We start from the raw sequence: 57,671 nt of genomic DNA on the forward strand, positions 1-57,671 counted from the left end.
TCGGCCCTCACCTGACGGTCACGCAACGTATAGGCGGCCATCTGGAGATTTTCGTCCACGGTCATCACGGGAAAGTTGCAGCGCCCCTGCGGCACCCACGAAATGCCCTCCGCCAGGATCGCGCGCGACTTGTAGGATGTGATCTCCTTGCCACGCCAGTTGATGCTGCCGCCCTTGATGGTCGTCATGCCGTAGAGCGTCTTCAAGAGCGTCGACTTGCCGGCGCCGTTCGGGCCCATTAGCGCCACGAACTGCCCCTGGGGAACGTCGAGATCGACGCCGTTGAGGATGTCGAGCAAGCCGTAGCCGGCGCGCAATCCCTTGATCGAGAGTGAGGGTTCAGCCACCGAGATAGGCCTCCCGGACCGCCTGGTTCTGGACGATGTCGTCCGGCGTGCCTTCCGCAAGTTTGCGCCCCTGGTCGAGCACGACGACGCGCTTGCAGAGGCTCGTCACCACGTCGATATTGTGCTCGATGATGAGAAAACTGACGCCGAAGGAGGTGTTGGCGAGACGGATGCTCTCGACCACGCGCTCGATTAGCTTCGGATTGATACCGGCCATCGGCTCATCGAGCAGAATGAGTTTCGGCTCCGGCATTAGCATGGAAGCGAACTGGATCAGCTTCTGCTGACCGCCCGACAGCTTACCCGCCGGCTGGAATCGCACGTCCCAGAGGCCGGCGATCTTGATCAGCTCGCGCGCGCGCTCCCGCAGCGCCGCGACTCGATTGCGGGCCGCGGATCCGACGCCGAAGGTCGACCAGATGCCGGGGAAGGTGAACATCTGGCCGGCGATGACGAGATTCTCCTCGACGTCCAGCGCGCCGAATACCACCGTCTTCTGGAACGATCGCAGCATGCGACCTTCGCGGGCGATGTCGTTCAGCGACCAGCCCGTGATGTCCTGACCATCGAGCTTCACCGCCCCCGCGTTGGGCTTGGCGAGCCCCGTCACGCAATCGAAGAAGGTGGACTTGCCGGAGCCGTTTGGGCCGATGAGTCCGCAAATCTCTCCGCGGTCCACGTGAAGGTCGACCCCGTCGACCGCACGAATGGCGCCATAAGACTTGCAGAGGCCGGAGATGTCGAGGATCGGGAGCCCGGTCATTTGCGCCTCTCGAGGAAGGACCAGAAACGGCCGATGAGCGGCGCGAACCCGCTCGGAAACCAGAAGACGAGCCCGAGCAGGAAGAAGCCATAGGCGATCATGCGCAGCTCCGGCGTCACGCGAAGCGCTTCCGTGAGCCCGACGAACAGCAGGCTGCCGAAGATGACGCCCGAAATGGTCCCCGCCCCGCCGCCGAGCACGATGATCAGCATCGTCGTCGAATAGTACATCTGGAAGGTGAGCGGGCTGACGACGGTGAGGTAGTGCGCATAGAGACTGCCGCCGAGGCCGGCGAAGGCGGCGCTGATCATGAAGACCACCAGTTTGTAGTGCCAGGTGGGGATACCGACGGATTCGGCCAGCGTTTCGTTCTCGCGGATCGCGATCATGTTCCGCCCCGCCGGCGAGCGAACGATGAGGTAGGCGAGCAGCGTGGCAATCGCGGCGATGGCCAGGACCAGATAATAGAAGCCGACCGTGCCGGAGACGGTGAACGAAGCCGACCCCAGCGCAAAGTAGGGCTTGGGAATGGCCGCCAACCCCATGTCGCCGCGCGTCAGGCTGATCCAGTTCTTGGCGATGGCCTGGCCGATGATGACGAAACCCAGCGTGCACATCACGAACGACGTCGCGCGCAGCCGTAGCGCCGGAATGCCGAGCGGCAGCGCAATGGCACCGGCCGCAAGTCCCGCGGCCAGGAAATTCACATAGAAAGGTGTGCCGAAATGCACCGCGAACAGCGCGGATGTGTAGGCGCCGATGCCGAAGAAGGCTGCTTGCGCCAGCGACAGCAGCCCGGTATAGCCGAGCAGCAGGTTGAGCCCGTGCGCCGGCAACAGGAAGATCAGCGCGATGATCATCGCGTGCAACGGATAGTTGCCGAGAAATAGCGGCGCGACACAGGCCAGTGCCGCGAGCGCGAGACCGACGGGAAGGCGGAGATCCCGTCCCGTCGTCGCGGCTGAGAGTTCAGCGGGCGTCATGTTCGGCTCTCGGGCGATCTCGCTCACCTGTCATCACCCCCGATCTAGAAGCGCGCCTGCGCGGAAAAGAGCCCGTGGGGACGCCACATCAAGATCAGCATCAGGGTCGCAAAGCCGACCGTGTCGCGGAATTGCAGGCCGACATAGGTGGCGACCAGGCTCTCGGCGATACCAAGGATCATGGCGGCGACGAACGTGCCGCGCACGTTGCCGAGCCCACCCATGATGATGATCGGCAGCGTCTTGAAGGTGATCAGCTCGCCCATGCCGCCGTAGACGCTCACGTTCACCGGCGCCGTCAGCACGCCCGAAAGCGCGGCAAGACAAGCTCCGAGGATGAACGTCCACAGCGCGATATGGCGAACATCGATACCCACCACCGCGCAGCACTCGATGTTCTGGGAGACCGCGCGCATGGCCTTGCCCATCCGGCTGTAGGTGACCATCAACTCGAGCCCGACGAACACGATCAGACCGACGATGATGATCAGAATACGCTGTTCGGCCAGGGTGAAGCCAAGAACGCTCACCGGCTCGATGTAACCGCCGGAGAAGAACTTGTAGCTGCCGCCGAACAGCAGGATGACCGTGTTCTGCAGGATCAGCGCGACGCCGAGCGTGGCGAGAACGCCGGCTTCGGCCGGCGCGCCTACTATCCGCTGCATCACGAAGTTGCCGACCACGACGGCGATGACCGCCGTCGCAACCACGCCGATCACGACCGCGACCGGATAGGGCAGATCGAAATAGTCTATCGCGAACCAGGCCCCGAAGGTCCCGAGCATGTAGTATTCGCCGTGGGCGAAATTGATGGCTCGCAGGACGCCGAAGATCATCGTCATGCCGACGGCAACGATCGCGTAGACCGATCCGGAAACGATGCCGTTAACGACCTGTTCGATGATCGTGTAGAACATGGGGCCACCGTTTCGCGGGCTTACTTGGGATAGTCAATCTCGGCCTTGTAGGCGCCCTTGATCACGGGCTTGCCGCCCTCGATCTCGACTAGGATCATCGGCAGGCGCGCCTGGTTGTGATCGTCGAAGGAGACCTCGCCGACCGCGCTATCATAGTGGATGCCGGAGAGTGCGGCCCGGACTTTCTCGCGATCGATGCTCTTGGCCTGCTCGATCGCCTTGGCGAGCAGGTGCACCGTCTCCCAATGCACGTAAGCGTGATTGTTGGGAGCCTCGCGGTATTCGGCCGTGAACTTCTCGACGAAGGCCTTGCTCTTCGGAGAGTCGTACCCCGGAAGCCAGGCTGCGGCCTCGATCGCCCCCTCCATCGCCTTCGGCGCGGCCTTGATGGTGCTCGCGGTATTGAACTCGGCATTGCCGATCAACGGGATCTTGCCTGCGATCCCGACTTCAATCATCTGGCGCCCGACGATGGGCGCGGAATCGGCATTGCCGTACATGATGATGGCCTGAGCGCCGGAATCGCGGATCTTGGAGAGCACGCTGCGGAAATCCACCTCGCCCTCCTTGTAATAGTCTTCCGTCAGGATCTCGCTCTTGAAGCGCGGCAGGTATTTCTTGGTGAACTGAATGGCGGCGCGGCCGTAGTCGCTGTCGACCGAGAGCACGGCGTATTTGGTGTATCCCTTCTTCTCGGCCGCGTATTGCAGCACGAGCAGTGAGCGGTTCTCGTCGGTCGGATAGTTACGGAAGGTCCATTTGAAGCCACCGACGCCCGCCTTGTAGGTGATCATCGGGTTGGACGAGGCCGCGTTGAGAAGCAGGACGCCGGCGTCCTCGACGACCGGCTGCATGGCCAGCGTCACGGAACTCGAGACGTCGCCAATAATGAAGTCGACCTGATCCTGATCGATCAGACGGCGGGTCGCCGAGACACCCTCGACCGGCGTGCCCTGGCTGTCCCCCGGCATGACATTGATCTTGCGTCCGCCCACGCCGCCCGCATCGTTGATTTCCTTTGCGGCCATCTGGGCGCCGCGCAGCGAAAAGGCCCCGTACCGGGCGTTCGGGCCGCTCATCGGCGCGACGAGACCCAGCCTGACCGCGCCATCTTCGCTTCGCGCTGCAAAGGCGCCGGAGGAAGCGGTCTGGAGTCCAATCAGCGCGGCTCCGATGCAAAACCCACGTCGGCTCAACTCGATCGTCATTTCCCCGCTCCGCTGCTGCTACCAAATGATGCGACCGCGAACCCCGCCACTTCAGTGGTCTTGCCCTTGGAATTTTTTGTTGCGGCCGACGGCAAAAAATAGATTTACGTTTGATGACAGGGGAAGCACGACTGTAGTCTGCCGCCATAGCGAATTCTTATGGCCGTCCGGGGCCTCGGGACGGGCGTTGGTCCCGGCTGCGGTCTAAACTCTGCTCCCGCGCGTTGATCTTCACAATGCTTTCGGATTGGCTGAGGCGACCGGCCGAAATTGGCAACGGCGGAGTCAAAACCTGCTTGATTTTCAACGAAAAAGCTCACGTTTCGAAAACGGACAAAATGCTTTGCAGCAAATTCGATAGCTTGGTAGCCGTTTCGAAATGAAGAAGCCGCCTTTGCGGAGCGGATCAACTGCCAAAGGTTGGCGAGCCCGCGCGCCCGCCGACCCGGAAGAAGAACGCGTCAGCACGTGACCTTCCCACCTTCCCAAGCGCCGTTGCTGGCCGTGACCATGGCCTGAGATAGTCCCGCCCCACTCCCAGAGTTGCGATGGGCGCGTGTGAGCGCCCATCAGCCAAGTATGAGGATCCCGCGCGCCGCTTTTCAGCGCAGGATTTCCTGCAGCACCTCGCCGTCGACCTGGCGGGGCTTGACATCGAGGAGCCGCATGATCGTCGGCGCCACGTCGACGTTGCGCATGCGCGAGATCGTGGTCCTCGGGCGGATCTGCGGGCCGACGGCGATGAAGGTCGCGCTCATCTCCGTCAGCTCGGGATCGTGGCCATGGGCACCGTAGAAGTTCGGCATCGACAGCGTGGTCGTCGCCGCATTGAATGGCGCATCACCGAGGCGGGCGACGCCGGGGTTCTGGATGCCGTCGAAGTTGTAGCCCGGAGCCATCAGCGCGAACACATCGCCAAAATCCTGGCCGATGGTCTTGCTAGTGCACAGCCCGGTACCGTCTTCGCAGTGCAGCGGCCGGGTTTCGACCACCGTGAATATCCGCCCGTTCCTAAGCGAAAAGTTGAACCGCGAGTTGGGATCGACCGCGTTCTTCACCGCGTCGGCGATCTGCGTCACCAGCGCGTTGTAGGTCGCCGGATCGACGGTGCCGCCCTGCTCGCGGTTCTGCAGATTGACGTAGATATTGACCGCCGGCCCCGAGGTGCGGATCGCCACCTTGCTGGTGTCGATGCCGGCATTGTGCAGGATGTTGGTCATGCTCACCGAGGTGTGGAACGGTGCGAAGCCGTGATCCGACACCACGAAGATGTTGCTGTCACGGCCCGCCGCATCGATGATCTGCTTCACCGCCGCGTCGGCGGTCTGATAGGCGAAGCGGATGTAGGAGGCGTACCGCGCGACCTTGGCGGGATCCTGGTTGTCGCCGATCGAGTTCGGGTCGGTCGAGCTGGTGCCCTGGCGGCTGTCGGTGAGCAGGAACTGGTGCTCGGAGCCGTCGGGCTGTTCGATGTAGACCATCACCAGGTCGGCGTCGGGATGCTTGCGGATCGCGTGCTCGGCGATGTTCGCCTGGTAGCGCACGAAGGTCTTCACCATGTCCTCATACATCGCCTCGATCTCGGTATCGGGGAAGTTGGTGAAGCCCGGACTCAGCCGCTCCGGAATGCGGAAGTCGGCCTGCGGACGCCAGAACCCGATATTGTTGTTAATGTCGTCAACATCGGCCAGCACCGCCGCGTTGCGCGGGATGAAGTTGGCGCCGTAGCGGGCAAAGCGCGCGACCGACAGATCGGGCGCAAGCGCCGAGACGAAGTACGCGGCACCGACCTTGGCCCCGCTGCCCTCGAAGAAGAACGGCGCATTCGCGCTGCCGACCTTGGCGTAGGCCGGTCCGGTCGACGGCGCGTGGAAAGGTCCTGCCGTGATGCCGCCAGTCGTGTCGAAGAACACTAGGGTATCGTAGTTCACCGTGTTGTCATTGGTGGTATCGAGCGCCGCCACCCGGATCGCATACTTGACGTCGAACGTGGCCGCATTGCTGCAGGTCGCTGTCGGTGCCGACGCGCAAGAGAGCGTCTCGATCGCCGTCGGCGTCGCCAGCACCGGGCTGAACGAGAAGTGGCCGGCCACCTGGAGCGCCGCGGCGATCGCAGGATCGGGCGCGAAGTCGGCCTGGGACAGCGAAAAGCCCCGCGCCCCGATGCCGCCAAACGCCCCGAATGGCACGGTATAGTCGGTGACGCGGGTCGGCTGGGCTGACTGCACGACCGTGTTGTTGATGGAGATGTCGGCGCCGTCGCTGCCCGGCCACGTCGCGGTGATCACCTTCTTGCCCTGCTGACGCAGCTGTACCCACAGCGGCACGGCTGTCGGCTGCGACGTAGGCCCGAGCGGGCTCAGGCGATAGCCGCCGATCGGCGCCCCGAAGCCGCTGATGCTTGATGAGATCGGCGCGGCGATCGGCTGGAAGGTGTTTGAGGGAATGTCGTTGTGAACCGCCGTCGAGCCGGTGGCGATCTCGATGTGCGACACCGCGGTGAGCGACGGCGAGGCAGTCACGTTCTGCTCCGCAATCGCGCCATGATGGCTCAGCCACGCCAGGCCGCCGTCACGCGGCAGCACGCCCTCTTTGATAAATTTCTGAATGAAGTCGGGCTTGGCACCGTCGAGCGAGATCAGCACCACCCGCCGCGGCTTGCGGCCATGGCCATGCTGGTCGTTGCCATCATCGGCGCGGGCCGGTGCCGCAACGCCGTTCAGTGATAGAGCAAGCGACATCACCGTTATCGAGACAAAGGTCTTTAAATTCATAACAACGCCCCATGTTCGCTGCGCGACTACGTGGATTTGTCGGGAACGAGAGGCAATGATTAACGGGCTCGCCTAACGCGCATGTGACGTTCAGGCGATGTGCGTAAGTGGCGGCGACGCCGCCGCGAGCTGGCAAGGTGCGCAACAAATTCGGCTGTTCGAAGATAATTGCGGCCGGATGGAAAAACGCATTGACGACCAAGTCAAATCCTGCGTGAAGTCTCATGCCCCGCACCCGGTCGGGGAAGGCCTCTCGCACCTCTTTGCAATCTTTTTCCCATGATCACAGCCGTCAGCTTCGCCTTCCTTGGCATCGCAGGCGCTGGGCTTGCATGGATCGACCTGCGGCGCGGCATTATTCCCAACTGGCTAAATCTTGCGCTTGCGGTAGCCGGACTTGTCAGGAGCGCGATCCTCAATGGCGGGACCGCTGCATTCAGCGCCGCCGCGCAAGCTGTCATCGTTGGCGCGGTCATATGGCTGCTGCGTCGACTTTATTTCATACTTCGGCAAGTCCAAGGGCTTGGTCTTGGCGACGTCAAGCTGCTTGCTGCGTCCACCATCTGGATCGGCATTGTGGGCGTTCCGACGCAGCTCCTTATTGCGTCGTTGTCCGCACTCGCGGCGGCTGGTGCGATGCAGTTCGCGGGCAAAACCATGACACGGCAGACGTCGCTTCCATTCGGTCCTTTTCTTGTTCTTGGCCTGGTGTTCACGCTCGCGCTTCAGCAGGCCGACTGGATTGATTAGTCCTGTTCGGCTCGGACCGGCGGCTTTTGGCTTCCCTGCGCAATCGTGCTCTCAGCTTGGACACGGGCAGGTGCAGCCGGTCCGGCCCCGGGCTGCGGCAGGTTCAGCGTTGCGCTCTGCTCGTCGCGCACGAGTGTGACCTCGCGGCCGTGCACTGAGCGCAGCTTCCAGCCCTGATATTCCTCGCCTAGCCTGAGGCGCATAGCCGCCCTGGTGGTATGATCGACAAAAATCGCAAAACTCTGATCATCACCGGCGATCGTGCCCACCAACGATAGTGACGGACGCTCCATCCGAGGCGGCTTGGGCGGCGGCGGTGGCGGTCTTGTCGCCGGCACCGCGGCGACCGCCGGGGGCGGTGGTCGCCGCGACGGCGAAAAAATCGGCCGCTCGCGCGTGTTCGACAAGGAGGTGAGCGGGATCGCCCACAGCGGATTAGCGCTCACCGCACGTTCTGGTGCTGAGGGGGCCTGGGTGGGCACCATGGGCTTGACCACAGCTCCGGGATTGGCGTGATTATCCCAGGGTGACGGATCGGAGACCATTCCCGTGCGGCCCGTCCCGGGCGCATCAGTGTCGGAAAACTCCGTCGGCAACGCCAAAGCCAAGCCTGGGACGGCGAGCGCAGACGCCAGCAACAAGGTGGCGCAAAGCGAATGTGGTCCTGTCGCGGCGTGCTTTTTCATTTACTACCTCGCCACTGGCCAGAGACAGCGAGCAACACCCGCAACTTTCCTTCGCCGGAACCAGAGAAACTGGACGGCGATTGCACGACCAGCTGATCGACAAACAGGAACGGCATGCCGGCCTCCAGATCGTACAGCAATTGCTGCAGGCCAGGCTGATCAATCTCGCAGCTTGCGATCATGGATAAGAAATCGGCCTTCGTGCCCTTCAGGTCGACCTGGGAAGATAACACGTTACCGCCGAGCCTGGTCACCGCAGCAGTGACGCGCTGCAAGAGCGCGGCGCCTGCAATCGTCACGGTCGTACCTTCAAGGAATGGCGAGCCGGATCGCGCCGCAGCGGCGGCATCCAGGGCGCGCGCGGACATAGGCCGTCGTCCTTCGAGTTGTTCGAGCATCGCTGCCGATGCCGCGACTTCGGCGCGCTGACCAAGCACATCGGCCATCGAGCTTGCAATCACGAACACCAACAGAGCTGCGATCGTGAAGTAGAGTGCTGCTGCGGGAAACGGTCTGGACAACAATTTCCGCAAGGTTGCGGTCTGCTTCATGAGCCGCCCCCGAAATAAGGCGTCATGCGAGCCTCGATGTGGAAGCGTTCACCCGGCTCGCTTTGGCCTCGCGTGGTCGGCGCAAAGAAAGTGGCGCGGGTGAAGTGCGGCGACTGCTCGATCAACCGGATCAATGACGGTGCATCCTGCGTCAATCCGACCACCTGCATCTTGTCGCCTTCGACCCGCAGCTCGGTCACATAGGTGGTATCCGGCAACACACGCGATACCGCATCGAGCACCACCACGCTCGACGGAGTCGTCTGCTTGAGCTTGGCAAGCAATGTCTCCGCCGATCCGCCCGTTTGGTTGATCCGCAAGGCGGCGCGACGTTGCGCGATGTGTTGCTGCAGCTCGTGCTGCTCCGCGTCGAGCATGCCACCGACATAGGTGGACACAATAAGCGAGGCCGCCGCCCCTACTGCCGCGAGGCCCAACCCGAGCCGCAATATCCTGGGCACATCGACCGTGCGGCCGGCGCCGCTCGGCTGAGCCTCGAACAGCCTGATGCGCGTCCCCTCGCTTTCCGCCTCGTGGAGGTCGACCAGACCAGCCACGGATGAAACGCGGAGATCGCCGGCCAGTCTAACCAGCGGCTCGATCTTTTGTCTTGACGTTGCCGCCAACATCAGTCCGATCCGTTCATTCGCGAGCGGTGCCGGCGGACTGGTGCCGAACACGGCGTCGCTCGCGGTCCATGGCGTCAGACGATCGATCTGCGTCCGGATCATACCGTCAAGAAAATCCGCCGCCTGTTTTGGGAAATCGAGCGGACGGACCAGCACGTGATCCGGCCTCATCACGATATCGAGTTGGCTGCCACGTAGCGCAGCTGCCCACTCAGGCGGCACAGCAGGTTCGGGGCGGTTCTGCACCAGCCGGAACGATAGCTCAGGCAGGCTCGCGCCCGTTCCCGTCGAAGTGACCCGCGCGGTGAAGCCGTTCCCCTGCCCCTCGATCAAGACGATCTGCCGCCGTCGCACAAGCTTCGCACCGACCGCATCGATTGCGGCCGCCACAGCTGCCATCCACGTCGCAAACAACTCCTTGAGTTCCGAAATCATCGGTCACAGCTTTCTGTAGGCTTGCGAGCTCACATCGCCTTGCCACGACAGCACTCGATAGAGCTCCGTGTCGCCACCCAACCTGATCACCATCTCGGTGGCCGTGTGGCGGCCGTTGGGAAAGCGGATTCGGGTCAGGATGCGATAGGCCCTGCTCTTTTCTGCGGTAGCGCTCGCCCTGGCCGGGCCAAGCGCCGCCGCGATAGCGCTGCGGTCACTTCCGATTTGCAGACGCTCATTGAGAAATTGTTTGAGGATCAGCGGCGTCATGCCGGGCAAGGCCGCTATCACTTCCGGCGCCGCAATGATTGCGTCGATGCCCTCCGCGCCGCTAAACACGGTGACAAAGGGCAGCGCACGCTGCACGAGTTCCGGGGCAAGACCGAGCACCAGGCCGAGCTCATTGACATGCGCGAAGGGCGCCTGGCGCGGCGAGTAGGCGCGGCCGGCGGCACGGTAGAGCGCTTCTTCGTTTGCGGCGGTCTGCGCCGTGGCACGGCTCCGCCACGCGACGATGCGCTCAGCGCCCTCGCGGGCATCCTCGCCCGCCGCACCAAGCGCGGAGAGAAGCCCCTCGAGCAGTTCCTTGGGCGCTCTGTTGAGATCGACGCGGGAGGTCTCCGCAATAAAAGATACAGCGAGATCGGCGCCATTCAGCCGCATGCGAAAGGCGCCTTGCATCGGACGCGCCTCTTCGGCGCCGAGCTGCAATCGATAGGCGGTCAGTTCAGCGCTTGCAGATACCAGCGCCTCCGTCTGCAAGGCAACGTCGTTGAGGGAAAGCGCGCGCGCCGAGCTTGACAGGTAGGCCGAGAAGATCATCGCAAGCGCGGCAAGTGCTGCCACCAGCCATAGCACGGCCACCAGCACGAACCCTTGCTGGGAGGACAGCCCAGCGCTGCGCCCGGCCAATCCCATCACGATCCGTCCTGCTTTCTTCCGGCGCTACTGGCGCCGCCATTGTTCTTCGCACCGTCCGCGCTTTCCTTGACCGCATCGTCTGCATCGCCTGCCGCTGCATCGATGTGGACCGGCACCACCGAGGAAGCTGACAACACTCGCCCGGTCGCGCCATCGCGTATCGTCAGCATGATCGTGACTGGCAACTTTTCCTGCCCCTTCCAGCTGTCCCGGAAAACGCGATCCGGACCGGCGTAAGAGAAAGACAGGCGCAACGGAGAGCGCAGCAGCACCACCGGATCGGACAGATGTATCTGCTCAGACGGCGACGCGCCGGCCGGCAATGGCCCGAAGGGCGCGCGGGAGCGCACGGTCACCATCCGGCCCCGATCGTCGGCTTCCCCGATCCGCACGACATCGAGCCCGATGCCGCTGTTGGGACCGAGTGCCGTGCGCACAAAGGTCAGCGCGAACGCCGAGCCGTCGAACAGCGGCCGCGGCAGCTCGCGGCTGGCCGGCACGAATTCGGCGACAGCAAGATCGCCAGCGATCCGCTGAATGGCGATGCCGACCTGCTCGGTCTCTTGAACGCGGTCGATGCCGCGATTCCAGTTCGGCAGCCACTGTGCCGTGATGTTCGCAAGCGCCGAGAGTATGAGCCCGGTCAGCGCAAGCGCCACCAGCGCCTCGATCAGCGAAAATCCCGATTGGCCGCTCTCCGTATTCCTGCTCATGTTCGATGCTGCGGCCTCGGTATCAAGCGCACGGTTTCGATGTCGACCGTCGCCCCGCTGGCTGCGCGGACGCGAATCCTGACCAGTTCAGGTATCCAGGCCACCCGCTCGTCGTTGGCCTCCCAGCCGCCGCCAAGCGGGCTGACATCGACCTGCCAACGGTAGTTGCGGAGCTGGCCGGACAAGCTGCCGGGACTGATGTCCTTGCGCGGCGGAATGGCCGTCGCCAATACGCTCTGCGCGGTTTGCATCAACGCCAAGTGATCCTCCAGCGCCCGCACGCTCCGGGCGTTGGTCGACATGACCGATCCGATCGCCATGATGCTGCCAGCAACGACCGCAAGCGCGATCAGCACCTCGATGATGGTGAAGCCGGCCTCATTCCGGTCAATTGGCAATTTTGGAGCGGGAGACAATTTCGATCCTTCCGGTCAGCCAGTTGACGCGAATTTCATAAGCCGTATCGAGCCGCGCGAGCGCGATCGTGCCACCACAGGACATGCCGTCGGCAAAGAAGCTGATGGTCGAAAGCGCCGGCCGCTGGCGACAGGTCTGCGGCAGCAGCGCATCGAGGCGAACGTCATCGGGAACCCGGATGATCCTGCCGGATGCGCCGGAGCGGATCGCGCGGGAGGGCGCGTCGACCGTCGTCGCAACATTGGCGCCACGTGCCACTGCGGCATATCGATCGCCCTTGAGCAAGGTTGCCGTTTCCAGCGCGTAGGCCTGCAGGCGAGAACGCGAGGTGTGACGGGGCACAAACGGCAGCAGCACGGAAGCGAGCATCGCGATCAGTGCAATGACACACACCATTTCGAGCAGCGTAAAGCCACGTTGCGGCGCATCATTCATTGCTCGCGCTCGTCATGTTGTTCAGTGAGATATCCGCGGCGGCAGCGCTGCCTCCTTCCTGGCCGTCGGAGCCGTAGGAGATGATGTCGTAGGCGCTGTGCTCAGCCGGCGCGCGGTAGACGTAGGGGTGATTCCACGGATCATTCGGAACTACGCTGCCCTTCAGGTACGGACCGTTCCAGGCGGCAACACCGGGCGTCCGGCGCACCAGGGCGGTCAGCCCTTCCGCGGTTGACGGGTAGCGGCCGGTGTCGAGATTGAACAGGTCGAGCGCGCTGGCAAAGCTCTGCATCTGGATCTTCGCCGCCTTGACCTTGGACTCGCTCAGATAATTCAGCACCCGTGGGCCGATCAGGCCCATGATCAGGCCGATGATGGTGATGACGACAAGCATCTCGACCAGCGTGAAGCCCTGCTCGCCGTGCCTGCGCGCATCCCCAATGGCACACTGCGCAATTTTGACCGAAGGCTGCTTCGACATGGCGACTAGTCCTCACGTTCATCCGACGAGTTGCGTGACCGACAGAAGGGCAGTCATCACGGAGACAATCAGTCCGCCGACAACGGCGCTGATTGTCACGATTGCCAGCGGCCCGATGATGCCGACGATGCGGTCGAGACTGCGCTGCAGTTTGGCTTCGTAAAATTCCGCCACGCGACCGGCGAGCGTCGGCAACTGGCCGGTTTCCTCGCCGAGCCGCAGCATGCGAAGTGCCATCGGCGGCAGGCTCATCGAAGCCGAAAGCGCTTCGGACAGTTTGCCGCCGTGCCGCACGCGGTCGGCGGCCTCGCTCCACGCGTCGACCTCTCCGGTCATCGCCATGATGTCGACCAGGATGCGCAGGCTCGCGGTCAGGCTGACGCCGCTGCCGAGCAGGACGCCGAGATTGCGACAGAAGAGGCTCGTCCGGTAATAGCCGAAGATGCCGGCGATGCCCGGCATCCGCGCCAGGCCGCCGATGATCCCGGTTCTCGTCCCTGGTCGACGCAGCAGAGTCCACACCGCGGCAACCAGGGCTGCGCTCGCCAGCATTAGCGCCGTGCCGTTCGCGCGCATGAACTCCGAAATCGAGATAAACATGCCGAGCGCAGAGTCCGACCTGCTGCCGAAGTCCTGCAGCACGCTGGAAAATTGCGGCAGCACGAACAACATGAAGAACAGCATGACGCCGATGGCTGCAATCAGCACGAAGAGCGGATATTGCATGGCATCGGCAAGCCTGCGGCGCATCTGTTCGGCGCGCGCGCGCTCGGTACCGAGCATCTCCAGGACCTGATCCAACGTACCCGACAGTTCACCCACTCGCACCAGCGCGACATACATCCGCGGAAACAGCGCGGGGTGCGTCGCCACCGCATCAGCCAGGCTCTCCCCGCTCAGCAGCGCACCCCGCAGCTTGCCCACCACCGGCCGGAGGCGGCCGACATCGGCGTCGCTCGCGAGCAGTTCAAGCGCATCGTCGAGGCGCGCGCCCGCTTTCAGCAACAGCGCAAGATCGCGGGTGAAGGTCGTCACTTCCGCCGCGCTCGGCTTGTTGAACCGACCCCAGCCTCCGGACGAGGCGATGCGCTTCTCCTCGACGGTTTCGATCGGCAGCAAGCGAAGATACTCGATCCGGGCCGCGACCTCAGCGGCGGTCGGCGCCGAGATCGTGCCGTTTACCAATTCGCCGGTTTGCGTCAGTGCTCGGTAGCGAAAATTTGGCACGAGCTATCTCACGGTCGTAACGCGCAGGATTTCCGCAGGCGAGGTCACTCCAGCGCGGCACTTGGCGATACCGTCGTCGAGCATCGTAGTCATACCGGCGCGAATGGCAGCCTGGTCAATCTTGAGTCCGTCGGCGTTGTCTCCGATCAGTTCGCGCAGCTCGTTGTCGAGCTCGAGGACCTCGAACACGCCGAGCCGACCACGATAGCCGAGGCCGGCGCAGCGTTCGCACCCGCACGGTTGATGAATCGTCTCGCCTGCCTTGAAGCCAAGCGAGGCAAGCCGTGGATCTTCGGCGAGGTCATCCCCGCTCAAGACGATCGGCGATTTGCAGCGATCGCAGAGCTGGCGAACAAGACGTTGCGCGATGACCGCCCGCAAGGTCGAGCGCAACAAATACCCTTCGACGCCGAGGTCGAGCAGGCGTGGTACCGCCGCAGCTGCCGTTTCGGTGTGCAGGGTCGTGAGAACGAGGTGCCCCGTCAGCGCCGCATGGACAGCGACATGTGCAGTTTCGGAGTCGCGCACCTCACCGACCATGATGACGTCGGGGTCCTGGCGCACGAAAGAGCGCAGTGCGTTCGCAAAGGTCAACCCGATCACAGGCTTTACCTGCGACTGATTGACTCCCGGGATTTCATATTCGACCGGATCCTCGATCGTCAGAATTTTGCGGATCGGCTCATTCAGTACCGACAAGATAGTGGCGAGCGTTGTGGTCTTGCCGCTGCCGGTCGGTCCGGTGATAACGACCATGCCATGGGGCAGCTTCAAAAGTCGCCTCAGCTTGGCTTCGTCGGTCGGCGCGAAACCGAGCTTATCGATCACCAGCAGCCCGCGATCTTTCGGCAGGATGCGGATCACGGCGGACTCGCCGTGCTGGGTAGGCATGATCGCCACACGGATATCGATGTCACCGCGGCTGACGCGCAGGCGCGCGGCGCCGTCCTGCGGCAGGCGGCGTTCGGCAATATTGAGGCTAGCGATTATCTTGATACGCGAGATCACAGCTTGCGGCAGCACGCCAGTGGGAGCCGCAATGGGCCGCAGCATGCCGTCGATCCTCAGCCGGACCACAAGACCAGCCAGAAACGGCTCGATGTGGATATCGCTCGCCCTGAGCTCGATGGCCTTTTCGAGCAGGTCATTGACCGCGCGCACGACGGGGGCGCCGCTTGCGAGATCGCGCAGGCTCTCGATGTCATCCTCGCGCAGCTGGCGAAGACTGCCCGCCTCATCCCGGCCGCTCAGAACCTCGTCCGAAAGCTGTCGGTCCAGGACAATACCGAGATCTTCGAATGAGGCTGCGGTAATCTGAAGGTCGGGACCCAGCACGATTTCGGCTGCCCGCCTTGCCGCCTGATCGCCCGGATCGGCCATGGCGAGCTCAACGCTGTCTTCCGTCGTCCGATAGGGATAGACCAGCGTTTCCCGAAGAAACCGCTGCGAGAACGCGGCGGTCAGTGGCGTGGATGCCAGCAAGTCCTGCAGCGTCACGCGTTTGAGGCCAAAAAAACGAGCCGCCTCGTCGGCGAATTCGCCGGCCGACAGATCGGTAGCCTCCCAAAGCTTGACCTGTGCGCCGGAGGGCAAGCCGGCTTGCTGACCGTCGCCCGGGTGGCGGCCCCCGCTCTCCTGCTCAGCCTCTTGCGCCTGAGGCATTTTCAGGTGCCGAGCCCGGCGAAGATGCTCGACGAAATGCGATGAGTAATGACCGGTCATGCCTATTTCCAGTCAGACTCCTGGCGTGAGCGAATAAGAATAAAGAGGCGCCAGCGCTGCCAATGATCGCCGGAGATAGAGTTATTGACCCCCAATGTGACACCTGTACGAAGCCGCGGACATCGTGGACAACTCATACCAAGCGTGGTCGCATCAGCCTGCTAAACATTACTGTCATATTTCCCGCTTAAGGGATGCGTACTGGTCCGGATCGGCGATGGCACGGTCCGAGACCCGCATGTTCAAGAGTGGGATCGGCGAAGGTATGGTGCGTATCGGCAATCAGGGCCGATCCCGGATGATTGCGCGCAGCAGCTGCGTGGCGGCATTGATACTTTGCGCCGCAGCTGTACTGTCATCGTGCAATTTCGTGAGCGTCGGAGCTCCGCCGCCGGCGGAAGTCGACGTGCTCGACAAGGTGCGCTCGCTGGACATTCTGCCCCGGCAGACCCAGAACGTGAACGCCGTGCAGACCAATGCCGGCGAACGCAGCCGCGCCGCCGTCTATGAGGGGACGATCATCTCCGATGTCGCGGAAGTACGCGCGCAACGGCCGGCGACCGGCAACGGCTACGACCTCAATTTCGAGACGACACCGATTGCGACCGTTGCAAAAGTTGTCCTGGGCGACATCCTCAATACCGGCTACACGATCGACCCACGCGTGCAGGGCACGGTGACACTGGTTTCTGTTCGCCCCGTCGCAAAGTCAGACATCGTCTTTGTACTCGAAAATGCGTTGCGGCTCTCGGGCGTCGTGCTGGTCCGCGACACGGCCGGATATCGGCTGACGCCACTTGGCGATGCCGTCGGGTCCGGACAGATGGACGCGCAGGTCGCCAGTGCCGAGCCGGGCTATGGCGTCTCGATCGTGCCTCTACAATACGTGTCGGCACCGACCATACTGAAGCTGATGGACAGCTTTGCCACCAAGCCTGGCATGGTCCGCGCAGATGCAACGCGAAATCTCCTTCTGATTCAGGGCACTGGCGGCGAGCGCCGCACCGCTGTCGAAACGGCCATGAGCTTCGACGTCGACTGGATGCGCGGCCAATCCGTCGGCATCTTCCCGGTCAGCAACAGTGCGCCGGAACCGATCATCTCCGAACTGGAAAAGATCATGGATTCCGGCGAAGCCGGGCTCAGCCAAAGCCTCGTCAAGCTGCAACCGATCAGCCGGCTCAATGCCATCATGGTCGTCAGCCGGAAGCCCGCGCTTCTGCGCACGGCTGCGACCTGGATCAAACGGCTCGACCAAGCGGATACCGCGCGCACCAGCGTGCACGTTTACCGCGTCAAATATGGCGAGGCCCGCCAGATTGCGCAGGTGCTGACGGAGATGTTTGTCGGCGGGTCATCGGCCTCGCTCGAAAGCGCCGACAATCAGCTCGCGCCGGGATCGGGGTCAACGACGACGTCCAGCCCGGCCGACCGCCTGTCGCTGAACGCGAACTCCCCCACTTCAACCGGCGGCTTCGCCTCGCGCCCGTCCACCGGCATGAGCGGGGCCACACCGCAAGGGTTCGGCCAACCGCAGCAGGCGAACGGGAATTCACTCAATGGCAGCGCGCTCGATTCCCGAAGCACCGGCAGCACAGGACAACCGCTGATGCCGGGCGTACGCATCACGCCTGACACCGTCAACAACACCCTTCTGATCTATGCCGATCAGGGCAACTACAAGATCATCGAAGCCACCCTGCAGCAGATCGATCGTCCCGCTCTGCAGGTCGCAATCGACGCTACGATCGCGGAAGTCACGCTCAACAACGAGTTGAACTATGGGGTGCAGTTGTACCTGACCAGCCGTGATTTCGGCTTGCGGCCGGACAACGGCTCCGTTCTGAACACCCAATCCACCCAGGCGCCCGGCACGACGACGAGCTCGGTCGCGGGCGCCGTCACCAACGCTTTTATCAACCGCGCCTTTCCCGGGTTCAACTTCCTGGTCGGTTCAGAGGCGCAGCCGAGCGCTATTCTCGACGCGCTGCATTCCGTTACTAGCGTGAAAGTACTATCCAATCCGTCGCTGGTCGTTATCAACAACCAGGCCGCAACGCTTCAGGTCGGCGATGTCGTGCCGATCTCGACCGGCAGCGCCACGGTGCTGACCACGAACAATACAGTCGTCAATACGATCGACTATCGAAACACCGGCATCATTCTCCGCGTATCCCCGCGCATCAACGTCAACGGCAACGTCAGGCTCGACGTCGAGCAGGAGATCAGCAACGTCTCGCCTGCGACCGCTGCGAGTCTGACGCCGACCGTATCCCAACGCCGGGTCAAGAGCTCGATCTCGGTGGCCACGGGACAGACGGTTTTGCTCGCAGGGCTGATCAGCGAGCAGCAAAACGGCGACCGCAACGGCATTCCGCTGCTGGATCAGATTCCGGGGATCGGCGACGCCTTCTCGCATCAGGGCAAAAAGGGAACGCGCACCGAATTGATCATCTTCATCCGCCCCCAGATCATCCGCGACAGCCTCGACGCTCACCAGGTAGCGGAGGAATTGCGGTCGAAATTGCGGGGCAGCGTGGGAGCGAGCACCGATGATCTGCGGGTCCCGACGGTACGCTAGGGCATTCGGGCTCGCGCGCCCGCGCCGCTTCGCGGCGAGCCTCATCGTTATCGCCTGTTGCTCGGCAGGGACGGCTCCGGCGCGCGCCGACGCGCTTGCCCGCGCCAACACAGCTTACGCGCGGGGAGATCATGTCCGTGCGGTCAATCTGTTGATGCCGCTTGCGCTGAATGGCAACTCGAGGGCGCAAGCCTTCCTGGGCTTCATGTCGGAGAACGGCTTTGGCGTGCCGCAGGCCTATGATGCCGCTGCTGATATGTATTGTCAGGCCGCGCTCCGCGGAAATCCGTTCGCGCAGGCCATGCTCGGCCTGCTCTATGACAAGGGCCACGGCGTGCCACAGGATTTCGTACTGGCGTATAAATGGCTGAACCTTGCCGCCGCGCGGGCGCCGAAACGCGATCGCGACTATTACCTGCGGCTGCGCAACGCGGTCGCCTCGAAAATGTCGCAGGATCAGATCGCGGAGGGACAGCATCTGGCGCTCCGTTTCGCAGCTGGTCGCCCCTGACCTTGCCGTCACATTGCAAAAACGTGACAAGCTTCGATAGATGCCGGTGAGCGCGAAAAGCTCGAACCGCGAGCAGTCTCGGTTGAGCCATCATGGTCCCTACCCGTCCGACAGGTGATGAATGGACAACAACGCGGTCGCAGATATCTCCTCGCCTGGAATGACGATGCAATCCAATCCCGACAACGGCGCGACACTTTCCTCGGCCGACTTCGCGCCGCCCTCGGCTGACGCCCGGGATCATTCATCGATCAGTTCAGGCTGGGTTCTGATATCGATCGTCGCCGCCTCCGGCTTCGCGGGCCTTGGCTATGAGATTGTGTGGACGCGCCAGCTGAGCCTTGCGCTCGGCACCGAGATGATGGCGGTGTTGGGCGCGATCGCCGGCTTCTTCGGCGGGCTTGCGCTTGGCGCCTTCGTGCTGGACCGGCCGATCCGCCGCACCAGGTCGCCGCGAACGGCCTATGCGGTGTTGGAAGCTATCATCGGAATATGGGGATTGCTCTGCATATGGCTGTTACCTGCGGCTGGCCGCTCCTTGGCGCCGCTTCTCGGCCCAGAGCCGGCGCCAGCGCTGCTGTGGGCGGCTAGCTTTGGACTGCCGACTCTGATTCTGCTCCCAGCAACCGCAGCCATGGGCGGGACATTGACCGCGCTCGAGCGCATGGTGAGGGAGGCCCGCCACGGCTCCCGGGTAACCGCCGCCGTCTATGGAGCAAACACCGCCGGTGCCGTGGCCGGAACGTTGGTTTCCACGTTCGCCCTGCTGCCGGCTTTGGGCTTTTCCGTGACGCTCGCCTGTCTCGCCGGCATGAATGCGCTGTGTGCCCTGGGTGCGCTCATGCTCGGCGTGCGGAATACTGAAATGCCCTTGCAAGCCGTGCAACGATCCGAACGGATGGCATTGGAGTCGCGCCTAACACTCACCCTGCTTGCAACCGGTGTGCTCGGAATTGGCTTCGAAGTACTTGTCGTCAGGCTCGCGGCGCAGGTACTGCAGGATACGATCTATACTTTTGCGGGGTTGCTCGCGGCTTATCTGCTCGGCACCGCGGCTGGCAGCTTGGCCTGGCAACGCGCGGGCAACCGTGTCGATGACGCAAGCCTCGGGTTGCTCCTTGCAGGCGCCGCGCTCACCTGCCTGCTGACCGCCTTGTTCATGCCGTCGATCGCCCGCGTCACGGACAGCCTGCTCGCGTGGGGTGTCGTCGGAGAACTCGCGGTTGCGGCCGCGCTGTTCCTGGCGCCATCGGCCGCAATGGGCGCGTTGTTCGGTCTGTTGGCAGAGCGGGTGCGCGAACAACGCGGGTCGCTGGGATGGGCAGTTGGCGTCAACAGCATTGGCGCGGCAATGGCGCCTATGCTGGCGGCAATCTTGATCATTCCTGCCCTTGGCGCATGGACGGCGCTGATTGCGGTCGCGCTCGGCTATTTGTTGCTGATCCCACTGCGCCGCGCAGCACTGATGTGGTCGGCGCTACCGGCGACGTTCGCGGTGATCCTGCTGCTGCTCCCTCACCCGTCCCTCACACGGGTGCCGGCGGGTGGCACTCTGTTGGCTTTCAAGGAAGGTCCGATGGTCACGGCGAGTGTTGTCGATGATGCTTCCGGCGCCCGATATCTGGAAGTGAACGGCCGTTTCCGCATGGGTGGTACCAGTTCAGCACGGTCGGACTATCGGCAGGCGGTGTTACCGCTGCTCCTACATCCGGCCCCGCATCACGCCTTGTTCCTTGGCATCGGCACGGGCGCCACCCTGGCCGGCGGAGCGCAGGTGCAGGGACTTTCGGTGCACGGCGTCGAACTGTCGAAGGAGGTCGTCGAGCTGCTTCCCTGGTTCGCCGATCCGACCCTCAAAGGTCCGGCGCCTCGCATCACGGTTGCCGACGCGCGCCGCCATGTCGCGGCGGACAGCCGTCACTACGACGTCATCGTGGCGGATCTGTTTCATCCAGCGCTGGACGGGAGCGGCGCGCTCTACACGACTGAACATTTCGCCGCGATACGAAACAGATTGGCCCCCGAGGGCGTATTCTGCCAATGGCTTCCGCTCTATCAGCTCGATTTGCCATCCTTGCGCGCCATCGTGCGCTCGTTCCTGGAGGTCTATCCGGCTGGATCGGCATGGCTCAACCACTACAGCGTGCGCACGCCGATGCTCGCCCTGATTGGCCCTCGCGGCGGCGGCGGCCCCGACCTGGATACGCTTGATCAGAGGCTCGCCGAATCGTCCATCGCATCCATGGCGCGACAAATCGGATTTGAGACCGACATGGATTTGCTTGGCCAATATCTCGGAGGACCACGCGCGCTGTCTGCCTTCGCCGGCTCGGGACCTCGGAACACCGACGATCGTCCCTTCGTCACATTCGACGCAAACCGCAACGTAAAAGCCTTGAGCGAGCCACCGTGGAAATTGCTGCTTGCAGTGATCCAGGTGATGCAACCCGATCCGGCCGAGCTCTTGCCTTTGTCAATACGTGACGCGCTAGGCCCGCGCCTGCTCGCGTATTGGCGCGCGCGCGATCGCTTCCTCGAGGCCGGCGCAACGCTGCCGGGAGATCCTCGCGGCGCGGCGCTGATCACGGCAGCAGCTCCGGGCCTGCTGAACGCGGTGCGTCTTAGCCCAGAGTTCGAGCCCGCCTACCGCCCGCTGATCGCGATGGCGCGATCGCTGATGGCCTCCGATCCGGCGGCGGCGACGCACCTGCTCCATGAAATCGAGAAGGCGGCGCCCTCACGCATCGAGGCGCGGGAGCTGCTGGCGCATCAGGGCCGGCGGTGACCATGCCGTCCCGCTGGAGCGAACTCCGGCTCAAGGTGCAAAGTTGATGCGATAGCCCCAGCAATCCAGACTGTCGGGAATAGCGTTGAACGCGATGGTGATGCGCTGTTCGCCCTGGTTTCTTGGCACCTCGTGATACAGATAGCTGGGGAATAGGACGAGATCGCCCGGCTCGGCTTCCGGCAATACGTATTTGCCGGCATTGAATGGTCCAATGGCAGCGGTTCGCGTGTGGTGGCGAAAGGAGAAATCAAATCCACCGGGTGGCCGCACGAAAACCGTCTTGCAGGCCGGATGCGACGGCGTAAGGTACAATATGCCGGAAACAAAACTGTTGGCATGCGAATGCAGTGCCTGACTGCCGCCGTTTTCCAGCATGTTCGTCCACATCTCCTTGACCGTCCAGCGCAGCTTCTCGCCGAACAGGAGGTAGCCGAACTCCACCAGCTTCGGGATGGTCAGCTCAGCGATCTCGCGGAACAGACTGTTGTCGCGCGGATCGGCCACCTGCGTATGGAATAGCTGGTCAGAGCGCAGATTATTCTCAATGCGCGCGTTGCGGATTGCTGCGACAGCGGCTTCGTTCAGCACCTGCGGCAGCAGCCGCGGCGAACGCAACAAGGGGATCGGGAAAAGCGGCTCGATCTGATCCATTTCGCAAATCTACCTGTTCTTGGGACGGACCCGACAATGCGCGATCAAAGATGACACTGCGATGACGGCAAGGATGATTTGCGAAGCCCTCCCCTATTCGTCGGGCTTGAGCACTTTCAGCTTTTCGCCGCGCGGGACGTCATGGCGTCGTTCGCGGACCTGTTCAGCAGCGCGCGCGGCCATCTCCAGGCACTCGTCGAATTCACCATTGCCGGCTTCAACCAGGGCTTGCTGCAAGTGACGCTCGGCAAAGTAGCGGGAGAGATTGTCCGGGGGCAAGTCTGCGGCCAAGGTGCGCGCCTCGCCGACCGCAGCCTTGCAATCTTCCAGCGTGGGTTCGTCCGAGGCGGGCGCAACGTCGGCCGCAGCGGCCGTGCCGCAGCTGGCGCCAATGACAAGGCACAGCGCGCAGACACTAATTCGCAAGCAAGAGTGGCACATTTCGCAATCAAAGGTTCCGGCGGGAAAGCTGTAGCTTCCCGCCGGACGACCTCGTTGTACCGTTACTGATGGCCGTCGTGGTGTCCCTCGTCGTGGCCGTTATCGGCCCGACGCGACAGCCTGCGCGCCAAATCAGCGTTCGTTTCGACCAGCAGCTTGGGCGAGCCCTCCGGACGGACGAAGATGGGATTGGCGTAGAACCATACGTTCGAGTAGGCCTGAACGTCGTGGGTCACTTTCTTGACGCCATTCACCGCTTCCAAATGTGCCGGGCAGGCCGGGTCGGTGCAGCTCACCTGCGCATTGTTGGCGTCGAGCAGCGGATTGCCTGCCGAGTCCGAGACATTCGGGGTGCCAACCGGAATATTGGTTCCGCGTGCGCGGATATAGAAGGGAGTCTGGCCAGCGGTGAACGTCGTCGTGAACCGCAGCCGGACCGAACCATCCCGACCGTGTTCGCGATGCATCTGCGTCGCATTGATCTGCTGCGCGATCTTCGCCGACGGATTGTACACAATCGACGCACCAGCCGTGCCCGCCGCATTCGGAACCGCATACCCCGGAGCATCCGGTGCAATCACGCCGGTGATGTCCCCCGTGATCAGATCGACATGGTCGACCGCCGGCTTGTCGAGCGGCTGCTTGATCCCCACCGGCACCAGCAGAGGATTGTTGAAGCTGTAGGGGCTGTTGTTCTTGGGGGGGATGGTCATCGCCATCTCGAGCGTCACTCGATCGCCCGGCCTCACGACCAGCGTTTCGCCCATGCCCTTCCATTCCTCGCCACGTGCTCGGGCACGGAACACCAGATCGGGACCGATAAGCTCGGCGTTAACCGAGTAAGAGTTGCCCGAACGCATGCCGTCGATGACCGATTGCGCCGAGTGATGTCCGGCATTCGGAACGTACAGTTTGGTGTACTCGCCGGGAATAAAATCGGCTGTCGTGAACGAATCGCGCGCGCCGCCCGCGCCGCGGTTATGCCAGTCGGAGCTTACATAGACGAAGAAGTTGCGACCTTCCCCCAGCAGACCATCCCAGAGTCCGCCTACCTTCGCGGTGTAAATGCCCGCCATGCCGTATGTGCCGCCGCCAACCGCACCGCTCCCGTAAGATCCGGATCCGCCGCTGAGTCCGCCCTCGGCAAAGTGACCGGGCGACTCGATGCCGAACGCGACGGTCGGTCCGGCATTGTTGAAACTGCGGAAGTGCTCGATGTTGTAGCCTTTGGTGCCCGTCGGACTGAACGGTCCCTGGCGCTCGGTGTGGGTGGGAATGACATAGGATTGCAGCGGATAATTCGCCTGCAACCACTTGATGCCTTCCAGCGCCTTCTGGTGGCCGGCCGTGCCCGTATTGTTGACGTTGTCCTTACCCGGCCAGAGCTGGTTTTCGCCGTCCACGAGACCGATCGCGTCGGTATCGGCGCGGTCGAAGCGATATTCGAATTCCGCCATCTTGTCGGCACTGCCGTGGCCCCTCGGGTGCTGGCCGGCAATGACCGCCACGTCGACGTGCTCGTGGCCGGGCGCGATCCACTCGAGACCCTCGATCAGCACCTTGTTGTACATCGGCCTACGATTGACGATGATCGGGTATTCGACCTCCCGGATCGACTGCCAGCGCCACATCTTCGCATCGCTGCCGGTGCCGTTTGGCGTGCCCTTCAGGCTGGTAATCGTGATGCCATCGATGGTTTGGCCGAGCGTCTGATTCCACGTCCTCGTGGTGTCGCCCGGAAGGTTGGCGCTCGTGTCGCTGAAGCGGCAGTCGCGGTTACCCGAACCGCCGTGATTGCCGAGAGTGAACCAGTCGAGATCGAAGTTGTTGCCACCGCCGGCCGCGACGCCCCTTCCGACCGCGCGGTCGATCGCATAGCCCGCGGACACCGAACCATCCGTGCAGGTGTTGTGATTGTGCATGTCGCCGGCAACGTAAGGATTGCCCCTGTGCCCATCGCTGCCCCACTGCTGGGCTTCAGCGCTCTGGGTTAGCGCCAATGACGCCGATGCTGCGGTCAACAGAATCGCTTTGGTAGATGGAAACATCTATCGCCCCTCTTCGGATTTAATTTCGTCGGTACGGCAGGAAGGAAAGGAATCTCAAGCGGCCGTAGCGAGCCGCGTTTGATTGCACTCTCTGCAGTCCGGACAACAGCAGACTTCAGAGACAATTGCGTGAAGCTTTTGTGTTGGCGCGCAGAGCGCCCACGGAAGCCCAGACACTTCCACCTGCGAACACTTCCGTCTGCAAATTTTCTCTTGCACGAGACACACGATTGTGGATGACAGATGGAGAGCTCTGTCGGCTGTCAGCGGCCGCCAGTTACCCTCTGAGAATTGTAAAGCTTTTATGTCAATGTCAGCGACACAGATTGAAGTGCAGTCCTCTCAGATGTCGCACGCCGGACGCTCCGACCATGAGAGCGCGGAAGCTGCGCAGGGCGTGACGCGTCATTCGCGCTCTATCATCTCAACGCTCATGCGCTTATCGCGCGAACCGCTACTGCATTTCGCTCTGCTTGGAGGGATGATCTTCGCAGCCGACGCGGCTTTGCATCCGGCCGCCAAGGACGAAAAGGTGATCACCGTTACCAAGGCGTTGCGCCAATCCTTCGTCGAGAACTTCGACGAGGATAAAGAACGCACGCCTTCCGACGACCAGCTTCAGAAACGGATTGACGCCTGGATCGCGAGCGAAATCCTTTACCGCGAGGGCAAGGCGCTTGCCGTGGACCGCGGCGACGAGATGATCCGCGACCGAATTGCGTTCAAGATGCAGTTGCTGATTTTCGATCAGCTTCGGATCGCGAAACCGACCGAAGAGCAACTGCAGGCTTGGTTTGCCGAAAATCACGCCCGCTTCGACGAGCCGGAACGCGTTTCGTTTTACATTACCCCGCCGACGGATCAGACCACGGCGCAACGTCAGCTCGAGGACATTGTCCAACAACACGAATCAGCGGAGTTGCAGCAGCAAACTCGCGCAATTCTCGCCCGGCCCGTCGGAAGCCTGGCCGCATCTTTCGGCGAGGATTTCCGCGATGCGCTGCTGAGCATGCCGCAGGAGCAGTGGAAGGTGTTGCGGTCCAAGGAGGGTTGGCACGTTGTTCGCCTCGACTCGCGGCGTGAAGGAGCGCTTGCTAGTCTCGAGAAGGTGCGGGATGAGGCCGCCAGGACTTGGCAGACGGAAGAAACGCGCAAGCTCGCCTGGGATGCGATCAAGCGGCTCAAGGCTTCCTATCAGGTGCGGTACGAGCAGTGATGGCGCCCCTGTATTTGCGATTGGCGCTGCTCATCCTCGCCGTGCTCGTGCAACCCTGCGCGCTCCGCGCGCATGAGGCAACGCTCGGCGTGCTCGAATTCCGCGAGGTTCGATCGGGTGCGTTCGTCGGCCGCTGGACCATGCAGCCGTCGATCGGCGCTGCGCGGGTCGATCTGCGGGTGCCGCCCCATTGCTTCCTCCGGCTGCCCGAAATGAACTGCGGCCAAAAAGGGTTGGTCGGCCCGATCACCATTACCAACCTCGGCGCCAACATGTCGGCTGTGCTGATCAAGATCATTCCGATCGAAGGTGAGCCGCGCAGCTACACGATTTCGACTGCGAATCCAGTGGTGTCCGTACTCGGCACTGGCGCACCGACGCTTCAGACCTGGATCGAGCTCGCCAAGAGCTATGTAAACTACGGAATCGATCACATCCTTTTGGGCGCCGATCATCTGTTGTTCGTGTTGGGCCTGATCTGGATCGTCGGCGGCGGGTGGCGGCTGGTGAAAACGATCACCGCCTTCACAATCGGACACAGCGCTTCGCTTGCTGCGGCGGCTTTCGGCCTGATCGGTGTGCCGGAACGCCCACTCAACGCCTGCATCGCATTGAGCATCGCGTTCCTCGCAGTCGAAATCGTTAAGCAACAGCGTGGAGAGATGGGCCTTACCGCTCGCCATCCGTGGGCTGTCGCATTTACGTTCGGGCTCGTTCACGGCATCGGGTTCGCTGGCGCTCTGGCAGGACTTGGGCTCGAAAGCCGTCTCCTGCCGGCGGCGCTGCTCTTTTTCAATGTCGGCGTGGAGATCGGCCAGCTTGCCTTTGTGCTGCTTGTGCTCGCGTTGATCTGGGCGCATCGCCGGCTCGGCGCCGTCTTGCCACGCTGGGGAGACGCTCTCCCGGCCTACGCCATCGGTACCGTTTCGATGTTCTGGTTCTTCGGCCGTCTTGCGCGCGTGCTCGCGACCATGTGAGAGCAAGGAGTAAGCTCATGTCACCGCGCATCATAACGTGCCTGGCTGCGCTTGCCGCGCTCTGCCTCGCACACCCCGCACTCGCGCACGAGCAAACCGGCGTGCAGGGCGGCTTGGTCAGTGGGCTGCTGCATCCATTGACGGGGATGGACCATCTGGTTGCGATGGTCGCAGTCGGAATCTGGGGGGCGCAACTCGGCGCGCCGGCGATCTGGGTACTGCCTATCACCTTTCCGCTCGTGATGGCACTGGGCGGCGTCGTGGGTGTGCTGAAAATTCCGCTGCCGGTGCCCGAGATCGTGATCGCGCTGTCGGCGCTCGCGCTGGGTGCCGCGGTCGCGATGCGTCTGAAGCTGCCGTTTTCCGTCGCGGCTGCGGTGGTTGCCGTGTTCGCGATCTTTCACGGACACGCGCACGGGGTCGAGCTTCCGGGTTCGGCCAATCCGCTGGCCTACGGCATCGGCTTTGTCGTTGCCACGGGCATGCTCCACCTCTGCGGAATTGTCATTGGAATCCTGACGCGGTGGCCTGCCGGAGCGCGCGTCGTTCAGGCTCTCGGCGCGGTCATTGCGGCGCTCGGATGCTACTTCCTCGTGCACAGTCTGGGAGCCACCGCATGAAGATTCGGCTCGGCGGTGTTTGGATCGCGGCTGCCACCCTGCTTGCCTCCACAACCGCATCAGAAGCGCACGTCATTGCTGCGCGACTTGGCGATTTCTACGTCGGTGCCGTGCATCCTTTCACCGACCTCCATGATATCATCCTTTGGCTGGCGATCGGGATTCTCGGAGGCTCGCTCGGAGCTTCAAAAGGACGGTGGCTTGTCCTGGCGTTTCCTCTGGGGCTGCTCGCCGGACTTTCCCTTGTTGCGGGCCTCGGATTCGTGCCGTCCGAGTCGTCGGCCTTGCCTGCAGCAATGATTCTGCTCGTCGGACTGCTGCTGGCGGCGGCAATGCCAGTTCCAGCAACGCTCTTGTGCGTCATCGTTTTCGCCTTGGCAGCGGCGCGTGGCGCGGCGAATGCAAGCAATCTCGAGCCGGAAACCAATCGGCTGCTGTTCGCAGCAGGATTGGCCAGTGCGGGTTACGCAGTCACCACATTGATCATGGCCCTCACGCTCACGTTCCAGCGACCGGTTAGCGCCGGCCCAACTGCATGGCGCACGATCGCAATTCGCGCGTTCGGCGGCTGGGTCGCCGCAATCGGGTTGATGATGACCGGACTCGCGTTCGCTTCCTGAGTCGGTCGTTGGTGCGGACACCTTAGCCTGAAGCGAGAGAGTGCTCCGAGCCACCGGGCAACGAGTTAACCGGTAAGCGCAGCCATCGCCAGCCGCCCGCTTTTGCTGGCGCATCGATTCCCGCGAGCGGGGCGTATTGGCTGGTGTGGTGCCCGCTCGATCTTGGTCATTAGGTATGACATTGTTGTTCAATCGTCATACCGGCTTGCTACGTGAGTGGGCTGGCTTGGGTGCGTGCAGTGGTCATCGACTGTACCAGGTATTGTGCGGGGGCGTGTCAGTGCGTGGGGCCTTGTTGTTGCGGATATTTGCCGCCACCACTTCGTCCGTCGTGTGCGCGTTCCCGGCAGTGGCGCACGAAGTAGCCACAACAGCTAACTCCAATCAGCTTCCGCCCGTCACCGTCACTGCAGCCGGTGTGCAGCCCAATCGGGTCGCCCGGCCCAAACGGGTCCAAAATCGCGTGACGCAGCGCGGGGCCGTAGCCCGGTCCGAGCTGCCAGTCGCAGTCGGCGCCAACGACGTCACTACCGGCGATTCGTCCGACAAGACCGCTGCCCTGCAGCCCACGGCCGCCAGCGCTATGAAGATCAGCGGCGCCGAAGTGAACGCGGTGCCGTTCGCGCGGGTCGGCGAGGCCTTGGAAGTCGTGCCCGGCCTGATCGTCACCCAGCATTCCGGGGAGGGTAAAGCCAATCAATATTTCCTGCGCGGCTTCAATCTCGACCACGGCACCGATCTCGCCATCAGCGTCGATGGTATGCCGGTCAACATGCCGACGCACGGTCATGGGCAGGGCTATGCCGACATCAATTTCCTCATTCCCGAGCTGATCCAGTCGGTCAATGTCCGCAAGGGTCCGTACTTCGCCGATGTGGGCGATTTCGGCACCGCCGGTGCGGTGGCGATCGACTACCTCAACAAGCTGCCGAAGAATATCGCGGAGATGACATTTGGCAGTTTTGGCTATCGTCGTGGATTGGCGGCAGGCTCGACCGCCATCGGCGACGGCACGCTGCTCACGGCGATCGAGGCTACCAAATACAATGGCCCTTGGGAATTGCCGGACGACGTACGCAAGATCAACGGCGTGCTGCGCTATAGCCAGGGCACCGCCACCGACGGATTTACGCTCACCGGAATGGCCTATTCCAACGGCTGGAATTCGACCGACCAGGTCGCGCAGCGCGCCATCGACAAGGGCATCATCAGCCGTTTCGGCACACTCGATCCGACCGACGGCGGCACCTCCAGCCGCTTCAGCCTATCCGGCAATTGGGCACAGTCGAGCGCTTATGGCCAGAGCAGGATCAGCGCTTATGTCGTGCGCTCGGATCTACAGCTTTTCAACAATTTCACTTACTTCCTCGACAATCCCGTCAACGGCGACCAGTTCAACCAGCTCGATCGCCGCACCTTCGGAGGTTTCGATGCGCGGCACGCCTTCGACTGGCGGTTTGGTGGCTTGGTGACGCAAACCCGGGTTGGCGTGCAGAGCCGCTACGACGACATCCATGTCGGCCTGTTCAAGATCGAACAGCGCAATGTGCTCTCGACCGTTCGTGACGATCGCGTGCAGGAAGGCAACGTCGGCATCTGGACGGACAGCACCACGCACTGGAACGACTGGCTGCACACGACCGTCGGCGTCCGCGAGGACATCTTTGCCGGACACGTGCTGAGCGACACGCCACAAAATTCCGGCAATGCGCAGGCGACGATGGCAAGCCCGAAGGCCGGCATCGTGCTCGGTCCCTGGTTCAAGACCGAATTCTTTGGCAATGCCGGCTATGGCTTGCACAGCAACGATATTAGAGGCGCGACGATCACGGTCGATCCAAACGACAAGGTGACGCCGCTCGAGCGCGTTCCGCTCCTGGTGCGCTCGCGCGGCGCCGAACTCGGCATCCGCACCAGGGCGATCGAAGGCCTCACCAGCTCGGTCGCGGTGTTCGTGCTCGATTTCGACTCGGAACTGCTATTCGTCGGCGATGCCGGTACCACCGAGCCGAGCCGGCCGAGCCGTCGCATCGGCGTGGAATGGACGAACAAATACAAGCCGGTGCCGTGGCTGTCGTTCGATCTCGACATTGCCTATACCCGCGCGCGCTTCACCGATTTCGATCCCGCAGGCGATCGCATTCCCGGTGCGCCGGCGTGGGTGGCGAGTGGCGCAGTTACCTTTGGCAGCGAGACCGGCTGGTTCGGGGCACTCAAGGCGCGCTATTTCGGCCCGCGTCCGCTGATCGAGGATGACAGCGTGCGGTCGCTGTCCTCGCTGATTTTCAATGCCCGGGCGGGGTATCAATTTGAAAACGGCGTGAGGCTGCAGCTCGACGTGCTCAATCTCTTCAACACGCAGACCAATCAAATCGAATACTATTACCTGTCGCGCCTACCGGGCGAGCCGATCGGCGGTTTCGCCGATCGCCATATTCATCCCGCCGAGCCGCGCGCCGTGCGGTTGACAATAGCAGCTCGGTTCTGACGGTCCGCTTCGGTCAATTGCGCCTTTTCGCTGATCGAATTGGCCCTAAGTACGGGCCGATCGTCCGAAGGTCGACGTGGGTTCTGAAGGCGCGAGAGAATGTCGTTTGCGAGCCGCAGCGGCTTCTGGGGGCACACCAAAAGCGAGAGCATCGTCCGGAACATCGGAATTGAATTTGACAACGCGCCCGCAATAGCAGAGCAGGTCGACCTCTGGACCGACTGGGCAGAGCAAACTCTGTCCCTCCATTGCAGCCTGCTTCAGGTCAGAAGCTGAATTATCAGGCTGAAGAACGGGCGGCCTTCGGCTAACTGCCCAGAAACTTATCGAACCCAACCAAGGCACCAAAAACCGCCGCAGTGACGGTAAGGAAGGCGACGAAATACCAAAGGCGATACATGCCGGGATAACCGGCTGATCGATGATTGGTTCATACCCGGCAAGCTCCTCGCCCGTCTGGTGATCTAGGCCGAGGATGGACGAGGAGCTGCCGCGTCGGTCCTTGGTCGCGCAACTAAGCTAAAAACGTGCCATGACAGTCCTGTCAAACTATCGGCCTCGCAATCAATGAATATTGAGTTTATCCAGCGGCAGTTGAAGTTCGGCCGCTCTCTCCGCGCGATCCTTCTTGCGGAACTCGTTTTCTTTGCGTTCGAACTTGATCATCTCCTGTTGGGCTGCTTCGAGCAGGCGATTGCGTCTAGCCGCGTCGTGCTGGGTACTGTCGGTCATGACCAGGTCCTTTTGCGGTCCCACTCCCAGACAAATCGGGAGACGGCGCCAAGCTTCGGTGCCTGAAAATTACGGATTTATGACGGCGGGAGATCAGCATGGCTGTTAGAAGAAGCGCGGCCGGGCTCGAAATAAGCGTCCCAGCGGCGCCATATTCTCTAACTGAGTACTGAAATCTCAGTTGATTCCCAGTGTGCAATGGACATGCCACAGGTTCGTGACGCCAAGCAGCAAGCTAAGTCTCGCATCACACTCATCACTGGTCAGTTACCGCCGCCGCCCAGATCCGTCCGGTTTGGATCATAAAGTCAGGTTCGGAACTGATCGGCGCGATGATCCGAAACGCGCCTAGTCCGGACTCATGCGGCTCGCCGGAACCGGTGCACACGTCGTGCGCACGCCACCCTTCAACCGATTGAAACGCTTGAGCTCTCGCTCCAATCCATCATGGGCTAACTCGGGCTAAGCTGAGCAAAACAGAGGCAACATGAGCAACCTTCAAGAAGCGAGCGATATCGCCATAGGTTCAAGTCGAGAGTGCGTTGCCTCATTTCGTCATACATGTCGGAGCTGCGATACGCTCTTCAACGTTCCAGCTCGGCGAGAACTGTCAGCATGGGGCAAGAATTCTCGCGGAGATTGCGCGATCGCCCTTGTCAGGTGACGTGACAGGCAACCAGATGCTCGCCCCCTCCGCCGCCTCTTCGAGCGATGGCTCACTTTCGCCAGGCGCGTCCTGATCGGCAACTTGACAACGGATTAAGAACGACATCGACTGCATCACAGTTGGCGACCTGCCGGCATGTTGCGCGACGCGCGCTTGGCGCTCTTGGTCCGCCACTCAGAAACCGGACGCGCTGGCCAGAATACGCGCGGTGATGACGCGGCCTTTCCCCTCAGATCTATAAGGCGGCGCATTCGGGGCACGCAGACCTGCTCCGCGTCGTAATTATCGACAACATAGCGGCGGGCGCTTTCGCGGAGCACGGAAAATTTCGCCGGCTGCTCGAGCACTTCGACGACCCGCCCGGCAAGCTCGTCAACTGCGAAGAATGGGACCAGCAGGCCATTTTCGCCCGAATTGATGACTTCGCGCACCGGCGACGTGTCAGAACCGATGACGAGGCAGCCAGTGCTCATCGCCTCCAGCATCGACCAAGACAGCACGAAGGGGTATGTAAAATAGACGTGCGCCGATGATACCTGAAGGGCTGCAATGAAGGTCTGGTACGAGACTCCTCCCATGAAATGAACACGCGACAGGTCCAGGCGATCGCGCATCTCGTCAAGGAAGATCGACTTCCAGTTTGTGCCCGCCGGGGGCGGAAGTCCGTAGGATACGCCATCCCTGCCGATGATGACGATCTGTGCGTTCGGCCGCCGTCTCAAGATCTCAGGCAGCGCGCGCATGAAGATATGGTAGCCCCTAAGCGGCTCGAGATTGCGCGCGACAAACGTCACGACCTCGTCGGACGGTCGGACGTGCTGTCCATTCGGCAGCAGCAGGCGCGCCTGCGGATTCGGCCGCACGCGCGCCGTGTCGACGCCCTCGTGAATTACGTCGATCTTGCCCTGGTAATGTGCGGGAAACGTCGATTGCTGCCACTTCGTTGGCGAGATGCCCATTTCGCAATCCTCAAGCGCGAGCAGGGTCGTCGCATTCTTCAACTGGAGCCCGATGTGACCATCGAGGCCAGGCATTGGAAATTCCGGATCAAATCCGATGTCACGCCCCTCGGCCCCGTAAAAAAATTCGCAATAGATGAGCAAACGTGCCTCGGGAAACATCGTACGCAACGGCAGCGTCTCGCCCCACCCGGGATGGGCGAGAATCAGATCCGGCTTGAACCCAGACGTCGCTAGACTCGAAAGACTGTACAGCACCTGTTCGGCACGCCGGCACTCGATATCGAAGCGTCGTGCAAACGGATGCGTTCCCGAAACGTCAGCGTCAGGAAGCGCGTATTTGATCAATCGTACGGACGGCATCGATCTTGCAGTCGATGCACCGACGGCTACGACCTCGAAGCCAGGCTCCTTGGCCAAAGCAGCCGCAATGTTGCGATACTGTGCCGGGAAATTGTTGTGAACGATTAGGATCTTCATCGACGCCGCTCTCGGCCCAGCCCCTCGTGGCATGCAATCAATCGGGAATGAATGCAAGCATGGGAGATATCTATAGCAAGAGTTGGCGACAGCGAAGCACGCAGATTCCAACAGGCAATTGAGTTCAAGATTTATCTGTTCTCGTCTTGCTCGCTTCGTGAGCAAAGGCGCCATCTGATTGAACAGACTCAAACCAATCCGTCATGACACGACTGTGTCACTCGTCCACAAGTTCCCGATGATTAAACTGCTGAAGTATCTCTTCGCCTCGAAGCTTTCGATATGCCTGACATTTTCCTGCCCCAAATTAGAGCGATTAAGTCCAAACGTATGCCACTTTGGGTTTTGTTCTCGCCACGCGAGTTTTTGATGATTGCTTTAGTCTTAGAGGCCCAAGTCCAAGCGCGCGGTGAGCCATCCGATGACGATTAAACACCCCCCTTTCGACCGTGAGTTGTGCAGCTGGCATCCTGACTTGATCGGGGTCGATGATATCGCGAATACCATCGCGCTGCTGAGAGATGAGAATGAAAGGCTCCGTCAAATCGCGGAGCTGCTCAGCGCAGAAACCGAATACATACGCCGATCTCTATTGCCGCCGGATTGGCGTCCTGCCGTTCGCTTGAGAAGCGTTCCTTAAGCCATCTTGTTCGCGGACCGGTTCGTCAGAGCGACGCTCACGCAAGATCGTCAAGCGAGAAGAAACAATCTTTGGTTCATCGAATCTGATTGGGGGCAATGATGGATGATGTTGAGCAGCAGAAGGTCGTAAGTCTAGATCGGGGACTCTTCTTCGTGAGCTACAAGAGTGCGGACGATCTCGCTTCGCCGCCGCACGTGACGGTTGTACCGACGCAGGGACATGAAGGGCGCATGGAGCTCATCATGCATCCCGACGCAACGGAGCCGACGCTTTGGGAGCCGAATTCGGGCCTGATGGTCCGGGTCAACACACCCGGCACGTTGCAGATTCAGGTTCAGCCGATGCGACCCGGGGGATCGCGCGCGGCCATGGTTCGTATCGAACCGATTCAGTCCGGCCGAGCGCCGCTCGGCGCGCAAAATGAGAGCGTGGCCATGCACGCAAATGTTGCAATGGACGGTCTCAAGATCCTCGGCCACGTCGCAGGTCGCGGCGATGTTGTCGTCGCGTCTAATGCTTGGATTGCAGGTCCAACGGCCCCATCGCGCATCGAAGGAATTGCCCTTGAATGGCCGGAGAAGCCGGCGGGTCTCGATATTCGCTATGCGGTCCAATTCCCCATTAGCCAGGCGGGGAGCGGCAAAATGGTGTCGCTCGGGACCTATGCCGGCACGCGTGGACGAGCCTTGCCGATTACAGGCGTCGTGCTGGAAATCAGTGGCGCCGGGGGATTCGAGTTCGTGGCGGAAGCGACGTTCTTGAACGCGCCGACCTTGCGCGCCATCGGAAAACGCGTCGTTCTGTCGGGGCCGACTAGCCGCGAGCCTCTGGTTGGCATTCGCATCGGCGTCAACCGGTTAGCAGCCCCAGACAATGTCGTCGTTCCCGCAAAACCGTCACGAAAACCGGTCGGCTCCAGCCGGGTCCGCGTCTTCCGCAGCCGGGCGCGCCAAGAGAGCTCCATCGGCTAGGGGCAATCCGAAAATGGAGCCGCGTAGCGTGGGTGAGCGATCGGCTGGGTCGGACCACCATCGCAAGATTCCCGATGTTTCCTTCCTTGTCGGGCCTCACGCGCATATCGCGCTCGAACGCCTCGCAGCCGAGGCGTTGACCACGCAGGAGTTCGCGACGGCGCTCAAATACGCCGATCGACGCATTCGAGTTTCGCCTCCACCAGCAGCTCACTGCTTCGTTCTCCGCGCCGAAGCCGCTTGGAGGCTTGGACTTAACGAAGCTGCGCTGTCCGATCTTGCGCGGGCGCTTCTTGTCGATCCTTACGATGTCGGCGCCAACCGCCGGATGCTGGCGTGGGCTGTCGACGAACGACGACTGGCCGCAGCCGCTCAACTAATACGCCGCGAAGGCAATCCGGCCATCCTTCGAGCTGCCATCGCGGAGCTGCGGCGTGCCGGGGGCCGCCACTGGGCGGCCTGCTCTGTGTTCGACAATCACGTGACGGGCTGGGTCGCCTGGACCAACGCCCTTTCCGTCGAAGTTAGCCTTGCAACCGAAGACGGCACGCTGACGAGCATTCTCGAACCCAATCCGTTTCACCCCCTGGCGAGCGCAGATGTGCAGGCAACAACCTTCTTGGTTCGGCGGCCACCGTCCACTACAGCTCAAATCGTGACGCTGAGATGCGGCGAAGACGTCGTCCAGGTTCGACGCGTGGCGCCCAACCTCACCTCGACGATGAACCTCCGAGCCGCTCGCGATTCTTCCATCAGAATCGGACCGAACGTCGACCTGCCGACCGTTATTGTCCCCGTCTATGGGGATGCGCAGGCAACGATCGAATGCTTCGAGAGCCTCGACAAGGCAAGGCGTCCACGAGGGACTGGTAAGGACGCCTTTCAGGTTCTCGCCATCGACGATGCCAGTCCGGAAGTGGAGCTGCGGCCCCATCTGAGCGAGCTTGCGGCGGCAGGCAAGATTCGTCTCCTCGTAAACCCGGTCAATCTCGGCTTTGTCGGCGCGATCAATCGGGCGCTGAACGAGATCCAGAGGGGTGACGTAGTACTGCTCAACTCCGACACGCTCGTTCCGCCCGGCTTCGTCGATCGGTTGGCCAACGTGGCATATTCGGCGCCAAACATCGGAACCGTCACACCACTTTCCAACAACGGCGACATCTTTTCCTTTCCAACGCCGAACGAAGTTAATCCGATGCCGCGCTATGACGAGATTGTCGCAATCGATCGCGTCGCCAGCGCAGCTAATGCGGGGAAAGCGATCGATGTCGCAAGCGGCATCGGATTCTGCCTCTATGTTACACGCGCCTGCCTCGACAGTGTGGGCGAGCTCTCGGACAATTTCGATCGCGGTTATCTCGAAGACATCGATCTCTGCCTCCGCGCGCGGACCAACGGCTTCCGGAATGTTTGCGCGCCGTCGGTCTATGTCGGACATCACGGCTCGAAATCTTTTCGAGAGGAGAAGCGCGGTCTCGTACTTCGCAATCTTAACTTTTTGGACCAGCGATTCCCGGACTACCGGGAGGAATGCCGCGCCTTTGAAATCGCTGATCCTTTACGGCCGGTGCGCGCTGCGCTCGAGCGTGCGCTGCCATGGCCCGCTGAGCCATCGGTACTAGTTCTCGCGGGAGAGCGGACCTGCCCTGCCGTGACCGACGCGCGGATACGCCATCTGCGCCTGCATGGCGAGCGCACGGTCCTGCTCTCGCGGGACGACAACGTGCTTCACCTCCGAGCTGCCGACGGAGGTTTGCCGCAGACCTCGCGTTTGAGGCTCGACACAGAGGCAAATCTCGCCAGCGCTGGCGACATCCTGAGGCGGCTATCCCCAACGCGTGTCGAGATCCTTGAGCCAAACCCGCCGCCGCGGCTCATCGAGCTGATCCGGTGCCTCGATGTTCCGATCGATCGCTGGCTGATATCGGAGAGCATTGGCGAGATTGCTTCCCTGCCCTCCGGCACAACTCCACTTTTCGTTCCCAGCAAAATGGCAAAGGCCTATGCACAAAGCAGGTGGCCCGATCGCAAGATCCTGCTGCATGACTGGCCCACATGTTTCATGACACTGCCGCCCATCTCCGCCAATGACAAGTCCCTTGTAATCGTTCCCTCGACGCCAACGCTCGCATCCCTGCGCATGATAAACACATTGGCCGATCGTCTGTGGCGGCGCGAACCATCGCTACCGATCGTCGTTGCCGGGGCGACCTGCGGCGATGATCGCCTGATGTCGCGGCCCAATATCTTCGTCACGGGCGCGATTGCCGCGGACGAACTTGGCGATGTCCTGAGACCGCATAATCCGGGCTGGATCCTCACCGATTTTGAGCAGCCCGTCTTCGGCCATCCTCTCGTCGAGACCGCCAGACAGGCGACAAGGCCAGTCGCCTACCGCGACTGGTCCGGCAGCGCGCTGAAGCCCCGCAAAGGCGACCTTGCCATTTCTGCCATTGTGAACGCGGCAGCGCTTGCCGATCTTGTGGTCGACTGGGTCACGCGGTGCTGAGTATGTCGCGTCTCTCTCGCCACCCATCCGAATTGTCGATCAGACCAAAGCTCGTCAGCCGGCTTGAGCTCGCGCGCGATGGCACGTTGTCCGGCTTCGTCTACGACGCGCAGGCGCCGGAGCGCCGCTATAGCGTCGAGATTTTGCTCGACGGCCTGGTGTTCAGCACAACCTATGCCGACGCCTTCGTTCCCGAGCTTGCTGAACAAGCGCATCAGGCGAGTTGCGGATTCGCGATCACGATTGAGCCCGATCTGCTGCGCGCCGCACGCACCCTCGAGGCCCGCCTCGCCAATCTCGGCACGCCTGTCGGCCAACCGGTCGATTTGGAGAGCGAGTACGCAAATCGCGCCGATCTGCGCGAGACGTGCCAGTTGCGCTGGCTCGGCGGGCTGCATTTCCAGGGCTGGATCGATAGCGACTCCGCGCTCTTTCTGGAGGCAATCGTCGACGGAGAGGCTGTCGCCCAGGTTAATGCAACCACCTGGACGCATGTTGGCGAAGCTGCGGCACACCGGAATGCGCGCGCTTTTGATTTCCACGTCCCGCAACGCTTTGCCGACGGGCGCGTTCACCGCGTTTCGTTGCGCAGGGAGGACGGCGAGCCAATTCCAGCGACGGCCGTCTTTGTCGCCTTTCCCGACGGCCTTGCCGGAATGATCGACGCGCTCGGCGGCTACGGTGCCGAGCGCCTGCGCGGCCAGCTGTATGATCAACTGATTCCCGCCTCGCTTCCGTTCTCCGACTACGTGAATTGGCGCGATCGCTTCCCTCTGCCGATGCCGCGAGCAAGTGGCCTTTCACTCGCGATCGTCGTCGCCGGCGCCCCCGGCGCAGAGCAAACGCTTGCCGCGCTGGAGACCCAGACCCACGAAAGCTGGACGGCAGGCGTGATTGACGGGGAGCTACTCTCCGTCGACAGCGACGCTCTGTTGGAGTTTCTGGACGGCGCCGCATCCGATTCACATCACGTCGTCATCGCGATGGCGGGTGTGGTGCTCGAGCCGAATGCCCTGGCCCGCATTGCCGCAGCATTCGACGCCTATCCGGATGCGATCGCCCTGTACGGCGACCTCGATTTTCTCGCCGAGGATGGCCGGCTCTGGCCGCTGGCCTTTCCTGCATTCGACTACGAAAGGATGCTGGAGCAAGGCTATTGTGCGCATTTGTTTGCTGTTCGACGAGACGCCCTGCTCGCCGGCCTTGACGCCCGTCCCGACAATCTTTACCGCCTCTTCAACTGCCTGCTCGATCGCGCTGGTCCACGTGAGGACAACATCCTTCATCTGCCGGGAGCACTGGCGACGCTTCCTAAACTCGATCGAACGTATGCCAGCCATCAGCTTGCCGCGGCGAGCCAAATGCACCTCGACGCACGTGCCGTCAGTGCCGACGTCACCCCGCAACAAGTTGGCCTCTTTCCTGCGGTTCGAATTGGTCGAGCGATTCCGCGCCAGCGCGTGACAGTGGTCATCCCGACCCGAGACCGTCTCCCGCTCTTGCGCACCTGTATCGACAGCATCTCGCCGGCGGTCGAGTGCTGCCGCGCAGATATTCTCGTCGTCGACAATGACAGTGCCGACCCCAAGACGATCGCCTATCTTGCAGGCTTGGCGAGACGCGGCGTGCGGACTTTGCGGGTCGAAGGTCCCTTCAATTTCGCGAGGCTGAACAATCAAGCCGCAGCAACACTCGACAGTGACGTGCTCTGTCTCCTCAACAACGACATCGAGGCGAGTTCCGAAGACTGGCTCGAGGAGATGCTCACGCGGCTCGCCGAGCCTGATGTCGGTGCGGTCGGCGCGCTCCTGACTTGGCCTGGCGGCATCGTTCAGCATGGCGGTGTCGTCCTGGGAATGAATTTCGCGGCGACTCACGCCTTTACCGACAGATTCGGCGATGATCCCGGGTTTCTCGACCAGCTCCTTGTCGCGCACCAATGCAGCGCCGTGACTGCGGCCTGCCTCGCAACCAGACGCAGCGACTATCTTGCCGTCGGCGGGATGGACGAGTCGCGCTTCGCGGTCGCCTTCAACGACGTCGACTATTGCTTACGGTTGCGCCAAGCGGGCAAGCGTATCGTTTTCACGCCGCATGCGAAGTTGGTTCACGCCGAATCAGCCAGCCGCGGGCGGGATGATCGCGCCGACCGGCGCAGCCGGTTCGAGCATGAACTTAATCTGCTTCGGGCGCGCTGGGGTGAATGGCTCAACGAGGACCCTACCTACAATCCGCAGCTCTCGCGCGACGGGATTCCCTACAGCGGCCTCGCCTGGCCGCCCGGGCCACGCGCCCCTCGCTACAATCATCTCAAACCGGCGCGCGACGTGCCGTTGGGGTTCTGAGGCGGCGCCTCATCGTCCTTCAGGCCGCCGCGCGCCCCCTTCGCTCGATCCGCCGTTCAGTCACGAATAGACTCGCTGCTGGAGCTGGCGCGCCGGCTCGGCGCGTGCTGCTTTTTCTTGCAAGGCAACGAAATCGTCGAGCTCGACCGATAACGCCTCCTGCCAATTCGGCATGGTCACTCCAAACTGTTTCTTCAGGCGCGACAGGTCGAGCCGCGAATTGCCGGGCCGTATTGCCTTGGTCGGGAAATCGGCCGTGGCGATCGGAATGACGCTTTCAACCTCGAGTCTTAGGCCGCGCGACCTCAGGCCGGCGACGATCGCGCTCGCAAAGCCATGCCAACTGGTCTCGCCGGCGCAGACGAGATTGACGACGCCGCCTTTGCGCGCAAAGAGCTCGTTAAGGTTCGACAAATTTGGCAGCACGATATCTGCAATGGCGTTGGCGATCGTCCTCGCAGTGGTCGGCGCGCCGATCTGGTCAGCAACGATGCGCAGCTCCTTGCGCTCTGCCGCAAGCCGCGCGATCGTGCGTAGGAAGTTGGCGCCCTTGGCGGCATAGACCCAAGAGGTACGTGCAATCAGATGCGGACCGCCTGCTGCGCAAATGGCGGTGTCACCGGCGAGCTTGCTCGCGCCGTAGACCGACAACGGCCCCGTTTGACTATCCTCGTGCCATGGCGCCTTCCCGGAGCCGTCGAAGACGTAGTCTGTGGAAAAATGCACCAGCGGTACGCGACGTTTCGCAGCCCATTTGGCGATCACCTCGGGTCCCCCGGCATTGATACGGAATGCGAGCTCGCGCTCGTCCTCCGCGCGGTCCACGGCGGTATAGGCCGCGGGGTTGATGATGAGATCCGGCTGGAACGTGTCGAGCGCCCCGACGAGTCTGTCAGGCTTCGACAGATCGAAATCATTGAGGTTAGGCGCGATGATTGAGCCGAGTCGAGCCAGGACTGGTTGCAATGCACCTCCGACCTGCCCGCCGGTTCCCGTCAACAGTATCCGCATCAGACTTGCCCATACAATGGAAGGTTTTTGATGTCCGCAAGCAGCGGCGCGTCCGCGTCCTTGGCCGAGAGCGACGGCTTTTCGATACCCCAGTTGATACCGATCGCCGGGTCGTCCCAGCGGATCGAAACCTCGTTCTCCGGACTATAGAAATCATCGCATTTGTAGAAAAAGTCCGCGGTCTCTGAGAGCACCAGGAAACCGTGCGCGAATCCCCGCGGAACCCATAGCTGCCGCCGGTTCTGCTCGCTCAACTCGACGGCAACGTGACGTCCGAAATTCGGGCTCCCGACGCGGATGTCGACGGCGACGTCGAGCACCTTGCCCCGTAGCACGGCGACCAATTTGCCCTGGGTAACGGGATTTTGCAGATGCAGACCCCGCAGCACGCCGTAGCGCGAACGGGACATGTTGTCCTGCACGAAGGGCCGCGTGATTCCGTATGTGATGTAACGAGTGAATTGATAGCTCTCAACGAAGAAGCCACGGTCGTCGCCGAAGAACTTGGGCTCGATGATGAGAACTTCGGGAAGCTCGGTCCGGATCACATTCATTTCGAAGCACTTTGAATTTGCCAACCAGACCCGATCTCTCGGCGTCGTCACCAACTTGTACTCTTCACATTATATGTTATGGTTGTGATAAGTAAACTGTGAGGAGCAATGAAAGGCATCATTCTCGCAGGCGGCACCGGCTCTCGCCTCTATCCCGTGACGACTGTCGTCTCGAAGCAACTTCTGCCGGTCTTCGACAAACCCATGATCTACTATCCGCTCTCCACGCTAATGCTCGGTGGAATAAGGGAAATTTTGATCATCTCCACGCCGCAGGACCAGGCGCTTTTCGAGCGCCTGCTCGGCGATGGCAGCGAAATCGGCTTGCGTTTCTCCTACGCTACGCAAGCGACGCCGCGCGGACTTGCCGACGCGTTCATCGTCGGACGGCATTTCATCGGCGACGATCCGGTCGCCCTTGTGTTAGGCGATAACATTTTCTACGGGCACAGCCTGCCTGGAATGTTAACTAAGGCATCCCTGCGCAATAAAGGCGCTACCATATTCGGTTACGTCGTCAACACACCCGAGCAATATGGCGTGGTCGAGCTCGATCAGGCCGGCCGCGCGCTTTCGATCGAGGAGAAGCCGAAACAGCCGAAGTCCAACGTCGCGGTGACCGGCCTCTACTTCTACGACAATGACGTGGTCGACATTGCCGCACGGATCAAGCCGTCGGCTCGTGGCGAGATCGAGATTACGGACGTCAACAAGGCCTATATGGATCGGGGCGATCTCTACGTGGACGTGCTCGGTCGCGGTTTTGCCTGGCTCGACACCGGTACGCATTCCTCGCTCGTCGAAGCCAGCCATTTCGTCCAGATCCTCGAGCAACGCCAGGGCCTGCGCATCGCGTGCCCAGAAGAAATCGCGTTGCGACAGGGCTACATTACGATCCAAGCGTTCGAGCGGGTGGCCGCGAAAACCGCCAAGAGCAGCTACGGCGAATATCTACAATCTGTCGCACGCGCGCACAGAGCAGCCTGATTCGTCACACGGAGTTGATTGATCATGCGTTTGAAGGGATTGACCATCTTCGTGACGGGCGGGGCCGGGTTCATCGGCTCCGCGGTCGTACGACATCTCCTTCGCAACAGCCACGCACGCGTCGTCAACCTCGACAAGCTCACCTACGCCGCGAACCTTGGTTCCCTACCCGGCGCGACGGAAAACCTCAACTACGCCTTCGAGAAGCAATGTATCTGCGACGCGCCTGGTCTGCGCCGGCTGTTCGAGCACTATCAGCCCGACGCTGTGTTGAATCTTGCCGCAGAGAGTCACGTCGACCGCTCGATCGACGGCCCCGGCGAATTCATCCAGACCAATATTGTGGGAACGTTCACACTGCTGCAGGAGGCCTTACGCTACTGGAGGACGCTATCTCCGGACAAGCGGGCGCGGTTCCGCTTCCAGCATATCTCCACGGATGAAGTGTTCGGCTCGCTCGGCGAAGAAGGCTTCTTCACGGAAACCACGCCCTACTCGCCCAATTCACCCTACTCCGCAAGCAAAGCTTCATCCGATCACTTGGTACGCGCCTGGCATGAGACCTACGAGCTGCCGACGCTCCTGACCAACTGCTCGAACAATTACGGCCCCTATCACTTCCCTGAAAAGCTGATCCCGCACATGATCATCAAGGGCCTGGCCGGAGAGCAGCTTCCCGTCTACGGCGACGGAAAAAATGTTCGCGATTGGCTCTATGTCGAGGATCACGCCAAGGCCCTCACACTCGTGCTCGAGCACGGAGCCGTTGGCGAGACCTATAATATCGGCGGCCGAAACGAGCGCACCAATCTCCATGTGGTTGAAAGTATCTGCGATCTCCTCGACGAGATTAGTCCGGGTCAAAGCGGGCGGCGCCGCGATCTCATCACCTTCGTCGCCGACCGCCCCGGCCACGATCGCCGCTACGCGATCGACGCCTCGAAGCTCGAACGCGATCTCGGCTGGCGCGCGGAGGAGACTTTCGAGACCGGCATTCGCAAGGCCGTGCACTGGTACGTCGATCAACAGCCGTGGTGGCAGGCGATCCTGGAGCGCGGATATCAGACCAAGCGGGTCGGACTGAGCCAATAGTGCCGACGCGTCGTCGCCGAACCCCGTCGTCTCACTGAGGTCATGATTGACCATCACTCGGTTTCAACCATTATGTCGTACGGCGGTGAGACCTCTGTTGTCGGGTCCACCTGAACGCGAGGCGCTCATGCTGCCAAGAATGTCAGAGGAAGAAACGGCTCTGTTCCTGTCGTTTGTCAGAAACAGCCGCGACTACGTGGAATTCGGCACGGGTGGCAGCACCGTTCTCGCTTCGAAGCACGTCAAACGTTCGATACGGTCTCAGGAATGGTTGGATCGCGTCGGCGGCGCATGCGCCGAATGCCAGACCCAACCGGAGCTGATGCTCGTCGACATCGGTCCCATCGGTGATTGGGGTTTTCCAACTGACGGCGCCACCAAGTCGCGCTGGCCTGATTACCATTCGGCCATCTGGAGGTATGAGCAGAGTGCAGACGCTGATCTCTACCTTGTCGATGGCCGCTTCAGGATTGCCTGCTTTGCGCAGACCGTCTTGCATTGCAAGCCGACAGCCATCATCGGCTTTCACGACTTCAGCTCCCGCCCCCCCTATCATTGCGTGAGAGAGATAGCCCAGGAGATCGCAACGGCCGGCGACCTATCGTTTTTCCTTCCGCTGCCGAGAAGGGACGCCGCGGAAGCTATCCTTCGCTCCCATTACACGGAGCCGTCCTAGCACCGCACCCAGTTCCCACTCAAGCTCAATGAGCTTCCGACGGCGGCTTGATCTCGACCTTTGTCTTGACCAACGCCAATTCCGTTCCGATCTTGCATCCCCCCTGCACTAGATAGAGCGTCGGCGTTCGGCCGACCTGATCAAAATTTGGCGCAGGAGAGTTTTCGTCGATCAGGCTTGGATAGCTGAACCGCTTTCCGATCGAGCAATCCTTCGACCAGAACAGGGGCACCTGCTCCAGGACCTGCCGATCGTGCCAATGAACCAGGTCGTCCGAGAAATATGCGACGATGCTTCCACCATTGACGTCCTCCGCGACGGTTGCGACGAAGAGATTCGAATTTGCCAGCTTGGCAATCGATCCGACAAAGCCTCGCATGCCCGCCACATACTTGCAGCGAACGCGCGCCTGATCGCCATAAGCGCTCTGGTTTGGGCGCACAAAGCCGTCGCGCGTGAAAATCTCCCAAGAGTTCGTCGTCACCGGCAACCGGCTGCGGAGCACGCATCTCCCGGAATCGCCCTTATCCACGCCGGAATAGCCAACCAGCGTGTACAGATAGCCCCCCCATTTCACCAGGTTTGTCGGACTCGTATAACCTCTCGGATGGCCCTGGCCGAGCGTGTCTGCAAAGTCGGGGGCTACGACTGCTTTGTCCGAATCGTCGGCCCGGTGAAACGTCCGACCACGGTCATTGCTCCTGAGGAGCACGATGCTGTTGTACCAGCACGACGAATAGTCGGTGAAACGGCAATGCCCCACCAACTCGTGGGCCTGATACTCGTTGTGCCCAAGCGCGATGACGGATCCATCATCGCCGATCCACGTCGCCGCGATCCACGTCTTGTAGTTGAAATGCGAGGAATCGGGATCCAACGCTCCCTCATACGCAACCGAGCAGTTCTTCGCCATCGTGCCGAAGCTACGGCCAACCAGCGCCCGGTTGCGATAATGTGTCGCGAATGCCGTAATCGAACCATCGGGCGAGCGAAATGCCCGCAAGGGAGCATCGGGAATGTCCAGAGCGTCACATTTCGCGTCCGACACAACGTGAAAGAGGTCATCCGCTTCAGTCGCGCGGTATCCGCCCAGTAGAAGAGGCAGGATCGTCCCAATCACGGTCGCAGCTCTGATGGCGCCCCCCTTCACTTGAACATCTCCACGATGATAGAGGGGCCCTCCTCAATGAACTTCGAGAAAATCCCGCGCGCGTCCGCGTTGGAGAAGACGACCGTCCCTCCCCGTCCCAGTTCTATGACCTCGGTCTCGCTGTTGGGAATCGATTTGTCACCCTTGAGATAAGCGATCATTTCCGCAACCTCCTTCTGGAACCGAAGCACGGTTGGATCGGGATGTCTGCTGAAATCCATCCTCGAAATCGCTTCCGGATCGATGGCGTGGTCGATCAGATTCCGGTTCGCCAACTTTCTCACATTGGCCGCGATCCGCTGATCAGGAAATTGTGTCAGATGCAGCAGAAACAGATTGCTGCCGCAGCTCACAGAAAATCGGCTACCAGCGTACTGGATGTTGTGAATGCCCGATTGAGCCGCGATCAGCTCGGGCGGAAGAATGGGCTTTCCCCACTTCAGATTGTTCGAGAAGTTGCGCCGACGCTCGGTGTCCAACAACGTGAAGTGATTCACGCGTCCGATCGCGTTGATTAGCCACGTTGCTGGATAGATTGCGCCACGCTCCTTCAGGCAATCCAGGACCCGCTCGTCCGCGAACCAACGCTCCCGATCGATCCAGACGAGACGCTCGTCGACGTCGACGAAGGAGAAGAACTCGACGGTCTCCCTCAAGCGATCGAACAATGGCCGGAACCTCGGATGCCAGTGAATGTCGTTGTGAGCCCCGGAGAAGCGGAAGATCGTGACATCAGGGGCAGCCCGACGATAGACGTCGAGCGTCGCGGCATCTGACGATCCGTTGTCCGCGATGATCAGATTTTGCGGTCCGACGATGGCGCTATGATGATTGATCCAACTCTGGACAAATTCGGGCTCGCTGAGGGTCTTGCAGCAAATCTTGAGCTTGGCCCGGTTTTGCAGGCGCCTCAGAATCTCCGGCTGATCCGTGTCCCATTGAAGAAGCGACATCTCAAACATCTCCCTGGCATTTTGAGCTTCCTCCCACCCCCTGTCAGGAAAGCGCTTCGACGATGCTCAGCCCGCGCTGCCGATCCCCACGATCATCGGGCTCGCTTCGGTATGATTCAACGCCTGCTCCGAGATACCTCACACACCAATTCGGCAAATTGCGGTCCTCCACCCTGATTCGATCCGTAGTCATGCGCTTTGCTTTCAGGAGCGAAGCGCCTTTTTCCATTGAGCAGCATTCTCCTCCTGATCGAGGTTAGGACTGCGTCCCTCCGCCGCCCCGATCATATGAAAATGATGCTTGGCCGACTTGATCCTACCCTCCCGAATGGCAGTCGCCACATCCGGATATTTGCCCATGTACCAAGCCTCGTCGACTTCGGGTCCACCACCCTGTCGTCCCTCGAAATAGCCGAAGCCGATATAGTGCACGTGCGCGCTCTCGATTTCACCGCTCATGAGCGCCTTCGCCACGTCCGGATTTTCCCTGAGATAAACGTCCTCATCAAAGTCAGCGGCCGCCAATGCGATCTGCAACAACAGCTTCAGAAGCGCACTTGGTATTTCGATCTTACCTCCGTTCTCGAAGGCCGAACTGTCTACCTTGAGTGCACTCAACAGTGAAACGGCGGAAGGCACGAACATAACAACCCCGACTTGCTCTCGTTGTTTTCCTTGGGCGATCACGTTGTCGCAGTCGCCCGCACTGCGGATTTCGCCGCCCGCTTGGGCGCATCAGGCTTGGTAGCAGTGCTCGCCAGTTGCGCCGACACCTCGTTGAGATAAGCGGCCTGCGCCCCAAGCTCCCGCTCCCCGAAGCCAAAACGCTTCCGCGCGAGACGATGCATATTGTCGATCTCCTCGATGTGCTTTTGGGCCTTCAACGAATGGGTGACGCTCGCCGCATGGCGCCGATGGACGTTGAGGGGATCGGCGACGTAGGCGATTTTTGCGCCCGGTCCTGCCAGCACCTCCAGATAGAGCACCCAGTCGCCAGCCATCCGGAACTCTTTCAAACGATCTCGACAGGCGTTCAGCCCGCGCAACAGCGCCTCGCGACGCCACAGCACTGAACTGACGTTCAGGATCGTATTCTTGACACCGAGGTAGCGCGTTACGAAATCGCGACCGTCAAACACTTCCGTGCGCGACAGCGCGCCAGGTTCGATCGTGGCAAAATACGGCTTGTAGCTCGCGTAAAGATGAGCGCCATCGGCATCGATCGACTTCGAATCGGTGAACCCTATAGCGATATCGGGGTCACCCTGCATCAGCGCGAGCAGGCTCGAGATGAAGGTCGGCTCCGAGAGATCGTCGGCCTCGGCGATCCAAAGGAACTCCCCCTTCGCCATCTCGGCAGCCTTCGCCCATTGCGCGAACACAGAGCCGGAATTCTGTTCATTGATGACGAGGGTGAGATCACGCTGGCGCTGGTCCGCAAGCTTCATGATGACGGAAATGCTGTCGTCGGACGAGCAGTCGTCCAGCACGATGATCTCCTCGACCGGATGGTTCTGGTCGAAGATAGTGTAAAGCCGCTCCGGCAGGCAGTGCGCATAGTTGTAGTTGGGCACTGCGACCGAGACGGTGGGCACGGATGGAACGGCAAGCCGCAGGAGATCGCGGACATAGTCTGCGAAGGCGAACTTGGTCTGGATGATCTCAGCCATACGGGCACGCTCGGCGTCCGATGGCGTCCAGCGCAGAACATTCTCCACGGCCTGTGCCATCGCCGGCGCATCGCAATAGGGCACGACGCGCCCGACGTTCTCCTTGAGAAGGAAGCCCGGGATACCGCCAGAGTCCTGGAACGCAACGACGGGCACGCCGACGCTGAGCGCCTCCAGCGCCACCGTCGGAAACGGATCCTCGCGCGAGGTCAGCGCGTAAACGTCGGACGCGGAATAGAGGGCCTGCATGTCCGAACGATAACCGGCGAGATGAAAGTGGCCCGTGGCCTCAGCACGCTTGATCTCCGGCCCCAGCCATTCCTGGAGGCTTGGATCGATGCCGCCGGCCCAGCAAAAATGGACATTTTCATTGTGTCGTCGCACCAAGTTCCAGACTTGCAGAAACAGATCAAAGCCTTTTCGCAGGTCGGCATAGCCGACGCCGAGCACCATCTTGTCGGCAGCCGCAATGCCAAATTCCTTGCGAACGAGCCCGGCTTCCGTCGGCGCCGGCTCGATCTGCTTGTAACTGCCCTGCGCGCGAATGAGGAAACGCTCATCGGTCCCATCAAGCCCAAGCGCTTCGACGAGCTTGTCGCGCACGAAATCCGAGGCGAACACCACACGATGCGCACTCCCAATCGCCGCCCGCGCGAGCTCTTCCAGGTGCTTCTCGTGCAGGATCCGCGGCAATTCGTGGACCAGGGAAACGGTCCGAAAGCCCATTTCGACGAGGAACTTCGCGGCGCGCCCGCTCGCCGCCGTGTTGGCGATGGCCGCCGTAAAGCCCTTTTCCCGGAAGCGTCGCAGCGTCGCAGGGAGCTCCGAGGCCTGCCTGAGCACGGTGAGTGGAGCGACCGAGGCGTATTCGGCCTCCATCGCTCCGCCCTGAAGCAGGAGATATTCAACCTCGATGTTGAAGGCGCTGCGCAGCGTCTTGCCGATGTTGAGCAAAAGATGCTGCGCGCCGCTGGGGAACGCATCATGTCCGACCAATAGAACCTTGGGCAATGACAGGTCCCGGGTCAGACCGGTAGCCGCACGCGCAGTGGCATTCAGGTAAGCCGAGCCGAAATGCAGATCAGGCTCGAGATAAGCGCCTTCACACCATTCGTTCCAGGCGTTGATACAGACAAACGACTCGCCGAAGAAGGTGTGGGTCTGCGCCTGGTCGACCAGCGCCGACAACCACGCCTCATATTTCTGCGGGGTCGAACCCTGGATCACCAGGCCCGAGCCTTGCCGGCGGGCATCATTGTCCCAGCTCGGCACCACCGTCTTGATCAGCGGAAACTTCGGACGCGGCTCGTCAAGCGAATATTTGGCGACATCGTCATAGCTATAGATCTGGCCCGCATAAGTGTCGTCCAGGATCTTGGCTTCGGAGTTCACCAACGGCACGTATTTGGTCAGCTTGTGCGGCGGAAACTCGATCGCGCCGTCCATGCCGCTCGCAGCCGGATCATAATCATCAAAACTCTGGCTCATGATGATGATCGGATCTTCGTTGAATTTCTTCGCGAAGATCGATCGCCAGCGCGCAATCACACTCGCCGTATTCGGAATGAGGCGCGGCCGATAGATCATCAGGAGCGGCCGGCCCTGGATACGAATGTAGCGCTTGTCCTTGAAGTGCCGGTTGAAGTCGGACAACAGGCGCTCGTCATCATCGGAGAGGTAGTCCTGCGAGATCAGGACTTCGCCCTCCATGCCGTCCCAGCGCCGTGTCCAGTTCTCGTTGGCCCACATCAGGCAGAAGGGCATGTTGATATCGCGCGTCTTGAGGAACTGCTCCAGCGGCTTTTCCAAGAGGCGCTTGCCGTTGAACCAGTAGTAATAATACACGAAGCCGTGGACACCCGCCGCCTTGGCGAGCTTCGCCTGCTTGCGCATGGTCTCGATGTCGGCAAGCGAATAGAAGCCCAGGTCGCGCGGAATCCGCGGCTGGTAGTGATCCTTGAACCGCGGAATGCCGCGCGGGATGTTCGTCCATTCGGTGAAGCCGGTGCCCCACCATTTGTCGTTCTCAGGAAAGGCGTGAAACTGGGTCAGATAGTAGGCCAGCACCTTGGCGCGCGGCTTGGCGCCGGCCGGCAATGGACGCTGCTCCTCGAACAGCGGGCTCGGACGGGTGAACCGCTTGATCTCGGCCGGAATGGTGGCTTCGTTCTCCGGAGGTGACGGATAGATGCCATCCTCGTGGCGATGCTCGAGATAGTGCAGAAGCGGATTCTGGTCCGTCTTACCCCTGAAGTAGCGCTGAATGTAGAACTTGGTGTCGAACTCTGCCGACGGGTTGCGCCCTTCTTTATAGCCATGAAAGATGAAGTGCTCGAACGGATCGACGCCGGCCGCTGCGACGTCCTGATAGGTCTGACGATAATATTGCGCGTCAAATTCCGGGATCGGGCTGAACGGGCCCAGGCGGTTCTTCAGATAGTGCGCGAGCGGGCTCTCACCTTCCGGAATGCCGTACTTCTCCCGATACCAGGCCGGCTGAAAATAGGGGCTTGGCCGCCGCCCATCGCGCTCGCCGACCGTCGCATAGTGCAGGAACGGATGCGCCTCCGCGTCCTGCACATCGGGATAGGTTGTGACGTACCAGATCGGGTCGAAGATCGGATTTGGCTTACGACCTTCCCTGTAGCCATAGAGAAAGAAATGCTCGAACGGATCGGCGCCGACCGCGATCACGTCCGGATAACTCGCGGCGTAGAAATCCTCGTCGAACAGACCGAGGCCCTTGAGGGTGCGCGCGGCATCTGCAAGGTCGGCGGCCGGCGCTGGCTGCTCGACTTCGCGCGGCGGCTCCGTCTGCCTGCCCGCCGGTCCCTCGGCGGCGAGCCCCTTCGCAGAACTGTTTACTTTTGTGGCGCCCGGCTCTGACCTGGATTGCAGCCTTGCGGCAGCGCTGCGCCTCGCCCGGGGTTCTCTTTGACCGGCGTCGCGCGCGAGCTTCGAAAGAAAATCAGCCATTGTTACTCACTCATGCATTGGGCGCTTCGTTCCGCACTAGCAGACTAGCGCAAGGCTTCTGTCTCCAGTGTGAAAGTCCCGTCGCGTGTCGCGCCGATCGACTGGAGGCGCCGCACGGCGCCTTCATTGCGTTGCCGCGCCGCGTATTGATACCAATTGACCGCCGCGTCGCGATCTTGCGCGGTGCCTCGGCCCGACATCAACGCGTCGCCCAGCGCAACCTGCGCTTCCGCCATGCCTCGCTCGGCGGCCCTCTGAAACCATTCCGTCGCCTTCGTCACGTCAGCCTGGCGCCCCTGTCCCCTCCCGAGCATCACGGCGAGGTTGTACTGCGCAACCGTATGTCCCTGCTCTGCAGCGGCCTCGTACCAGTTCACACCCTCAGCAAGATCCAGGCCCACTCCGTAGCCTGTGCAGTACATTACGGCGAGCTGGAATTGTGCGGCTGCATGCCCCGCGCGCGCCGCCTTGGCCATCCATGATGATGCTGCCTGCGCATTCCCCACCCCGCTCTTCGGATCCAGATGGAGAAGCCCCAGCATGTACTGCGCCTCGACATGGCCAGCATCCGCTGCGCGCGTGAGCCATGGAGTGGCGCCTAGCATATCGGCGGTTCCGCCGAACTTACCTATCTTCAGCGCGCCCAGTTGAAACGCCGCCGGAGGATGACCGGCCTCCGCGGCCTCTCTCAGCAAAGAGTGCGCGCGTGCAACGTTATCATCAGACGCATCCTGATGAAGCAGGAAGAGCGCGTAGGCGGTCTTGGCGTCAGGATCTCCGCTACCGGCGGCCCTGCTCAACCATTCCGACGCCATTTCCTGATCTTTGGGAACGCCGGCACCGGTTGAATAGAGCTTTCCGAGTTGCACCTGTGCGGCGCTGATACCGCCATCTGCGGCACGTTCGAACCATTTGATCGCGGCCTCCACGTTGCGCTGAACGCCGGAGCCGTTGAGATAGAAGATCGCAACGTTGAATGCCGCAGTGGCATGGCCATTTTCGGCCGCGCGCTCGAACCACTTCGCGGCCTGACGAATGTTGGGCGAGACACCGACACCAGTCGCATAGAACCGGCCGACGAAGAATTGCGCCTGCGCATCGCCCCGCTCGGCGGCCTTCTCGTACCAAACCGCCGCCTCCCGCAAATTGGGCTCGGCATCGGCTCCGTTCGAATAGAATTCCGCGAGTGCCTGAATTGCCGGAAGGTAATCCTTCCGCGCCGCCTTGCGCAGCGCGGACTCGGCCCGATCGAGGTCTTTGGCGACGCCCTTGCCGCTGAGCCGTAACAGGCCGATGTTGTAGAGTGCGATCGGATCATCATGCGTGGCCGCACTCTGGAACAGGCGAGCGGCCTCAGTCGGGTTCTCGGGCAAGCCCATACCCTTCAACGTCATGAATGCGAGCCCAATCTGCGCCCTCACGTGATCCTGCGCGGTGGCCTTGCCATACCAGATCGCAGCCTGCGCGAAATCGACGAGTACGCCGCGTCCCTGATAATAGACATCGCCGAGCGCGAACTCGGCCGGCGCAAATTTCTGATCGGCCGCCGCCTGATACCAACGAAGTGCAGCAGCGAGGTCCCTCGTGCACCCCTGCCCTTCGCTGTAGAGATTGCCCAGGATGGTCTGAGCATCCGCTTTGCCGGCTTCGGCCGCGGCCGATATCCAGCGAAACGCAGCGCAAATATCCTTAGCGACACTGGTCCCGTGCGGGAATATCAGGTGATGCACATTCGACGCGGTATCGCCCAATCGCGCGGCGGAGGATTGACGCCAGGTCTCCGGCCTATTCGGTCCGAGGCTGGCGTTGACACCGTACAGATAAATCAGGCCGAGTTGATATTGCGCCTCGGCGTGACCTCGCTGCGCCGCGCGTTCGTACCACACCGCGGCATCGGGAATGCTGCCCGCCACTCCCTGGTTCTTGGCGTAGAGCATGCCGATCCGATAGTCCGCTTCCGCGTCGCCGTTTTGCGAGGCACGCTTCCAGAACTTTAGTGCCTCCAGATAGTGACCGCGCTCGAACGCCGCCTCCGCCGGACCAAGCCGCCTTTTGTCAGATCCGTGAGACGCGGGCCGAAGCCATTGGAGGAGCGATCGGGTCAATGCCGTCATGGCTCACGCATGGCCTCCCGGATGCCCTTCAGCATTCCGCCAAGCAGATACATTCCGACCGCCCGCGTGCCGACATGGACGTCTCCCGCAAGCGTCATGCCAGGAATCAGGCGGAAGTTTTTCGGGACATCCTTGAAGTTGGTCGAATCCACCGAGCACCGCGCCTTGTAGTACGCTTCGATAGGCTTTCCATCGTCGTCGGTTGTGAAGGCACCCTCGCTGATCCAGCGCACTTTGCCCTCGGCTGTACCATGCTCCGCGGCATTGAACGCATCGATCCGCATCGTGCAGGGGTCTCCGGGCCGGATAAAACCGACATCGCGCGAGGCGATGCGAATTTCAGCCTCGAGCTTGGTGTCGGTCGGCATCAGAGTAATGAAGGGATCGCCGGGCTTCAGCACCGACCCGACCGAGAGCCTTGCCATCGTCAACACGACCGAGTCTTCGGCGGCGGTCAATCGGACCAGATCCTGGTGCCTGAGCGCCTTCTCATATGAGGCTCTCGCCTCGTCGAGCTTGTTGCGGGTCGTCACGAGATCCTGACTCAGTTGCGCAAACCATTGCTGCTTGAAGGCGTCACGGTCCGCGATTGACGCGGCGAGCGTATTCTGGGCTTCGATTAGGCTGTTATGGGTGTTCTCCAGGGTCCGCAGCAATTCAAGCCTTGTGTCCTGGGAGATAAACATATTGAGTTGCGAGCCCGTGCCGTGCTCGGCCAGCGTCGTGCGCATGGTCTCGATCTTCTGCAAGATCTCGTCACGCTGCCGATATCTCGCATCGTCCCCGCGAAGCTTCTCCATCGTCGCCTGCGTCTGCTTGATCTTCGAATCGAAACTATTGATCTGCGCGGTATATTGCGCCATCCGCTGATCATAGAGCGCCTTCTGCAAGGCTGCGTATTTCTGGTAGTCCGGGTCTGGCTTGCTCGCAAAGACCAGCGGATGCTGGTTCAGCTCGGCTTCATCGCGCGCCACCTGAGTATCGAGACTAGCGATCTGCAACTTCGCCTGGGTCAGGTCCGCCGACGTAAAGGTCGCGTCCAGGGTCGCAATAAGCTGTCCCGGTTGCACCTGCTCGCCTTCCCGCACGTCAATCGTCTTAATGATCGATGGATCCAGCGCCTGAAGGACGCTGATCTGTCCCACCGGCACGATCCGCCCCCCGACGCTGGTGATGACGCGATCTATCCGCGTCAGAGCGAGAATGGCAACGATCGTGACCAGGAAGGCCGAGAGCACAAACAGCGTTGCTCGCGCGATCAGAGGCTCAGCCTCCTCTCGGATCGCATCCGTTTCCGATTGAAATTGGCGAACGGTCGCAAGCGCACCATCAGGAGACAAGCGTCGGACTCCCAAATTTTGACCGATCGCTGCGGGCTGCCGGCGCCAGATGCGTGTTCTGCTGATACCACAGCGAGCTGTAGATATCGTTGCGCGCCAGGAGCTCCTCATGCCGCCCGATATCGTCGACCACACCACGATTAAGCACGAGAATTGCGTCCGCCTTTGTCAGGGACGACAGGCGATGCGAGATGATGATCAGCGTCCGGCCATGCGCGATGCGCGTTATGTTGGCGTTCACGATCGCCTCGCTGTCGGCGTCGAGCGCGCTTGTCGCCTCATCGAGAATCAGGATGGGCGGGTTGACGATCAACGCACGCGCGATCGCAAGCCGCTGCCGCTGCCCTCCCGAGAGGTTCGGCGAACCTTCATAGATATGCGTCTCGTAGCCACGCGGCAGCTTGTCGATGAATTCTTCGGCGCCCGCCAGCCTCGCCGCCCTGACCACATCATCGAATGACGCGTCCGGCTTGGCCGCGGTGATGTTTTCGCGGATGGTTCCACTGAACAGAAAATTCTCCTGGAGCACCACACCCACGTTACGACGGAGATGGTCGATGTCATACTCGCGAACGTCGATACCATCTATCTTGATCAATCCCTCATAATCGGAATGCAGCCGCTGCAGCAGACGCGTAATCGTGGTCTTGCCGGATCCGCTCTTGCCCATCACGCCCAAAGTAGTCCCCAGCGGGATTTCGAAGGAGATGTTGTTCAGCGTGGGCGATAGCGCTCCCTTGTATTTGAAGGTGACGCCGGAGAACTCCACCTTGCCCTCGAGCGGCGAACGCACGCCATGGCCGGAACGCCCCTCTTCCGCCGGCCGGTTGACGAGATTGCCGACGATTGCAACCGCACTTCGCGCCTCGTCGTATTGATTGATGAGCTGCGCCATCTGCATCAGCGGACCCGAGACGCGCTGCGACAGCAGCAGGAATGAGAACAGGGCCCCGATATAGACAGGATCGTTGCTTTCGAGCGCGAGATAGACGCCGAGCGCATAGGAGCCGCTGACGGCCAGCCGCTCCAGCGGACGCACCACCGACTGGATGGCGTTTCCAGTCATGCCTTCCACGAGCCGGGCCTTGGCAACGCGTGCGACCAGAACATCCCACATGTGGCGCTGCCGCGTATCGAGCGCGAGCGACTTGATCGTCCGGATGCCATTCAAGGTCTGAACCAAAAATGCGCCCTGCGCGCCCTCCGCGGCCAGCACCGCAGTCGACGCCTTGCGGTAATTCGGCAACATCAGGACGAGCCACGCGACGATCAATGCCGACAAGGCGAGAACCACGATCGTCATGACGGGGCTGAAGAAGAACATGACGGGCAGGAAGAATATCAGCGTCGTAGAGTCGAGAATGGTGCCGAACAATTGCCCCATCAGGAACGAGCGAATGCGAAAGACTTCCCGAATGTCGCGCGCGACGAGGCCGACGGCCGTCTGCTCGAAATAGTCGATGGGAAGATTGAGGACCTTCTCGAAGACGTAGGTCGACAATTTGACGTCTAGCCTGGTCGTCAAGCGATGGACAAGGAACTGTCTCAAGAACGAGAAAGCCGCCTCGAAGGCTATGACCACCAGCATCGCGACGCAGAGCACATAGAACGTGTTGTACGCCTTGTAGAAGATCACCTTGTCGGACAACAAGCGCCAGAACATGATCGGCGCCAGGCCGAGAAGCCCGAGGATCACGGCGGCAATCGCGACGTCGCGGACCATGCGGCGTTCGCGGAACAACAGCGCGGCTACGAGGCCGAAACTGAACGGCTGCGCTTCGTCCGATATCTCGTAGTTGCGCTTGATCAGGACGAGATCGCCGGACCAAATATCTTCAAATCGTGGTTGGTCGATCACGAGCAGCGCGTCTTCCGCGGCATTCGGATCCCTCAGCACGATGCGCGTATTGTGGGCGTCTCCCTCGACACGCAGGAGCACCATATGGCTCCCATTGCGAAGCCGAACGATGACCGGGAGCGCCTTCTTGAGATGAGACAGTCCGCCCCAATCGAGCTTGACGCACTTCGCGCGCATGCCCGCTTTCTCCGCGCAGCGGATAAGCTGATGGAGCGTGACGTTCTCGTCCGGCAGAAGGTTGTCTTGAATGAGCTGTGAGGACGTGAGGTGCAGCCCGTGCTGTCGTGCGACGATGATCAGGCACCCCAGTGCCGATGCCGGTGCTGCATCGGCAAGGTTCTGGTCATCGACACCGTGGACGGTCATGGATGTCAAGCTACCTGCCATCTATGTTAATACTTTCACATTCGACTGTGAGCATAACATTTTGTGGCAAAAAGGCCAGCAGCACTTATCCTTGAATTTGAGAAATGGTTGGCCACACTCGCAGATACGTCAGGACCGGGCTTCCTGAAAATTGAAGCCGGATTCTAACAAAGACCTCTGGATGGCCTCGCCGTCGGCCTCGGGCATGAGCGCGAGCGCACAGACCTCGAAATTTTGGGTGCTGACCGAAACGGTCGGAAAACCGGCCATCAGCAGGAGATTGCCGAGTCGCTCGGCTGTAAATCCGGTGCGGTGGGCCATGTGGACGCGCCCCTCCTCGATCGCGCGCGAATGGCCGTAGAGCATGTCGAGCGGCCTGATCGGCCCCGCCGGCGAATGATAGGCTATCGCGGCAATGCCATGCTCGACGATGAACTGAGCAACCGATTCCACATCCGGGCTCATAATTAAGGCGAATCCCCCTGGTTTCAGGACTTGGTGGAACTGACGCAGCGTCGGATAGACCTCGTGGGCATAGAGGTGTTCGAGCACGTGCGACGACCAAACCGCGTCGAAAGACTGGGACTCGAACGCACCGCTCAAACCAAGAATCGAGCCGAGCACATCTGGCTTGACGTCCGGGTCGATGTCGAACCGGGTCTCCTCCCAGCCATGGTCGACGATCATCCGGGCAATGCGCTGGGCCGTACCGGGTCCC

At 61.4% G+C, this 57,671-nt stretch carries 46 protein-coding genes (2 of these 46 cut by a window edge); 15 read left to right on the plus strand and 31 right to left on the minus strand.

What is annotated here, in order from left to right:
• The 6 genes from AAE027_RS21155 to AAE027_RS21180 form a co-directional block, all read right to left on the minus strand.
• A protein-coding gene (locus tag AAE027_RS21155) for a branched-chain amino acid ABC transporter ATP-binding protein (RefSeq protein WP_370986664.1) crosses the window boundary here: on the minus strand, positions 1 to 347 show its 5' end (the start). It extends 394 nt beyond the left edge of the window; 347 of the gene's 741 nt are visible here — the first part of the coding sequence; its start codon is at positions 345 to 347; the stop codon falls past the left edge of the window.
• The gene (locus AAE027_RS21160; protein WP_370986663.1) at positions 340 to 1,110 is read right to left on the minus strand and encodes an ABC transporter ATP-binding protein; all 771 of its coding nucleotides are present in this window, start codon (positions 1,108 to 1,110) and stop codon (positions 340 to 342) included. Before AAE027_RS21160 ends, AAE027_RS21155 begins: the two co-directional genes overlap by 8 nt.
• Positions 1,107 to 2,093 carry a branched-chain amino acid ABC transporter permease gene (locus tag AAE027_RS21165; RefSeq protein ID WP_370986893.1) on the minus strand — a complete coding sequence of 329 codons (987 nt, stop codon included), beginning with the start codon at positions 2,091 to 2,093 and terminating at the stop codon, positions 1,107 to 1,109. Before AAE027_RS21165 ends, AAE027_RS21160 begins: the two co-directional genes overlap by 4 nt.
• Positions 2,094 to 2,137: 44 nt before the next feature.
• Positions 2,138 to 3,010, minus strand: coding sequence for a branched-chain amino acid ABC transporter permease (locus AAE027_RS21170; RefSeq protein WP_370986662.1), 873 nt, complete (start codon positions 3,008 to 3,010; stop codon positions 2,138 to 2,140).
• A gap of 20 nt (positions 3,011 to 3,030) precedes the next feature.
• Positions 3,031 to 4,218, minus strand: a complete 1,188-nt coding sequence (locus tag AAE027_RS21175; protein ID WP_370986661.1) for an ABC transporter substrate-binding protein — start codon at positions 4,216 to 4,218, stop codon at positions 3,031 to 3,033.
• Positions 4,219 to 4,820: 602 nt separating this feature from the next.
• Complete coding sequence (locus tag AAE027_RS21180; protein ID WP_370986660.1) at positions 4,821 to 6,959, minus strand: alkaline phosphatase family protein; 2,139 nt, start codon at positions 6,957 to 6,959, stop codon at positions 4,821 to 4,823.
• A 312-nt stretch (positions 6,960 to 7,271) separates the two neighbouring features.
• Between AAE027_RS21180 and AAE027_RS21185 the strand changes: the two genes are divergently transcribed.
• Complete coding sequence (locus AAE027_RS21185) at positions 7,272 to 7,742, plus strand: prepilin peptidase (RefSeq protein ID WP_370986659.1); 471 nt, start codon at positions 7,272 to 7,274, stop codon at positions 7,740 to 7,742.
• On the opposite strand, the gene AAE027_RS21190 is transcribed toward AAE027_RS21185, so the two are convergent.
• The 10 genes from AAE027_RS21190 to AAE027_RS21235 all read right to left on the minus strand — a co-directional run bounded on the left by AAE027_RS21190 (position 7,739) and on the right by AAE027_RS21235 (position 15,959).
• Positions 7,739 to 8,014: a hypothetical protein gene (locus tag AAE027_RS21190; protein ID WP_370986658.1), complete on the minus strand. Its 276-nt coding sequence runs from the start codon at positions 8,012 to 8,014 to the stop codon at positions 7,739 to 7,741. The two genes, AAE027_RS21185 and AAE027_RS21190, sit on opposite strands and share 4 nt — an antisense overlap.
• A 410-nt stretch (positions 8,015 to 8,424) precedes the next feature.
• Entirely contained in the window at positions 8,425 to 8,979 is a 555-nt protein-coding gene (gspM, locus tag AAE027_RS21195; protein ID WP_370986657.1) for a type II secretion system protein GspM, read from the minus strand.
• The gene (locus AAE027_RS21200; RefSeq protein WP_479714239.1) at positions 8,976 to 10,043 is read right to left on the minus strand and encodes a PilN domain-containing protein; all 1,068 of its coding nucleotides are present in this window, start codon (positions 10,041 to 10,043) and stop codon (positions 8,976 to 8,978) included. The genes gspM and AAE027_RS21200 overlap by 4 nt, the downstream gene beginning before the upstream one ends.
• 3 nt (positions 10,044 to 10,046) lie before the next feature.
• On the minus strand, positions 10,047 to 10,961 hold the full coding sequence (locus tag AAE027_RS21205; protein ID WP_370986892.1) for a type II secretion system minor pseudopilin: 915 nt from the start codon (positions 10,959 to 10,961) through the stop codon (positions 10,047 to 10,049).
• Positions 10,961 to 11,677 carry a PulJ/GspJ family protein gene (locus tag AAE027_RS21210; protein WP_370986655.1) on the minus strand — a complete coding sequence of 239 codons (717 nt, stop codon included), beginning with the start codon at positions 11,675 to 11,677 and terminating at the stop codon, positions 10,961 to 10,963. Before AAE027_RS21210 ends, AAE027_RS21205 begins: the two co-directional genes overlap by 1 nt.
• Complete coding sequence (locus AAE027_RS21215; protein WP_479714240.1) at positions 11,674 to 12,093, minus strand: PulJ/GspJ family protein; 420 nt, start codon at positions 12,091 to 12,093, stop codon at positions 11,674 to 11,676. Before AAE027_RS21215 ends, AAE027_RS21210 begins: the two co-directional genes overlap by 4 nt.
• Positions 12,065 to 12,529: a Tfp pilus assembly protein FimT/FimU gene (locus AAE027_RS21220; protein ID WP_370986653.1), complete on the minus strand. Its 465-nt coding sequence runs from the start codon at positions 12,527 to 12,529 to the stop codon at positions 12,065 to 12,067. The genes AAE027_RS21215 and AAE027_RS21220 overlap by 29 nt, the downstream gene beginning before the upstream one ends.
• Positions 12,522 to 13,010, minus strand: coding sequence for a type II secretion system major pseudopilin GspG (gene gspG / locus AAE027_RS21225; protein ID WP_370986652.1), 489 nt, complete (start codon positions 13,008 to 13,010; stop codon positions 12,522 to 12,524). The genes AAE027_RS21220 and gspG overlap by 8 nt, the downstream gene beginning before the upstream one ends.
• 18 nt (positions 13,011 to 13,028) lie before the next feature.
• Positions 13,029 to 14,237 (minus strand): type II secretion system F family protein, encoded by a 1,209-nt coding sequence (locus tag AAE027_RS21230; RefSeq protein ID WP_370986651.1) that lies wholly within the window; start codon positions 14,235 to 14,237, stop codon positions 13,029 to 13,031.
• 3 nt (positions 14,238 to 14,240) lie between these two features.
• Positions 14,241 to 15,959 carry a GspE/PulE family protein gene (locus AAE027_RS21235; protein ID WP_370986650.1) on the minus strand — a complete coding sequence of 573 codons (1,719 nt, stop codon included), beginning with the start codon at positions 15,957 to 15,959 and terminating at the stop codon, positions 14,241 to 14,243.
• A gap of 265 nt (positions 15,960 to 16,224) precedes the next feature.
• Between AAE027_RS21235 and gspD the strand changes: the two genes are divergently transcribed.
• From gspD to AAE027_RS21250, 3 genes are all read left to right on the plus strand, one after another.
• On the plus strand, positions 16,225 to 18,540 hold the full coding sequence (gspD, locus tag AAE027_RS21240) for a type II secretion system secretin GspD (protein WP_370986891.1): 2,316 nt from the start codon (positions 16,225 to 16,227) through the stop codon (positions 18,538 to 18,540).
• The gene (locus tag AAE027_RS21245) at positions 18,512 to 19,051 is read left to right on the plus strand and encodes a tetratricopeptide repeat protein (protein ID WP_370986649.1); all 540 of its coding nucleotides are present in this window, start codon (positions 18,512 to 18,514) and stop codon (positions 19,049 to 19,051) included. The genes gspD and AAE027_RS21245 overlap by 29 nt, the downstream gene beginning before the upstream one ends.
• Before the next feature lie 121 nt (positions 19,052 to 19,172).
• Complete coding sequence (locus tag AAE027_RS21250; protein WP_370986648.1) at positions 19,173 to 21,836, plus strand: spermine/spermidine synthase domain-containing protein; 2,664 nt, start codon at positions 19,173 to 19,175, stop codon at positions 21,834 to 21,836.
• 30 nt (positions 21,837 to 21,866) lie between these two features.
• Here the strand turns inward: AAE027_RS21250 and AAE027_RS21255 are convergent, their stop codons facing one another.
• The 3 genes from AAE027_RS21255 to AAE027_RS21265 all read right to left on the minus strand — a co-directional run bounded on the left by AAE027_RS21255 (position 21,867) and on the right by AAE027_RS21265 (position 24,979).
• Positions 21,867 to 22,490, minus strand: coding sequence for a putative 2OG-Fe(II) oxygenase (locus AAE027_RS21255; protein WP_370986647.1), 624 nt, complete (start codon positions 22,488 to 22,490; stop codon positions 21,867 to 21,869).
• A 93-nt stretch (positions 22,491 to 22,583) separates the two neighbouring features.
• Complete coding sequence (locus tag AAE027_RS21260) at positions 22,584 to 22,916, minus strand: hypothetical protein (RefSeq protein WP_370986646.1); 333 nt, start codon at positions 22,914 to 22,916, stop codon at positions 22,584 to 22,586.
• 77 nt (positions 22,917 to 22,993) lie between these two features.
• Entirely contained in the window at positions 22,994 to 24,979 is a 1,986-nt protein-coding gene (locus tag AAE027_RS21265) for a hypothetical protein (RefSeq protein ID WP_370986645.1), read from the minus strand.
• Positions 24,980 to 25,325: 346 nt separating this feature from the next.
• Between AAE027_RS21265 and AAE027_RS21270 the strand changes: the two genes are divergently transcribed.
• The 5 genes from AAE027_RS21270 (at position 25,326) to AAE027_RS21290 (ending at position 30,900) form a co-directional block, all read left to right on the plus strand.
• Positions 25,326 to 26,195, plus strand: a complete 870-nt coding sequence (locus tag AAE027_RS21270) for a peptidyl-prolyl cis-trans isomerase (RefSeq protein ID WP_370986644.1) — start codon at positions 25,326 to 25,328, stop codon at positions 26,193 to 26,195.
• Entirely contained in the window at positions 26,195 to 27,172 is a 978-nt protein-coding gene (locus tag AAE027_RS21275; protein WP_370986643.1) for a HupE/UreJ family protein, read from the plus strand. Before AAE027_RS21270 ends, AAE027_RS21275 begins: the two co-directional genes overlap by 1 nt.
• A gap of 17 nt (positions 27,173 to 27,189) precedes the next feature.
• Positions 27,190 to 27,792, plus strand: a complete 603-nt coding sequence (locus AAE027_RS21280) for a HupE/UreJ family protein (RefSeq protein ID WP_370986642.1) — start codon at positions 27,190 to 27,192, stop codon at positions 27,790 to 27,792.
• Positions 27,789 to 28,412, plus strand: coding sequence for a HupE/UreJ family protein (locus AAE027_RS21285; protein ID WP_370986641.1), 624 nt, complete (start codon positions 27,789 to 27,791; stop codon positions 28,410 to 28,412). Before AAE027_RS21280 ends, AAE027_RS21285 begins: the two co-directional genes overlap by 4 nt.
• 463 nt (positions 28,413 to 28,875) lie before the next feature.
• A complete protein-coding gene (locus tag AAE027_RS21290; protein ID WP_370986639.1) occupies positions 28,876 to 30,900 on the plus strand; it encodes a TonB-dependent receptor in 2,025 nt (674 codons plus the stop codon).
• A 564-nt stretch (positions 30,901 to 31,464) separates the two neighbouring features.
• Here the strand turns inward: AAE027_RS21290 and AAE027_RS21295 are convergent.
• Together AAE027_RS21295 and AAE027_RS21300 are read right to left on the minus strand one after the other, a co-directional pair.
• The gene (locus AAE027_RS21295) at positions 31,465 to 31,632 is read right to left on the minus strand and encodes a hypothetical protein (RefSeq protein ID WP_370986638.1); all 168 of its coding nucleotides are present in this window, start codon (positions 31,630 to 31,632) and stop codon (positions 31,465 to 31,467) included.
• 780 nt (positions 31,633 to 32,412) lie between these two features.
• Positions 32,413 to 33,738: a glycosyltransferase family 4 protein gene (locus AAE027_RS21300; protein ID WP_370986637.1), complete on the minus strand. Its 1,326-nt coding sequence runs from the start codon at positions 33,736 to 33,738 to the stop codon at positions 32,413 to 32,415.
• A gap of 738 nt (positions 33,739 to 34,476) precedes the next feature.
• Between AAE027_RS21300 and AAE027_RS21305 the strand changes: the two genes are divergently transcribed.
• From AAE027_RS21305 to AAE027_RS21315, 3 genes are read left to right on the plus strand one after another with little or no spacing between them, the layout of a single operon-like run.
• Positions 34,477 to 35,352 carry a hypothetical protein gene (locus tag AAE027_RS21305; RefSeq protein ID WP_370986636.1) on the plus strand — a complete coding sequence of 292 codons (876 nt, stop codon included), beginning with the start codon at positions 34,477 to 34,479 and terminating at the stop codon, positions 35,350 to 35,352.
• Positions 35,353 to 35,380: 28 nt separating this feature from the next.
• Positions 35,381 to 37,861 carry a glycosyltransferase gene (locus AAE027_RS21310; protein ID WP_370986635.1) on the plus strand — a complete coding sequence of 827 codons (2,481 nt, stop codon included), beginning with the start codon at positions 35,381 to 35,383 and terminating at the stop codon, positions 37,859 to 37,861.
• A 2-nt stretch (positions 37,862 to 37,863) separates the two neighbouring features.
• Positions 37,864 to 40,206 carry a glycosyltransferase family 2 protein gene (locus AAE027_RS21315; protein WP_370986634.1) on the plus strand — a complete coding sequence of 781 codons (2,343 nt, stop codon included), beginning with the start codon at positions 37,864 to 37,866 and terminating at the stop codon, positions 40,204 to 40,206.
• Positions 40,207 to 40,266: 60 nt separating this feature from the next.
• Here AAE027_RS21315 and rfbD read toward each other — a convergent pair whose 3' ends face one another.
• Together rfbD and rfbC are read right to left on the minus strand one after the other, a co-directional pair.
• Entirely contained in the window at positions 40,267 to 41,217 is a 951-nt protein-coding gene (gene rfbD / locus AAE027_RS21320) for a dTDP-4-dehydrorhamnose reductase (RefSeq protein ID WP_370986633.1), read from the minus strand.
• Positions 41,217 to 41,771 carry a dTDP-4-dehydrorhamnose 3,5-epimerase gene (rfbC, locus tag AAE027_RS21325; protein WP_370986890.1) on the minus strand — a complete coding sequence of 185 codons (555 nt, stop codon included), beginning with the start codon at positions 41,769 to 41,771 and terminating at the stop codon, positions 41,217 to 41,219. The genes rfbD and rfbC overlap by 1 nt, the downstream gene beginning before the upstream one ends.
• Positions 41,772 to 41,879: 108 nt before the next feature.
• Here rfbC and rfbA point away from each other — a divergent pair, with 108 nt between their 5' ends.
• From rfbA to AAE027_RS21340, 3 genes are all read left to right on the plus strand, one after another.
• Positions 41,880 to 42,758, plus strand: coding sequence for a glucose-1-phosphate thymidylyltransferase RfbA (gene rfbA, locus AAE027_RS21330; protein ID WP_370986631.1), 879 nt, complete (start codon positions 41,880 to 41,882; stop codon positions 42,756 to 42,758).
• Between the two features lie 24 nt (positions 42,759 to 42,782).
• On the plus strand, positions 42,783 to 43,850 hold the full coding sequence (gene rfbB / locus AAE027_RS21335; protein WP_370986630.1) for a dTDP-glucose 4,6-dehydratase: 1,068 nt from the start codon (positions 42,783 to 42,785) through the stop codon (positions 43,848 to 43,850).
• A gap of 127 nt (positions 43,851 to 43,977) precedes the next feature.
• Entirely contained in the window at positions 43,978 to 44,526 is a 549-nt protein-coding gene (locus AAE027_RS21340; RefSeq protein WP_370986629.1) for a hypothetical protein, read from the plus strand.
• Positions 44,527 to 44,551: 25 nt separating this feature from the next.
• On the opposite strand, the gene AAE027_RS21345 is transcribed toward AAE027_RS21340, so the two are convergent.
• The 8 genes from AAE027_RS21345 to AAE027_RS21380 all read right to left on the minus strand — a co-directional run.
• On the minus strand, positions 44,552 to 45,676 hold the full coding sequence (locus AAE027_RS21345; protein ID WP_370986628.1) for a hypothetical protein: 1,125 nt from the start codon (positions 45,674 to 45,676) through the stop codon (positions 44,552 to 44,554).
• A complete protein-coding gene (locus AAE027_RS21350) occupies positions 45,673 to 46,629 on the minus strand; it encodes a hypothetical protein (protein ID WP_370986627.1) in 957 nt (318 codons plus the stop codon). Before AAE027_RS21350 ends, AAE027_RS21345 begins: the two co-directional genes overlap by 4 nt.
• Before the next feature lie 204 nt (positions 46,630 to 46,833).
• Entirely contained in the window at positions 46,834 to 47,316 is a 483-nt protein-coding gene (locus AAE027_RS21355; RefSeq protein ID WP_370986626.1) for a hypothetical protein, read from the minus strand.
• A complete protein-coding gene (locus AAE027_RS21360; protein WP_370986625.1) occupies positions 47,313 to 51,275 on the minus strand; it encodes a glycoside hydrolase family 99-like domain-containing protein in 3,963 nt (1,320 codons plus the stop codon). Before AAE027_RS21360 ends, AAE027_RS21355 begins: the two co-directional genes overlap by 4 nt.
• 44 nt (positions 51,276 to 51,319) lie before the next feature.
• Positions 51,320 to 53,389 carry a tetratricopeptide repeat protein gene (locus tag AAE027_RS21365; protein ID WP_370986624.1) on the minus strand — a complete coding sequence of 690 codons (2,070 nt, stop codon included), beginning with the start codon at positions 53,387 to 53,389 and terminating at the stop codon, positions 51,320 to 51,322.
• Complete coding sequence (locus tag AAE027_RS21370) at positions 53,386 to 54,729, minus strand: HlyD family type I secretion periplasmic adaptor subunit (RefSeq protein ID WP_370986623.1); 1,344 nt, start codon at positions 54,727 to 54,729, stop codon at positions 53,386 to 53,388. The genes AAE027_RS21365 and AAE027_RS21370 overlap by 4 nt, the downstream gene beginning before the upstream one ends.
• Positions 54,719 to 56,953: a peptidase domain-containing ABC transporter gene (locus AAE027_RS21375; RefSeq protein ID WP_370986622.1), complete on the minus strand. Its 2,235-nt coding sequence runs from the start codon at positions 56,951 to 56,953 to the stop codon at positions 54,719 to 54,721. Before AAE027_RS21375 ends, AAE027_RS21370 begins: the two co-directional genes overlap by 11 nt.
• A gap of 129 nt (positions 56,954 to 57,082) precedes the next feature.
• Positions 57,083 to 57,671, minus strand: partial view of a class I SAM-dependent methyltransferase gene (locus AAE027_RS21380; protein ID WP_370986889.1) — the 3' portion only. Its footprint extends 26 nt past the window's final position; the window shows 589 of its 615 coding nt (coding positions 27-615); its start codon lies beyond the right edge, outside the window; the stop codon is at positions 57,083 to 57,085.

The organism is Bradyrhizobium sp. DN3, assembly GCF_041357655.1.
GTDB lineage: Bacteria > Pseudomonadota > Alphaproteobacteria > Rhizobiales > Xanthobacteraceae > Bradyrhizobium.

What these genes read in the sequence shown, in the direction of transcription:
- AAE027_RS21160 (WP_370986663.1), bottom strand. Translation starts at nt 1,110, where the DNA reads ATGACCGGGCTCCCGATCCTCGACATCTCCGGCCTCTGCAAGTCTTAT.
- AAE027_RS21165 (WP_370986893.1), bottom strand. Translation starts at nt 2,093, where the DNA reads ATGACGCCCGCTGAACTCTCAGCCGCGACGACGGGACGGGATCTCCGC.
- AAE027_RS21170 (WP_370986662.1), bottom strand. Translation starts at nt 3,010, where the DNA reads ATGTTCTACACGATCATCGAACAGGTCGTTAACGGCATCGTTTCCGGA.
- AAE027_RS21175 (WP_370986661.1), bottom strand. Translation starts at nt 4,218, where the DNA reads ATGACGATCGAGTTGAGCCGACGTGGGTTTTGCATCGGAGCCGCGCTG.
- AAE027_RS21180 (WP_370986660.1), bottom strand. Translation starts at nt 6,959, where the DNA reads ATGTCGCTTGCTCTATCACTGAACGGCGTTGCGGCACCGGCCCGCGCC.
- AAE027_RS21185 (WP_370986659.1), top strand. Translation starts at nt 7,272, where the DNA reads ATGATCACAGCCGTCAGCTTCGCCTTCCTTGGCATCGCAGGCGCTGGG.
- gspM (WP_370986657.1), bottom strand. Translation starts at nt 8,979, where the DNA reads ATGAAGCAGACCGCAACCTTGCGGAAATTGTTGTCCAGACCGTTTCCC.
- AAE027_RS21200 (WP_479714239.1), bottom strand. Translation starts at nt 10,043, where the DNA reads ATGATTTCGGAACTCAAGGAGTTGTTTGCGACGTGGATGGCAGCTGTG.
- AAE027_RS21205 (WP_370986892.1), bottom strand. Translation starts at nt 10,961, where the DNA reads ATGGGATTGGCCGGGCGCAGCGCTGGGCTGTCCTCCCAGCAAGGGTTC.
- AAE027_RS21210 (WP_370986655.1), bottom strand. Translation starts at nt 11,677, where the DNA reads ATGAGCAGGAATACGGAGAGCGGCCAATCGGGATTTTCGCTGATCGAG.
- AAE027_RS21220 (WP_370986653.1), bottom strand. Translation starts at nt 12,529, where the DNA reads ATGAATGATGCGCCGCAACGTGGCTTTACGCTGCTCGAAATGGTGTGT.
- gspG (WP_370986652.1), bottom strand. Translation starts at nt 13,010, where the DNA reads ATGTCGAAGCAGCCTTCGGTCAAAATTGCGCAGTGTGCCATTGGGGAT.
- AAE027_RS21235 (WP_370986650.1), bottom strand. Translation starts at nt 15,959, where the DNA reads ATGACCGGTCATTACTCATCGCATTTCGTCGAGCATCTTCGCCGGGCT.
- gspD (WP_370986891.1), top strand. Translation starts at nt 16,225, where the DNA reads ATGGTGCGTATCGGCAATCAGGGCCGATCCCGGATGATTGCGCGCAGC.
- AAE027_RS21245 (WP_370986649.1), top strand. Translation starts at nt 18,512, where the DNA reads ATGATCTGCGGGTCCCGACGGTACGCTAGGGCATTCGGGCTCGCGCGC.
- AAE027_RS21250 (WP_370986648.1), top strand. Translation starts at nt 19,173, where the DNA reads ATGGACAACAACGCGGTCGCAGATATCTCCTCGCCTGGAATGACGATG.
- AAE027_RS21255 (WP_370986647.1), bottom strand. Translation starts at nt 22,490, where the DNA reads ATGGATCAGATCGAGCCGCTTTTCCCGATCCCCTTGTTGCGTTCGCCG.
- AAE027_RS21265 (WP_370986645.1), bottom strand. Translation starts at nt 24,979, where the DNA reads ATGTTTCCATCTACCAAAGCGATTCTGTTGACCGCAGCATCGGCGTCA.
- AAE027_RS21270 (WP_370986644.1), top strand. Translation starts at nt 25,326, where the DNA reads ATGTCGCACGCCGGACGCTCCGACCATGAGAGCGCGGAAGCTGCGCAG.
- AAE027_RS21275 (WP_370986643.1), top strand. Translation starts at nt 26,195, where the DNA reads ATGGCGCCCCTGTATTTGCGATTGGCGCTGCTCATCCTCGCCGTGCTC.
- AAE027_RS21280 (WP_370986642.1), top strand. Translation starts at nt 27,190, where the DNA reads ATGTCACCGCGCATCATAACGTGCCTGGCTGCGCTTGCCGCGCTCTGC.
- AAE027_RS21285 (WP_370986641.1), top strand. Translation starts at nt 27,789, where the DNA reads ATGAAGATTCGGCTCGGCGGTGTTTGGATCGCGGCTGCCACCCTGCTT.
- AAE027_RS21295 (WP_370986638.1), bottom strand. Translation starts at nt 31,632, where the DNA reads ATGACCGACAGTACCCAGCACGACGCGGCTAGACGCAATCGCCTGCTC.
- AAE027_RS21300 (WP_370986637.1), bottom strand. Translation starts at nt 33,738, where the DNA reads ATGAAGATCCTAATCGTTCACAACAATTTCCCGGCACAGTATCGCAAC.
- AAE027_RS21305 (WP_370986636.1), top strand. Translation starts at nt 34,477, where the DNA reads ATGATGGATGATGTTGAGCAGCAGAAGGTCGTAAGTCTAGATCGGGGA.
- AAE027_RS21315 (WP_370986634.1), top strand. Translation starts at nt 37,864, where the DNA reads ATGTCGCGTCTCTCTCGCCACCCATCCGAATTGTCGATCAGACCAAAG.
- rfbD (WP_370986633.1), bottom strand. Translation starts at nt 41,217, where the DNA reads ATGCGGATACTGTTGACGGGAACCGGCGGGCAGGTCGGAGGTGCATTG.
- rfbC (WP_370986890.1), bottom strand. Translation starts at nt 41,771, where the DNA reads ATGAATGTGATCCGGACCGAGCTTCCCGAAGTTCTCATCATCGAGCCC.
- rfbA (WP_370986631.1), top strand. Translation starts at nt 41,880, where the DNA reads ATGAAAGGCATCATTCTCGCAGGCGGCACCGGCTCTCGCCTCTATCCC.
- rfbB (WP_370986630.1), top strand. Translation starts at nt 42,783, where the DNA reads ATGCGTTTGAAGGGATTGACCATCTTCGTGACGGGCGGGGCCGGGTTC.
- AAE027_RS21340 (WP_370986629.1), top strand. Translation starts at nt 43,978, where the DNA reads ATGCTGCCAAGAATGTCAGAGGAAGAAACGGCTCTGTTCCTGTCGTTT.
- AAE027_RS21350 (WP_370986627.1), bottom strand. Translation starts at nt 46,629, where the DNA reads ATGTCGCTTCTTCAATGGGACACGGATCAGCCGGAGATTCTGAGGCGC.
- AAE027_RS21360 (WP_370986625.1), bottom strand. Translation starts at nt 51,275, where the DNA reads ATGGCTGATTTTCTTTCGAAGCTCGCGCGCGACGCCGGTCAAAGAGAA.
- AAE027_RS21365 (WP_370986624.1), bottom strand. Translation starts at nt 53,389, where the DNA reads ATGACGGCATTGACCCGATCGCTCCTCCAATGGCTTCGGCCCGCGTCT.
- AAE027_RS21375 (WP_370986622.1), bottom strand. Translation starts at nt 56,953, where the DNA reads ATGACCGTCCACGGTGTCGATGACCAGAACCTTGCCGATGCAGCACCG.